The organism is Cupriavidus metallidurans CH34 (genome assembly GCF_000196015.1).
GTDB classification, from domain to species: domain Bacteria; phylum Pseudomonadota; class Gammaproteobacteria; order Burkholderiales; family Burkholderiaceae; genus Cupriavidus; species Cupriavidus metallidurans.
Genome location: NC_007973.1, coordinates 2402319 through 2459989 on the forward strand (window position 1 = coordinate 2402319; position 57671 = coordinate 2459989).

The window sequence follows — 57671 nt, forward strand, 5'->3', positions numbered from 1 at the left end:
GCGCGGCGTGCACGCAGCAGTAGTCGAACTCGATACCCTGACCGATCCGGTTCGGGCCACCGCCCAGCACCATGATCTTCTTGTTGCTGGTCGGGTCGGCCTCGCACTCGCCATGCTCGGCCTCGTAGGTGCCGTACATGTACGCGGTGTTCGTGGCGAACTCGGCCGCGCAGGTGTCCACGCGCTTGTAGACCGGGCGCACATTCTGCGCCACACGCGCCAGACGCACGGCCTTCGCGTCGGTCTTCAGCAGCTTGGCCAGGCGGCGATCCGAGAAGCCCTTCTGCTTCAGGTGACGCAGTTCGGCGGTCGACAGGCTTTCCAGCGTGCGATTACGCACCAGGCCTTCGGTCTTCACGATGTCTTCGATCTGGGCCAGGAACCACGGATCGATATCGGTCTCGCTCTGCACTTCCTCCAGCGACATGCCGAGGCGGAATGCGTCGCCCACGTACCAGATGCGGTCCGGGCCGGCTTCGCCGATTTCCTCGATCACTTCGTCGCGATCGGTCGACTTTTCGTCCAGGCCGTCCACGCCCACTTCCAGACCACGCAGTGCCTTCTGGAACGATTCCTGGAACGTACGGCCCATGGCCATCACCTCGCCCACCGACTTCATCTGGGTGGTCAGGTGGCTGTCGGCGGCCGGGAATTTTTCGAACGCGAAACGCGGCACCTTGGTGACCACGTAGTCGATCGACGGTTCGAACGAGGCCGGGGTCTGGCCGCCGGTGATTTCGTTCTTGAGTTCGTCGAGCGTGTAGCCGACGGCCAGCTTGGCGGCAACCTTCGCAATCGGGAAGCCGGTGGCCTTCGAGGCCAGGGCCGACGAACGCGACACGCGCGGGTTCATCTCGATCACGATCATCCGGCCATCCGTCGGATTGATCGAGAACTGCACGTTCGAACCGCCGGTGTCCACGCCGATCTCGCGCAGCACGGCCAGCGAGGCGTTACGCAGGATCTGGTATTCCTTGTCGGTCAGCGTCTGGGCCGGGGCCACCGTGATCGAGTCACCGGTGTGGATGCCCATCGGGTCCAGGTTTTCGATCGAGCAGATGATGATGCAGTTGTCCGCCTTGTCGCGAACAACTTCCATCTCGTATTCCTTCCAGCCCAGCAGGGATTCTTCGATCAGCAGCTCGCGCGTCGGCGACAGGTCCAGGCCACGCTTGCAGATTTCCTCGAACTCTTCGCGGTTGTAGGCGATACCGCCACCGGTGCCGCCCAGCGTGAATGACGGGCGGATCACGATCGGGTAGCCGGCGGTGCCGGTTTCCTGGGCGATGCGCGATTGCACGGCCACGGCCTCGTCCATCGAGTGGGCGATGCCAGACTTGGCCGAACCGAGACCGATCTTGGTCATCGCGTCCTTGAACTTCTGGCGGTCCTCGGCCTTGTCGATGGCTTCCGGCGACGCGCCGATCAGCTCGACCTTGTACTTGTCCAGCACGCCATGGCGGTGCAGGTCCAGCGCGCAGTTCAGCGCGGTCTGGCCACCCATGGTCGGCAGGATCGCGTCCGGGCGCTCCTTCTCGATGATGCGCTCGACCACTTCCCAGGTGATGGGTTCGATGTAGGTCACGTCGGCCGTGTTCGGGTCCGTCATGATGGTCGCCGGGTTCGAGTTGACCAGGATGACCTTGAAGCCCTCTTCACGCAGCGCCTTGCAGGCCTGCGCGCCGGAGTAGTCGAATTCGCACGCCTGACCGATGATGATCGGGCCCGCGCCGATGATTAGGATGCTCTTGATATCTGTGCGCTTTGGCATTGCACGCTCTCTTTGTTGGCCGGCTCGCGCGGTTGGGCGCGGGCCGGGCCGGTAATCAGGTTGTAGGCCGTCAGCCCAGTGTGGCCGTGGCCAGCTTGGCGCCGAAGCCGATGAACATCGCCCCGACCCCGCTCGACATACCTGCGGACAGGCGTCGGCGGCGGCGGAACGCATCGGCCAGCCTTGCGCCCACGAAGATGATCGTGGTCAGGTAGGCGAAGCTGCAGATCTGGCAGACCAGGCCCAGCGCCACGAACGACAGCGCCGGAACGACGAACTGCGGGTCCACGAACTGGATGAAGAACGAGATGAAGAACAGGATGGCCTTCGGGTTCAGCAGGCTGATGAACAGCGCCTTGCTGAACGGGTTCGACGCGCGATCCAGCGACGCAACCGCGTTCGTGGCGACATCGGCTTGCGCCGACCAGTTACGCACCGCGCCACGCAGCATCTGGAAGCCGATCCAGGCCAGGTATGCCGCACCCACGTACTTGACGACGTGGAACAGCCCCGGGCTGGCCTTCAGCAGCGATGCCACGCCAGCGGCCGACAGCACCATCAGGATCGCATCGCCGAGGAAAACGCCGCATGCCCCCTTGTAGCCGGCGCGCACACCGCGCTGCGCGGCCACCGACAGCACATACATCGAATTCGGCCCCGGCAGCAGTACGATGAAGATCGTACCGAGCACAAAGGTCCAGAAATCAGTGATGCCGAGGTTGGCATGCATGAAGGCGTTCATGGGCGTTTCCCGTTCAGGCTCTCGTTTCTCGATCTCAGGCAGCGGCCTTGGCGCGGGCGTCCTGCATCAGCTTGGTGAAGCGGTCGAACAGGTACGCGATGTCGTGCGGGCCCGGCGACGCTTCCGGGTGACCCTGGAAGCAGAAGGCCGGCTTGTCCGTCAGCGCAAAGCCTTGCAGCGTGCCGTCGAACAGAGACGTGTGCGTGACGCGGGCGTTGGCCGGCAGCGTCGATGCATCGACTGCGAAGCCGTGGTTCTGCGACGTAATCACCACACGACCATCATCATGGTCCTTGACCGGATGGTTGGCGCCATGGTGGCCCGTGCTCATCTTGAGCGTCTTGGCACCGACGGCCAGGGCCATGATCTGGTGGCCCAGGCAGATGCCGAAGGTCGGGATACCGCGAGCAATGAACTCACGCGTGGCGGCGATCGCGTAGTCGCACGGCTCCGGGTCGCCAGGGCCGTTCGACAGGAAGATACCGTCCGGATTCAGCGCCAGGGCGTCGGCCGCACTGGCTTGCGCCGGCAGCACGGTCACCTTGCAGCCGCGTTCGGCCAGCATGCGGAGGATGTTGAACTTGACGCCGAAGTCGAAAGCGACCACGTGGAACTGCGGCTTGTCCTGCTTGCCGTAGCCTTCGCCGAGCTTCCACTCGGTCTGGGTCCACTCATACGGCTCCTTGACGGAGACGACCTTGGCCAGGTCCATGCCTGCCAGGCCCGGGAACGAGCGCGCCAGGTCGATGGCCTTCTGGACATTGTCCTCGCCAGCCAGGATGCAGCCGTTCTGGGCGCCCTTCTCGCGCAGGATACGGGTCAGCTTGCGGGTGTCGATGCCCGCGATCGCCACGACCTTTTCCTGCTTCAGGTAGTGGGCAAGGGTATGTTCCTTGCGGAAGTTCGAGGCCAGAATCGGCAGATCTTTGATGATCAGGCCGGCGGCATGGACTTTCGTGGCTTCTACATCCTCAGGGTTGACGCCGTAATTGCCGATATGCGGATACGTCAGCGTGACGATCTGCCGGGAATAGCTCGGGTCGGTGAGGATTTCCTGATAACCGGTGATAGCGGTGTTGAACACCACTTCGCCGATCGTATGGCCGGAAGCGCCGATGGAATAGCCACGAAAGACCGTGCCGTCTGCAAGCGCGAGGATGGCGGACGGAAAAGACGGTAACACGGGTAGGCTCCTGCTGGATTCACCCCGTGACCGACCTGCTCAACGCCTCGTGCCCCGTGGGCGAGCCCTCAGCCATGTGCATGGCGAGACTCCCGGCGGAGGCTCTTTCGTCACTTCGCACAATGTCTGCGTGGTGCACGAAAAGCCCTCGCGAATATGGGGGCGGCGGAAGGTGGAATACGGTAGGCGCTAGGGTGAAGGGTTCTGAAAGCGAAACTTTCGAATTATATCCCGCCGCACCCAATTTCTCAAGTTTTCAAGGACTTGCGTTTGCCATGGCTACCAGGCGGCCCATCATTCACGACCGCCCGGCACGCCGCTCATGCCGTGGCTGGTACCACGGCGGTGACCTCGATTTCCACCTTCGCGCGCGGCTCGACGAGGTCCGCCACCTCTACCGCGGTCATCGCAGGAAAGTGGCGGCCGATGATGTCGCGATAGTGCTGCCCGATCGCCTTGTAGGCACCCACGTACTCGGCCTTGTCCTTCACATACCAGGTCATGCGCGCGATGTGCTCGGGCCGCGCCCCGCCCTGTTCCAGCACGGCGACAATATTGCGCAATGCCTGCGCCACCTGCAGCCCGAAATCGTCGGTTTCGAACTCGCACTGGCCGTTCCAGCCGATCTGCCCGCCGACAAAGATCAGGCGGCTGCCCACCTGCATCTCGGCGAGCATGCCGTTGGCGTATCCCTTCGGAGGTGCCCAGTCGGGCGGCTGCAATGTCTTTAGCATGATGTCGATTCCAATCCAGAGTTCAGAGTTATCCGTCAGGCCGCCAGGAAGCGTCCCATTGCATGTCGTACGGGGTCAGGCAGGGCCTGCGCGGTCATCGTCCGTGTGTCGACGCAGACGAGCCGCTGAGAGATGTGCATACGCGTGCCGCCGTCCGGCCCGGCCAGGCGGACCTCGACCGAGAAGCTGCTTCGGCCGATATGGGACACGCGCAGTTCTCGTGTGAGCAGTTCGCCAAGCCGGCTTGGCGCCTCGAAGCGGCACTGCAGTTCGGCCGTCGGCACCCCCGCATGACCGGTCAGATGCATCGCATCGAACGGCCAGTCGAGCGCTTCGGCGAACCAGTCCTCGATAAAGTCGTTCAGCATCTCGAAATAGCGCGGGTAGAAAACGATGCCGGCGGTATCGCAATGCTTGAAACGCACACGCACCTGATTGGTGAACACGTCGCTCATGGCTACGCGCCCTCTGCCGCCATCTGCCGCAGGCGGAAGCGCTGCAGCTTGCCCGTCTCGGTACGCGGCAGCGCCGCCACGAACTCGATGCGACGCGGATACTTGTACGGGGCGATCTCGCGCTTGACATAGTCTTGTAGCGCCGCCCGCGTGGCGTCGGAGGGCTCCACGCCGGGACGCAGGACCACGTACGCCGTCACGACCTGGCCACGCTCCGCGTCCGGCGCGCCGACCACCCCGCATTCAGCCACCCACTCATGCCGCATCAGCGATCCCTCGACCTCGGGCCCGGCGATGTTGTACCCGGCCGAGATGATCATGTCGTCCGAGCGCGCCTGATAGAAATAGTAGCCATCGGCGTCGGCCATGAATGTGTCGCCGGGCAGATTCCACCCGTCGCGCACATATGCCTCCTGGCGCGGATCGTCCAGATAGCGGCAGCCCGTGGGCCCGCGCACCGCGAGCTTGCCTACCGTGCCCGGCGGCACCGGCTGCATGTTCTCGTCGACGATACGGGCTTCGTACCCCGGTACCACGCGACCCACTGCGCCCGGGCGCACGTCGGCTCCAGCACTGGAAACGAAGATATGCATCATCTCCGTGCCGCCGAGGCCGTCGGTCATCTCGATGCCAGTGGCTGCCTTCCAGGCCTGCCGCGTGGCATCGGGCAGCGCCTCGCCAGCAGACACGCTCTTCTTCAGGCTCGACAAATCGAAGTTCTTTACCAGCGCCGCCATCTGCCGATAGAACGTCGGCGCGGTGAAAACGATCGTCGCGCGATGGTCCTGGATCAGCTTGAGCAGTAGTTCCGGCGTAAGCCTTTCCGACAGCGCGGTACTGGCGCCAATGCGCAGCGGGAAGCAGAGCATCCCGCCCAGCCCGAATGTGAATGCGATTGGCGGCGTGCCACAGAAGACGTCGTCCGGCGTGGGCTTGAGCACGTGGCGCGAGAACAGGTCGCACATCGCCAGCACATCGCGGTGGAAATGCATCGTGCCCTTGGGTTGCCCCGTGGTACCACTCGTGAACGCGATCAGGCAGATGTCATCAGCGGCCGTGTCGCACGCGGTGAACGTGTCGGGCTTGCCCGCCATCGCGGTTTCGAGCGCATCGGCACCCTCGCCGTGGAAGTAGCGCACGCGTTCGAGCGTCGGACAAAAGTATTCGCCGTCGGCACGCCGGTTCGCGTCCAGCTCGTCGCGCAGACGTGCATCGCAGAGTGCAGCCGTCACCTGCGCCTTGTCGATGATCTGCTTGAGCTCCTTGGCGCGCAGCAGCGGCATCGTCGGCACGGCGATCAGTCCTGCCTTGAGCGTGGCAAGCCAGCTCGCCGCCATCATCAGGTTGTTCGGGCCGCGCAGCAGCACGCGATTGCCCGGCACCAGCCCCATGTCCTCGACCAACACATGCGCGATGCGATCCACAAGCGCCGCCAGCTCGGCATAGGTCACGGTCTCGATACGGCCCGCGCGCTCATGGCGCACCGCCACGCGGCCACCGTTGCCGGCCGCCACGTGTCGGTCCACAAGCTCCACTGCCGCATTGAGGCGATCGGGGTAGCGCGTGTCGTCATTGAACTGGAACACCGGCCACGTCTGCGGCGGCGGCAACCTGTCCCGTGCGAAGGTATCAACATGAGCGGTGGCTGGTTGGGGGGCGGCCATACTTGTCTCCTGTCTCGTGTTCTATCGGGCTGCCAGCGTCTCGCGCGCAATGATCAGCTTCTGCACTTCAGTGGCGCCTTCGTAGATCCGCAGCGAGCGAATCTCGCGGTAGAGGCTTTCCACACGCGTGCCAACCTTGACGCCGAGGCCGCCGAACATCTGCACGGCCCGGTCGATGACCTGCTGCGCGTTCTCGGTGGCGACCATCTTGGCCATCGCCGCCTCGCGCGTCGTGCGCTGCTGCCTCACATCGCGCAGCCAGGCGGCGCGATAAGTCAGCAGCGCGGCGGCATCAATGGCCGTAGCCATGTCACCGATCGCCGCCTGCGTGAGTTGCAGATCCGCCAGCACGCCGCCGAACATCGGGCGCGACGTGGCGCGTGCCAGCGCATCGTCCAGCGCCGCGCGACCGAAGCCAAGCGCGGCGGCGGCCACCGAGGCCCGGAAGATGTCGAGTGTCATCATCGCCACCTTGAAGCCCTGCCCCGGCTCGCCCAGGCGGTTGCCAACGGGTACGCGGCAGTCATCGAAACGCAGTGTTGCCAGAGGATGTGGCGCGATCACGTCGATGCGCTCTGCAATGGACAGGCCCGGAGTATTGGCATCCACCACGAACGCGGTGATGCCGCGCGCGCGGGCTGCCTCCCCAGTGCGCGCGAACACGCAATAGAAGTCGGCGATGCCGCCATTAGATATCCACGTCTTGGCGCCGTTCAGCACGTAGTGCGTGCCGTCATCGGACAGCTTCGCGCTGCATTGCATCGCCGCCACGTCAGAACCCGCCTCGGGCTCGGACAGCGCGAATGCCGCAATGGCCTCGCCATTCGCCACGCGCGGAAGATAGCGCTCGCGCACCGCGTCGCTGCCGGCCAGCGTGATCGCGCCCGAGCCAAGGCCCTGCATCGCGAAAGCAAAGTCAGCCAGACCGTCATGGCGCGCCAGTGTCTCGCGCAGCAGGCAAAGCGCGCGCGAATCGAGCGCGGGTAGCGCGCCGCCGAACGCCGCCGGCACGCAGTAGCGGAGCCATCCCGCCTGCCCAAGCTGGCGCACCAGCGTGCGGCACGCCGCGTCGGCATCGTGGTGATCGACGCCGCAAAGGTTCTCGCCGCACCAGGCATCCAGATCGCGTTCGAGCGAACGGTGCGTATCGTCGAAGAACGGTAGTTCAAGGTAGGTCTTGTCACTCATGCCAGCCCCTCAATCGCCTTCGAACACCGGCTTCTGCTTCGCGACGAACGCGTCATAGGCTCGCCGGAAGTCGCGAGTCTGCATGCAGATGGCCTGTGCCTCCGCTTCGGCCTCGATCGCTTCGTCGAGCCCCATATTCCACTCCTGATGGAGCAGCTTCTTGGTAACGCCATGCGCGAAAGTCGGACCCGCGGCGATCTGCGTGGCCAGCGACTGCGCCTCGGCCAGCAGCGTTTCGGAAGCGTGCAGCGCGTTGAAGAAGCCCCATTGCAGCCCTTCCTCGGCGCTCATCGAGCGGCCGGTGTAAAGCAGCTCGCTCGCTCTCCCCTGCCCAATCACGCGGGGCAGCAGCGAACATGCGCCCATATCGGCGCCGGCCAGACCAACGCGCACGAACAGGAAAGCGGTCTTCGCCAGCGCGGTACCCAGACGCATATCGGAGGCCAGCGCGATCATCGCGCCGGCGCCGGCGCAGATGCCGTCGATCGCGCTGATGATCGGCTGCGGGCAGGCGCGCATGGCCTTGATCAAGTCGCCGGTCATGCGCGTGAAGTCGAGCAGCTCCGGCATGGTCATGCGCGTCAGCGGGCCAATGATCTCGTGTACATCGCCGCCAGAGCAGAAATTCCCGCCCGCGCCGGTCACCACCACGGTCTTGATGTCGGTGGCGTAGCACAGACTACGGAACAGATCACGCAGCTCGGCGTAGGAATCGAACGTCAGCGGATTCTTGCGCTCCGGCCGGTTCAGCGTGATCGTGGCGACCTTGCCGTCCGCCGAGACGGACCACAGGAAATGCTTCGGTTGATAGTCCGCAAAGGCGCGCTTGTGGTGGCGCATGTCCAGTGCAATATCGCTCATGTGTTGTCTCACTCCACTCTGTTTGATCGTTCAGCCCGCCATCACCTCGCCGCCGGCCACCGGCACGGCTTGCCCCGTGATCGCGGACGCCGAGGGCTGGCACAGCCAGGCCACCGCATCAGCCACTTCATCGGGCCGTACCAGACGCCGCTGCGGGTTACGCGCGGCCAGTTCCGCGCGCGCCTGTTCTTCCGAGCGCCCCGTCTTGCCGACGATATTGGCCACCGCGTCGCGCACGATGTCGGTTTCGGTATAGCCCGGGCACACCGCGTTGACCGTCACGCCCTTGGTCGCCAGTTCCAGCGCCAGCGAGCGGGTCAGGCCGATCACGCCGTGCTTCGCCGCGCAATAGGCGCTGACGTAGCCGTACCCGATCAGGCCGGCCGTGCTGGCGACATTCACGATGCGCCCCCAGCCCGCCTCGAGCATCGCCGGCAGCGCCGCCTGCGTGCAGATAAAGGTGCCGGTCAGGTTGACCTCGAGCATCCGCTGCCAGAGCGCGAGATCGGTCTTGCCGAACGGCGCGCTGTACGCCTGACCGGCGTTGTTGACCAGCAGCGTGATCGGCCCGCGTGCTTCAGTGGCACCAGCGAAGGCTCCACTCACCCAATCGGCATCCGTGATGTCCGCGCTGACCGCGCCCAGCGCCGCGCCTTCGATCACACACGATTGCAGCGCATGAACGGTCGCATCAAGCGCTGCCTGCTCGCGACCCAGCAGCGTGACGCTGGCGCCATCGGCCAGCAGCCGGCGCGCGATGGCGGCACCGATGCCACGCCCGCCGCCGGTCACCAGGGCGTGACGCCCTTGCAATGCATTGCCCATGGTCATTTTCCCGGCTGCTGCGCGTACGATGCGGCGCGGGCAAGGTTGGTTTCCAGTTGCCGTTTGCCAGACACGTACTGCTTCGGCCACGTGACATCGCGATAGCCCAGCCTGGCCGCCTCGTGCAGCGTCCACGCCGGATCGGCCAGATGAGGACGCGCAATCGCGCAAAGATCGGCCCGGCCAGCCGCGACGATGCTGTCGACATGATCGGCCTCGAAGATCGCGCCCACGGCGATGGTCGGGATGCCCGCCTCATTGCGGATGCGGTCGGCAAACGGTGTCTGGTACATCCGGCCGTAGACCGGCGTCTGATCCGGGCTGACCTGGCCTGATGAACAGTCAATCATGTCCGCGCCGGCCGCCTTGAAGGCGCGTGCGATCTCGACCGCATCATCGGCCGTGATACCGCCCTCGACCCAATCGTGCGCCGAGATCCGCACCGACATAGGCTTGTCCTGCGGCCACACGGCCCGCACGGCTGCAAACACTTCCAGCGGATAGCGCAGACGGTTGGCGAGCAAGCCGCCGTACGCGTCGGTACGCGTGTTGGTCAACGGCGAGATGAAACTCGAAAGCAGATAGCCGTGGGCGCAGTGCAGCTCAAGCCAGTCGAAGCCGGCTTCCGCCGCGCGCCTCGCGTTGGCCACGAAGTCGTCACGCACCCGATCCATGTCTTCCCGCGTCATTTCGCGTGGCACCTGCGACACATCGGGCATGTACGGCAACGCCGACGCGGAGATCAACGGCCAGTTTCCGTCCGCCAGCGGGTAGTCCATCTTCTCCCAGCCAAGCTGGGTTGAGCCCTTGCGCCCGGCATGGCCAAGCTGCATGGCGATCTTCGTATCGCCGTTGGCGTGCACGAAGTCGACGATGCGCTTCCACGCATCGCGCTGCGCGTCGTTCCACAAACCCGGGCAACCCGGCGTGATGCGCGCGTCTGGCGACACACAGGTCATCTCGGCCACAACCATGCCGGCGCCACCGAGGGCACGGGAACCGAGATGCACCAAGTGGAAGTCGCCCGGCACGCCATCGACCGACGAGTACATCGCCATCGGGCTCACCACCACGCGGTTCTTCAGGGTGACGCCGCGCACCGTGAATGGCGTGAACATCGGCGGCAAGGCAGCATCGCCCGCAGCCGCGCGCAGCTTCAGCGTCTCTTGTGGCACGCCGGCCTGCGCGGCCAGCCATTGCTCGAAGTTGTCGACGTATTGCGCATCGCGCACGCGCAGATTCTCGTGCGAGATCCGCTGCGAGCGCGTCAGCAACGAATAAGCGAACTGCTCGGGCGCCATGCCAGCATAGCGCTCGACGTTCTCGAACCATTCGGTCGAATTGCGCGCCGCGTTCTGGATCTTGAGCACTTCCACGCTGCGCGTGGCCTCGTAGCGGGCCAGCGCTTCCGGCAGGCCGTCGACACCGGCGGCGCGATGCTCGCCGATCGCCTCCGCCAGATCTATCGCATCTTCCAGCGCCAGCTTGGTCCCCGATCCGATCGAGAAGTGCGCGGTATGCGCCGCGTCCCCCATCAACACCACCGGCACGCGGCGGCCATCGTCCAGGGTGTTCCAGTGCACCCAGTGATGGCAGATCACCCGCGGGAAGCGAATCCAGATCGCCGAGCCACGCAGATGCGCGGCGTTGCTGATGAGCTTGTTGCCGTCAAGGTACTTGGCGAACAGCTTCTCGCAGTAGGCCACGCCCTCCTCCTGGCTCATCTGTTCAATGCCGGCGGCCTTCCAGACCGGCTCAGGCGCCTCAACGATGAACGTCGACGTGTTGTCGTCGAAGCGATAGGCGTGCGCCTGGAACCAGCCATGCTCGGTCTTCTCGAATGCGAACGTGAAAGCGTCGAACAGCTTGTGCGTGCCGAGCCAGACAAAGCGGCACTGGCGCGTGTCGATATCTGGTTGGAAGCTCTCGGCATAGCGTGTGCGGATGCGGCTGTTAAGGCCGTCCGAAGCAATCACGAGATCCGCGTTGTACTGCCGCGCCAGCGCCTGGTCGTCGCTGACATCGGTCTCGAACACCAGCTTCACGCCGAGCGCCTCACAGCGTGCCTGCAGGATGTTGAGCAGGCGCTTGCGGCCGATGCCGATGAATCCGTGCCCACCGGATCGGATGGTGCGCCCACCGATGTGAATGTCGATGTCGTCCCAGTGATTGAATGCCGCGTTGATCTCGGCCGCGCTGACCGGATCGGCCTGTTTCAGGTTCTCGAGCGTCGCATCGGAGAACACCACCCCCCAGCCGAAGGTGTCGTATGGCCGGTTGCGTTCGACCACGATCACCTCGTGGGACGGATTCTGCAGCTTCATCAGCAAGCCGAAGTACAAGCCCGCCGGGCCGCCACCAATACATAGCACGCGCATCTGATCGCCTCCTGCAAGCCGTCAGTCGACGGCTCTACATCAGGGTTAAATATTTTATGCTTAAAATATTAGGCGGCATGCCGAGATCTGGCAAGGGGTTTTTCAGGGAGCCCGCAAGTGCCGGGCTCCCTGCCCTTCTATGCCTGCGTCAGGCCAGCGACTCCTTCACCTGCTCCAGCGCCGTCGGGTCCTCGATCGTGGTCAGGTCACCCGGATCACGGCCTTCCGCCACCGCCTGAATGGCGCGGCGCAGCAATTTGCCCGAGCGTGTCTTGGGCAGCGCATTGACGAAGAACACGCGCGCCGGCCGCGCCACCGCGCCGAGCTGCTGCTCCACCGTCTTCATCAACTCCCCCTCGAATGCCATACGGTCCGCTTCAGTTGCCGTGCGCCCGGCGTCACGCGCAATGCAGAAGCCCATGGCGACCTGGCCCTTCAGCGCATCCTGCACGCCGACCACGGCCACCTCGGCCACGCCCGGGTGCGACGACAGGCTTTCCTCGATCTCTCGGGTGCCCAGTCGGTGGCCTGCCACGTTGATCACATCGTCGGTGCGGCCGAGGATGAAGACGTAGCCATCCTCGTCGCGGATACCCCAGTCGAATGTGGAATAGCACTGACGATTCGGCACCGCCGACCAGTACGTGCGAATGAAGCGGTCGTCGTCGCCCCAGACCGTCGACATGCAGCCCGGTGGCAGCGGATAGTCGATCGCCACCACGCCCTTGGTGTTTGGCGGACACTCCTCGCCGGTGACCTCATCGACGATGCGCAGGTCGTAACCGTAGGCCGGCACCCCGGGAGATCCCAGTTTGGGTGGCAGCGCTTCCACGCCGCGCTGGATAGCGATAATCGGCCAGCCCGATTCGGTCTGCCAGTAGTTGTCGACCACGGGCTTGCCGATGCCGCCCTGAATCCAGCGCGCGGTAGGTTCGTCCAGTGGCTCGCCCGCCAGGAACAACAGCCGCAGGCTGGACAGGTCGTGACGCTTGAGCAGCGCCGGGTCCTGCTTCTTGAGTACACGGATCGCCGTAGGCGCGCTGAACATGATGTTGACGCCGTACTGCTCGACGATCTTCCACAGGATCGCGCCATCAGGACGAATCGGCGTGCCCTCGTACATGACCGTGGTCATGCCGGCCAGCAGCGGCCCGTAGACGATGTAGCTATGGCCCACCACCCATCCGATATCGGACGCGGTGAACATCGTGTCGCCCGGCTTGCCACAGAAGATGTTCTCCATCGACGTGGCCAGTGCCACCGCGTAGCCACCGGTGTCTCGCTGCACGCCCTTTGGCTTGCCCGTGGTGCCCGACGTGTAGAGCACGTAGGATGGCTCGCTCGATTCCATCCAGACGCATGGCACCGCTTGTCCGGCCACCTTGTCGCGCCAGGCCGCGTAGTCCTGGTCGCGGCCGCTGACCAGCGGCATCTCTGCCAGCTTGCGGTCCACCAGCAGCACCTTTTCGGGATGATGGCCAGCCAGCCGGATCGCCTCATCAAGCAGCGGCTTGTACGGCACCACCTTGCCCGCGCGCGAACCGGCATCGGCGCTCACGATCACTCGTGGCTTGGCGTCGTCGATACGGGCCGCCAGGCTGACCGAGGCAAACCCACCGAACACCACCGAATGCACGGCGCCGATGCGCGTGCAGGCCAGCATCGCGAACATCGCCTCCGGAATCATCGGCATGTAGATCAGCACCCGGTCGCCGCGCTGCACGCCCAGCCCCTGCAGCGTCGCCGCCATGCGCGTGACTTCGTCATGCAACTCGCGGTAAGTGTAGGTGCGTTCGGTATCGGTCTCGGTCGAGACATAGACCAGCGCCCGCTGGTCGGCACGCGCGGACAAGTGCCGGTCGATGGCGTTATGGCAGATGTTGGTGCGCCCGCCGACGAACCAGCGGGCGAAAGGTGGGCGACTGTCGTCGAGCACGCGTTCGAAGGGGGTCTCCCAATCGATACGTGCGGCTTGTTCGGCCCAGAATCCTGCCGGGTCGGAAAGGGAGCGCGCGTGCAGTGCGCGGCTTGCCGTCATGGTATGTCTCCTCCGCTATATGGATGATCAATGCGGTGTTGGTGGCTGGGACAGTTCGACAGGCGGAAACCTGCCGACTGCCCTACTGGTTGCACGACGCGGGGTTCGTTTCCACTTGCGTTCGGATGCCGGCCATCTTTTCTGGAGAATCTACCATGACAGCATCCAGCCCCAAACGCTTTGCCTCGCAATAGTCAGCCTGATCATTCACGCCGAATGCCACGAGGTTGGCCGAGACTTTCGACCGGTAGCAATGGACAGAGGCTTTGGTCCAGAGCACCGCCTGGACCGGCGAATGCCCCTCTCCGAGCGTGAAGGTCTCAACCACGTCCACGTTGCGTCGCATCTCGAATCCCGCCCACACACCTGAAACGGACGGCGCATCGCAGCGCTGGCCAAGCGTTGCGGATACCAGTCGACGCCGGGTCACATCACGCGCCTCGGCCAGCCGCGCGCGTGGCCAGGCTGCGAACGTATTCTGGTAATCGGCCTCGGTCGAGTAGATCAGCACGCGGCTCCAGGCGCTTTCGGCATCCAGCACGGCAGCCACCGCGGCCGTCTGTGCCGACGCGGGCATCGACTTCATGTCGAGGATGATCGGCACGTTGGCCGGGATGGCACGCAATGCCTGCTGCAGCGTGGGAATGCCGACCGGACTGTCGCGATAGGGGTAGCGCTTCACGCCATCCGATCCCATTTCGGCGAAGGACCATCCGGCATTGAGCGTCGCCAGCGTGGCGGCGCTGAAATCGGCCACCTTGCCCGATCCATTGGTCAGCGAGGACAGGTCGCTAGGACGGTACAGCACCGGCACGCCATCGAGGCTCGTTTGCACCGACAGCCAGATCATGTCGGCACGTTGGCGCAATGCCGACTCGATCGCCACAAGCGTGTTTTCCGGGCGATCCGCCGTGCCACCGCGATGCGCCACGAGCTTGGGCAGAGGGTAATCGGGTTCGTCATCGTCCTGCGCGCGCTCGCATGACGCGCCAAGGCACGCCAAGAGAATCGGCAGGCAACAGACGGTTTTGGGGAAGGACATCGGGCAGTTCCAGTGGTGGATCAGACTGCCCTTTTGCCACCCTTCGCCGACTACGTTCTTGATGCCCATCAATTTGCATGACGGAGGCACGGCGCGTCCCCGGCCCAGCGTCTAGCGTGGAACCGGGTTGCCAGAATTTCGCGGCGTCAGGAGGTGGCCGCGCGCAGATGCTACTGCGCGCGGCTCGACTTGGATTTGGTCGCTGGCGTCGGCGACGACTTGCTTTCGCGCGTGGCGGACTTGCCCGACGACTTGCTCGTGGAACTGTGCGGCGAGGCCTCCACCACCACCCGCTTGCGGGGTTCGGCCTTGGCCGATCGCGACGACTTCTCGACCTTATCGTATTTCTCCGACTTTGCCACGGCCTGTGTCTTGCCACCCGACTTGCCATGTGGCGCGGCCTTGGCTGGCGTGTCGTCTTCGTCCCCGGCGCGCTCCGCCCGCATGGCGGCGGCGGAGTTCGGACGCAGCATCAGCACCAGACTCTGGCCGGCAACAAGCTTGCTGCCGGAGAGCTTGTTCCACGACTGCACCTGCTTGACCGACACGCCATAGCGACGCGCCACCGTGGACACCGTATCCTTGCGCCCCGCCCGCACCACGACGCGCTTGGCGTCAGGCACGTCTGGCTCCACGGCCAGCATGGCCGTATCGACCAGCGATGCGCTGATGTCCTGGTCGTGGCGCTCGGTACGCGGAATCATGACGGTCGAACCGGCTTTCAGGCGCATCCCCTTGGGAATCCGGTTGATCTCGCGCAGCGTGTCCACATCCACGTTGAGCCGCGCGGCCAGCGACTCCACACGTTCACGGCTATCCACGGTCACCGCCGTCCAGCTCGACAACCCGCCACGATAGGTATTGAGGTTGTACTGGAAGCGCTCGGCGTTCTCGAACGGCAGCAGGATCTGCGGATTGGCCGCACCCAGGATCACCGGTCGGTTGAACGACGGATTGAGCGCCTTGAACTCGTCCAGCGGCATGTTGGCCAGCTTGGCAGCCAGCGCCACGTCGATATCCCGCGAGGTCGTGACCGTCACGAAGTACGGATGATCGGGGATCTCAGGCAGCCTGACGCCGTACGCGGCCGGGTTGGCGATGATGTTCTTCACCGCCTGGAGCTTCGGCACGTAATAGCGCGTCTCGGTCGGCATGGTCAGGCTGGCGTAGTCCGTGGGCAGCCCCCGGGCCTGATTACGCGCGATGGCTCGCGACACGGCGCCTTCGCCCCAGTTGTAGGCGGCCAGCGCCAATTGCCAGTCGCCGAACATGTCGTAGAGCCGCTGCAGATAGTCGAGGGCCGCGTCGGTCGATGCCAGCACGTCGCGCCGCTCGTCGCGGAACATGTTCTGCTTGAGGTTGTACGTCTTGCCCGTGCTCGGGATGAACTGCCACATGCCGGCCGCCTTGGCCGTGGATTCCGCCTGGGGATTGAATGCGCTCTCCACGAACGGCAGCAGGGCCAGCTCGGTCGGCATCTTGCGCCGTTCGAGCTCCTCGACGATGTGGTAGAGGTAGCGGCTCGACCGCCCCACCATCCGCTCCATATAGTCAGGGCGGGCCGCGTACCACTGCGTGCGATCATCGACCAGCGTGCCTTCCAGGTCGGGCATCGCGAAACCCTTGCGGATGCGGTCCCAGATATCGCTGGACGGCCCGCGCAGCCAGTCCACGCTGGACTGGTCGACATTCACGACGGTGGAACGGGATAACGTGCCGGCGCGGCCGGTGCTGTTGAGGGTATTGAGCGGGTCCTTCTTCGGACCGGATTCCAGGGCGGTCGGCGTGCCGGACAATTCGCCGGCGGGCGGTGTGGGTGTGCTGGCGCAGGCTGCAAGCAGCGTGGCACACGCAACTACCGCCAGAAATCGACCAAATCGCATTAAGTTCTCTGAAAGTGACGCCAAAAAGTTGGCCTGATGCTATGGAAAAGCCCCCCTCGCGTCAATGAGATTTTCCCCATGATGCAATTTGAATCAATTGCCCCGCCCAGCCCGCAACCGGATTGTCCCATCCGCATTAACGAAAGCCGTCCTTCCAGCCTCGCAGCGCACCAAAAGCCGCGGCGTCACCGCTCACGTCACCGCCCTGCGCCCGCACAGCCTGGCGGACCGTGGACTCGCGGGACCGCAAGAACGGATTGACCGCGCGCTCGTGCGCCACGGTCGTTGGCACGGTAGGCGTGCCGGCCTCGCGCAGGATATCCACCCGCGCCGCCCACGCCGCCAGATCCGGGTTGGCCGGCTCGACGGCCTGGGCAAAGCGGACGTTGCTGCGCGTGTACTCGTGGGCGCAGTAGACGCGCGTGTCGCCGGGCAGTGCCGCGAGCTTGTCCAGGGATGCCAGCATCTGGGCCGGCGTGCCTTCGAACAGGCGCCCGCAGCCGCTGGCGAACAGCGTGTCGCCACAGAACACCACGGGGCCGGCGCCAGGCAGGTCGCCGACATAGGCCACATGGCCTGCGGTGTGACCCGGAACATCCAGTACCCGGAACGTCACTGCCGGATGACGCAGCGTGACCGTGTCGCCTTCGCGCACGGCCTGCGTGCGGTGGCCAATTCGCTCGCCTTGCGGACCGATCACCGGCAGCGGCTCGCCGTTCGGCCCACTCGGATGACGCGCGAGGAGGTCTGATACACCACCTTGGTGATCCCCATGGTGATGGGTGATTACAATAGCGCCCAGTGCCAGCCCGCGTTGCGCCAGAAACTGCTCGACCGGTGCGGCCTCGCCTGGGTCCACCACGGCCGCGCTATGCCCGTCGTGGATTGCCCAGATATAGTTGTCCTGAAAGGCGGGGATCGGCTCCACTTTCAACATGCGTGCTCCTCTATGTCCAACCGACCGATTATAGATTGGGAAGAATGGCTAGCCTCGCCACCCGGGCAGTATGTGCTCGAGTGGGAAGGCCAGCAGTACGACCGGACGGTAGCGGACATTTTTGGCTATCACGCGGTGCAGTTCGGCCTGCCCGCCATCGACACGTTGCGCGAGAACCGGATGCCGTTCTCGGCGCTGGCGCTGGACGGCCGCGCGGGCCCGCACGGGCCAAGGGAGACCCATCCCGATGCGCGGCAACTGCTGTGCCGGTTCGACGAACTGCCCTTCGATACGCAGAGCATCGACCTCGTCACGCTACCGCACGTCCTCGAATTCTCGGAAGACCCGCACGAAGTGCTGCGCGAAGTCTCGCGCGTTCTGATGCCCGAAGGGCGCGTGGTGGTGACATGCTTCAACCCGATGAGCCTGTGGGGGGCGCGGCAGGGCCTGAACCGCCTTGGCGCCATGCCCTTCCTGCCAAGTGACGCCCAGACCATCGGGTTCGTGCGGATCAAGGACTGGCTCAAGCTGCTCGGGTTCGAGATCATCCGGGGCCGCTTCGGCTGCTACTGCCCGCCCTATCGCACGGAGCGCTGGCTGCAGCGCGCGGCATTCATGGAGAAGGCAGGCGACCGCTGGTGGCCGATCTTCGGCGCGGTCTATATGATCTCGGCGGTCAAGCGCGTCAAGAATATCCGCCTGGTCGGCCCCGCCTGGAAAACACCCAAGTCGGCGCTGAAGCCAGTAGCGGCCCCAGTTGCCACGCCCACGGGCACGCACGGCAAGACCCCTGGCCAGGACAGCTAGGACCATCACCTTATATACATGCAAGAAGTCACGATTTACTCCGACGGAGCCTGCAAGGGCAACCCCGGCCCCGGCGGCTGGGGCGCCGTGCTCGTCGCCGGCGGCCACGAGAAAGAACTGTTCGGCGGCGAAAGCCCCACCACCAACAACCGCATGGAGCTGATGGCGGTCATCGAGGCGCTGCGCGCGCTCAAGCGCCCATGCATCGTCAATATCTATACGGACTCGCAATACGTGCAGAAAGGCATCAGCGAGTGGATTCACGGCTGGAAGGCACGCGGCTGGAAGACGGCGGACAAGAAGCCGGTCAAGAACGCCGACCTCTGGCAGGCACTGGACGAAGCCCAGAAACCTCACCAGATCACGTGGCACTGGGTGCGCGGTCACAACGGGCACCCCGGCAACGAACGCGCGGATGCGCTGGCCAATCGCGGGGTGGCGTCGATCAATACCTGACCCGTCGTTTACAATCCCGCCCATGCGACAAATCGTTCTCGATACCGAAACCACCGGCCTTAATCACGCGACAGGCGACCGACTGATCGAAATCGGCTGCGTGGAACTGGTGAATCGCCGCCTGACAGGCCGCCACCTCCACTTCTACGTCAATCCAGAGCGCGACATCCATGAGGATGCCATCGCAGTGCACGGGATCACGCTCGATTTCCTGGCCGACAAGCCCAAGTTCGCCGAGATCGTCAACGACGTCCGCGACTTCGTGCAGGACGCCGAACTGATCATCCACAACGCGCCCTTCGACCTTGGCTTCCTGGACATGGAGTTCCAGCGCCTGGACCTGCCGCCGTTCCGCCAGCACGCCAGCAACGTGATCGACACGCTGCGTGAAGCCCGCCAGATGTTCCCGGGCAAGCGCAACTCGCTGGATGCGCTGTGCGACCGACTTGGCGTCAGCAACTCCCATCGCACGCTGCACGGCGCACTGCTCGATGCCGAACTGCTCGCCGAGGTCTACCTGGCGATGACGCGCGGCCAGAACTCACTGGTCATCGACATGCTCGACGGCGCCGCCACGGACGGCGAGACGCGTAGCACCGCCGACCTGTCCGCCATGACGCTGCCCGTGCTATTGGCCTCCGAGGCAGAAATCTCGGCGCACATGGGCGTGCTCAAGGAACTCGACAAGGCAAGTGGCGGCAAGACGGTCTGGCAGGAAGCCTCCCCTGCCGAAGCCGCCACTCAGTAGGGCCTGGCGCCTCCCGAGGGATTTCGAAGAAAATTCGAAAAAGGGCTTTACAAGATACCGGCCCATCGGCATAATCTCGTTTCTCCACTGCGCGACATCAGCAGCAACGATGACGAAGCAGCATGGGTGGTTAGCTCAGCGGTAGAGCACTGCCTTCACACGGCAGGGGTCACAGGTTCAATCCCTGTACCACCCACCAAAATTTGTGGCTTGCAACGCCTAACGTTGCCGTGAACCCGGATCGCTGACGAGCTTTCCGGGTTTTTTGTTGTCTGTCGATGGCCGAAGGTATTCGTCATCCTTCACCGATCACGATACTGGGCGCGCCCATCGAACGCTCATCGATAACGTCGACTCCCTATCCACCCTCTCGACCTGCCGATCATGGCTGGTGATTCTTGCCGCTTCGGCAAGCCCATACCTTGCGACGCTGCGGCTTGCTCATCCCGGATGAGGCTCGCGGGCGGGCGCCGAGCCTGCAGATATCGCACCTCCCTGGCGGATTGACGGCTCCGAATGCGCCGTTGACGGTGACTCTGCCCTGACCCAATTCGCGAAGAAGAGCTTTGACCACTTTGACGCAGATCATCTCCCTCAAGCGCCAAGCGATGTTGAAATAGAGATGTGCAGCGCATTCCAAGGTGTTGTCATCGGGGCGTGATCGAAGCAAGCTAGTATCTGATACGCCCTTTCTCCGTCAGGCCATCGCCGTGTCGCAGGCTCCCCAGAAGATGCCTGCGGCTTGACCAGGCAATGCGCGCCTCCGATCGAAACGCGAGACCGGCCCGCCCGGTTGCAGAAAAAGGCCCCGACTCCACATGACTGGTCCTCCTGCCAGCCACCACACCGAAAACCAATCGCCCCCCATCTGGCACACGCTCACCGACACACAGGTCGGGCAGACCTTGCAGACCAGCGCAGCCGGTCTGCGCACAGCCGAAGCCTCCCGTCGACTGGACGAGTACGGTCCCAACCGTCTCGCACCACCCAAGCGCCGCGGCCCGCTGATGCGGCTGCTGCTGCAGTTCCACAACATCCTCCTCTACATCATTCTCGGCTCGTCGATCGTCTCGGCGATTCTCGGTCACTGGGTCGATGCGGCCGTGCTGCTCGTGGCGGTCGTGATCAATGCCGTCATCGGGTTCATCCAGGAAGGCAAGGCCGAAGCCGCCATTGATGCCATCCGCGCCATGCTCGCCCCGCTTGCGTTCGTGATTCGCGATGGCCAGCGGCACGAAATCGCCGCTGCGGATCTGGTGCCGGGCGATGTGGTCGCGCTGGCTTCGGGGGACCGGGTGCCCGCCGATCTGCGCCTGACCTCGGTCAAGGAGTTACGGGTCGAGGAGGCCGCGCTCACCGGCGAATCGTTGCCCGTGGAAAAGAATGTCGCGCCCGTGGCGGAAGACGCGCCGCTGGGCGATCGCTTCGACATGGCGTACTCCGGCACGCTGGTGGTCTACGGACAGGCAACCGGCATCGTGGTCGCGACGGGTAGCGCCACGGAACTGGGCAGGATCAACGAGATGCTCAGCAGCATCGAAGGCCTGTCGACGCCGCTGGTACGGCAGATCGATCGTTTTGGACGCGGGCTGGCGGTAGCCATCCTGCTGCTCTCCGCCGTGGTGTTCGTGGCCGGCATTCTCTGGCGTGGCCACTCCGCAGCCGACATGTTCATGATGGCCGTAGCGCTGGCGGCCTCCGCCATCCCCGAAGGGCTGCCGGCGATCATGACCGTCACGCTTGCGCTCGGCGTGCAGCGCATGGCCCGGCGCCATGCCATCGTGCGGCGCCTGCCGGCGGTGGAGACGCTGGGATCGGTGACGGTAATCTGCTCCGACAAGACCGGCACGCTGACGCGCAACGAGATGACCGTGCAGCGCATGGTCTGCGCGGGCCATGTATTCGATGTCGGGGGCGTCGGTTATGCGCCGGTGGGAGACTTCAGCATCGACGGACACGTCGTCGATCCCATGCATTGCGCGCCGTTGGCCATGGCCCTGCGCACCGGCGTACTCTGCAACGACGCCAACATGCGCAATGACGACGGCATGTGGCACGTCGAGGGCGACCCCACCGAAGGTGCATTGCTGGTGGCTGGCGCCAAGGCGGGCTTGGAACACCAGAATCCTGAATCCAGCTGGCATCGGCTCGATTCCATCCCCTTCGAATCCGAGCACCGCTTCATGGCCACCTACCACCACGATGCCGATCATGCGCCGTGGATCCTGGTAAAGGGTGCGCCTGAGCGCATCCTCGACATGTGCGCGCGGCAATGGAATCTCGATGGGGAGCGCCCGCTGGACGTGGACTACTGGCGCCGCATGGCGACCGACACCGCGGCGCAGGGCCTACGCCTGCTCGCCCTGGCCTGCAAGCGCGCAGCGCCCGCGGGCGACAAGCTCGCGTTCTCCGATGTGGAAACCGGCTACACGATGCTGGCGCTGGTCGGCATCATCGATCCTCCGCGCGAGGAAGCCATCCGTGCCGTCAACGAGTGCCACCACGCCGGCATCCGGGTCAAGATGATTACCGGCGACCACGTCGAAACGGCACGCGCGATCGGCGCGCAACTGGCGATCGGCGTGGGCAAGCCCGCCTTGACCGGCAGCGAGGTGGCACTGATGGACGATGCCGCACTGCGCCGGGTGGCGATGGAAGTGGACGTATTCGCGCGCGCCAGTCCGGAGCACAAGCTGCGCCTGGTCCGCGCGCTTCAGGACGGTGGCCAGGTCGTGTCGATGACCGGAGACGGCGTCAACGACGCGCCTGCGCTCAAGCGGGCCGACGTTGGCGTCGCGATGGGGCTCAAGGGCACCGAGGCAGCCAAGGAGGCTTCCGACGTGGTGCTCGCCGACGACAACTTCGCGTCGATCGCCCACGCGGTGCGCGAGGGCCGCGCGGTCTACGACAACCTGAAGAAGTTCATCCTCTTCATGTTGCCGACGAACGGCGGCGAGGCGCTGATCGTGATTGCCGCGATCCTGTTCGACCTGCCATTGCCCGTCACCCCTGCCCAGGTACTCTGGATCAATATGGTCACGTCCAGCACGCTGGGACTGGCGCTGGCCTTCGAGCCCGCCGAGGACGGCATCATGGCGAAGCCTCCGCGCCCGGTTGGAGAAACGCTGCTGTCGGGCTTCTTTGTCTGGCGCGTAACGATGGTATCCATCCTGATGATGGCGGGGGCGCTCAGTCTGTTCCTGTGGGAACTATCCGACGGCACCAGCCTGGAAACCGCGCGCACGATGGCCGTCAACGCCGTGGTGGCCGCCGAGATGTTCTACTTGCTCAACAGTCGGCATACCCTGAAGACCGTGCTCAACCGCGAGGGGCTGTTCGGCAACCCGTATGTGCTGCTGGCCATTGCCGCCTGCGTGCCGCTGCAGCTAGCCTACACACACCTGCCGCTGATGCAGGCAGTGTTTGATTCCACCGACCTGTCCGCGCTGGAATGGTGCAAGGTGATCGGCGCCGGCCTGCTGGTGTTCTGCGTCGCCGAACTCGAAAAGATCCTGATCCGACGCAAACCGGCTGGTAAGCGTCTGGCTGCCGATTGAATCTGCCGTTGAACGATTAGCGAGATGCCCATGACGACTCTCCCCGCCACCTCCCCGCCTGCCAGCCTGATGCTGGCCACCGACCTGAGCCCACGCTGCGATCGCGCCCTGGACCGTGCAGCGGGACTGGCCCAAGAATGGAAGGCCGAACTGATCGTGGCCCATGTGCTCGACCCCGCCGCGCACCCGGACCAGGCACTGGCCTGGGCTGCCGATACCGGCGGTGACGGCGATGCCCTGCACATCGCCCGCCGACAGATCGATCGTGACCTGGCCGGACTACCCGTACGTGCCGAGGTGCGAATCATGAAGTCCCGGGATATCTCGGAGACGATCCGCAACATGGCAACCGTTTCCGGCGTCGGTCTGGTGGTCGCCGGCGTTGCGCGGTATGAGTTGCTTGGCCGGTTCCTGCTCGGCTCTAGTGTCGAGCGCCTGGCGCGCACGCTCGCGCAGCCGTTGCTGATAGTGCGTAATCGCCCGCACGCGCCCTACCGCCGGATCGTTGTGGCCACCGACTTCTCCGAAGCCTCGCGTAATGCGCTGCTGACGGCGGCGCAGCTTTTCCCGGGATGCGAACTAACGGCTTTTCATGCCTACCTGCCGCCTTTCGCGGGGCTGACCGACACGCAACCGCAGCCTGCCTCCGCGCAAGCGCAGGAGCGAGCGCAGTACGACGCATTCATCGCTGCCACCGCCTTGCCCGCTGGAACGCGCGTCACACCGCTGATTGTGCGTGGTGGGTTGGAATTGCACCTGACCCAGCACGTCCGCCAGCACGATGTCGACCTGGTGGTGATGGGCGCGCAGGGTCGCGATGCCCTGACTGGCGCGTTGCTGGGCAGCACTGCCGCAAAACTGCTCGACTGCCTGCCCTGCGACTCAATGGTCGTGCCCCGGCCGCGCTCGGCGGGTTGAAGGTATCGGGGAAAAAGGCAACCCGGCCAGACGGAGCGTCAACAATACCGATGTCCGCGACGTTCTCACGGTCGGGAGCCTTTGCGGTAGCCACGCCATGCCGCAAGCGGTCGCTTCCCGCTGTCAGTCGCCTCCGGCCTGTTCCCCGCCACCAGAGGCAGGCGGCAGGTCCGGGGACGCCCACAACATCTCCTGCAGCGGGCGGCGCTGCCGCCAGCCAATCTGCTCGAGCATCGGCTTTTCATAGAATGCCGGCACGGGCCCCAGGCACAGCAGCCCAAACGGCGTGGCGCCTTCGGGAAGCTGAAGTTCGCGTGCCAGCGCTTCGGGGTCGAACATCGAGACCCAGCCTAGCCCCAGGTTTTCGGCGCGAGCCGCCAGCCAGAGATTCTGCACGGCGCACGCGGCGGACGCCCACGCCATCTCACGCGGCATGCTGCGCCGTCCGAAGACGGTACCGTCATCCGGCGCCAGCACCACGGCCAGCAGTTCAGCGCAATCGCGAATACCCTCCACCTTGATCCGCAGGAATTCCGCGGCCCGTTCCCCCAGGGCCTGTGCCGTGGCCTGTCGCTCGGCTTCCACGAATGGAATCAGGTGTTCGCGCCAGGCTGGCGTGCTCAGGCGCATGAAGCGCCACGGCTGCATCAGGCCCACCGAGGGCGCCTGGTGCGCCGCATCCAGCAGCCGTTCCAACTGGTCATCGGCAAGCAACGGCCCGGGCGTGAAATGACGGCAATCGCGCCGCAACGCCATGATGCGGTAGAGCGCTTCGCGCTCGGAAGCTTCAACGTGCGGGCCTGACATGCTTTTTCTTCCTTGTTGTCGATGTCCGCGTCATCCCGAAACGGAATGCAACGCCTGGACGCCCGACAAATACCAAACAGCAGCGACAAGCGCAAGTCGCAGGCTACTTCGCCTGGAACCCCGGCAGGCCCGACGCCCATTTGCTGGCGGCCAGCACCTTCGCGCATTTGACGGCGGCCTGGAAGTCGGCCTTCAGGTCCTCAACGGCGATGTGGCGACGAAAGAAATCGGCCCAGACGAACTCGGCGAAGGCTGTAGGCGTCTTCTGATACCCACCGGCATCGCGCACGTAGCCGGCCAGCGACCGGTACGGATCGTCGATCAGTTTTTCCAGATGGGACGGGATCAGGGTGTAGCAGTGGCGCACCCCGTTCTCGTCCAGCGGATGCACCCACTGGTTCTTGTCCATCTCCCCCCAGAAATCGCCTGGCGCGCTGGTGGAGAGATCGGCCTCTACCATAAAGAAGCCGGACGTGAGGCCTGCCTCCAGCGCCGCCCGGCCAAGGTGATGGTGATCGGTGATGTAGAGCTTGCCTCCGGGGCCTTCGACGGCCGGAATCGGATGCGCCTCCATGAACGCCTGCTGATCCTTGGGCTTCAACGAGGCCAGGTGCGTCTTCTTATCCTGCACTTCGATCATGCCCACTGTCAGCTGGGTGGGATGCAGATCGTGGATCAGTGATTCTCGGATCTTCGGCACGGCGGTCACCCTCCTGGCACATGGTTCTATCCAGGGCCGCAATCCGAAGCGTGAAGGCCGCGTCTCGCAACGTACGTCTCATAAAGAAAGCGGCCCTGGTTCCCGCAAGTATAGGAAACCAGGGCCGCCCCTCCGCTCGGCACGTGCGTTCGGCGTTACCCGTGTCAGACCACCTCGAAGAAGTGCGTGCGATCCCGGTCGAGTTGGGCGATCAGGCCAAACTCCCAGTCGAGATACGCCTGCATGGCCGCCGCCGCGTTGTCGGTGCCTTCATAGGGCCGGCGATACCGGTCCGTGCGCGGTACGGCGAGACGAGTTTCCCCCTGCTCTACCGGCAATCCGGCCTCCACCCAGGCCGCCGTGCCGCCTTCGAGCACGAAAACCTCGGCCGACGTCAGCGCCCGCAGATCAACCGCGGCAAACCTCGCCAGCAGGCTCGATCCACAGGTGAGTACATAGCGCTTCGCTGGCCGAATCGCCTTGATCGCCTGTGCCAACTGGGCACGGATGGCAAACCATGCGCCGGGAATATGGCGCTTGACGTAGTTGGCGCTGGCGGTCACGTCGATCACGGCGACGTCGCCCTCCTTCAACCATGCAGCCAGCGCGACCGGCGAAACGGTCACTACCTCGGGCGATGGCGGAACGTTCGCGGCCGCCAATCCACGTTCGCTACGCTTATCTTCGCCAACGGGATCGACGACATAGACCTCCCACCCCATCTGCGCCAGCCACGACGCGCTCATGTTCGCGCGTACGCCATCGTCATCGGCCAGCACGATGCGCGCGCCACGTACCGGCGCCTGATGGTCGGTCTCCTGCACCAGTTGTCCACCGGGCGCGCTGCGGAATCCCGGCAGATGGCTGGCCGCGTATTCCTCGGGCGTGCGGACGTCGAACTGGTAGACCGTGCGGTCCGGCACATGCAGGGACGCCAATTCACCAAGTCCGATACGGCGGACCCCAGCCCGCGCCGCAATGGCACCGGCGCCCTCGCGCGCCTTGCCGTGGTTGGCGGCATCAACCTGCACCGGCGCCACACGGCTCGCGCCATGGTCCAGTTCCTGGCCGGCCAGCTTCCAGCCGATCGTGCCATTGCGCAGCGCCGCCACCGGGTTCGGAATCCCGGCGTTGACCAGCGATTGCGTGCCAATGATGCTGCGCGTGCGGCCCGCGCAATTGACGATCACTTGCGTCGCCGGGTTCGGGGCCAGCTCGCGAATCCGCAGCACCAGTTCGGCACCGGGCAGGCTCGTGGCCGTGGGGATACTCATGGTCTGATATTCGTCGAAGCGACGCGCGTCGACGATCACCACATCGGCCTTGCCGTCGATCAGCGCCTGCACCTCGGGCGCACCCAGCGACGGTGTGTGCCGCTTCGCCTCCACCAGTTCACCGAACGACTTGCTCGGCACGTTCACGTCGCGAAAGACCTCGCCGCCTGCAGCGATCCATGCGGTCAGACCACCATCCAGCAACGAGACGTCGGTGTAGCCAAGTTCCCGAAGTCTGGCCGCCGCGCCTGGGGCCAGATCCTCGCCATCGTGCTCGCCGTACACGACGATGCGCGTGTCGCGGCGCGGGATGCGCGCCCAGGCTTCGAGCTCGAGCTTCGACAGCGGAAAGTTGGCCGCCCACAACGGATGCTGCTGCGCATAGGGGTCTTCCTCGCGCACGTCGATCAAGGCGATCTCGGTGCGGTCCAGCAATGCCTGGCGCACGGCCAGGCTGGTTGTTGTCGGAAACGATTGAACTTCAGTCATGACGCGATGGGGTCCTTCGAACGATCCCATGGATTGGGCAAGGTGGAATTGGAATAGCCGGAGATGAATGCCTTGCTGCCGCCGGTCTCCGGAAAGACATGCCGGCGTACCGCGCCGATATTGGCCCCGTACACATGGATGCTGATCGATACGCGGTCGTCGTAGGCATTGTGCACGCGATGGATGTCGCCGACCGTCGGCGACACCGCCTCCACGTCACCGGGCTCCAGCCGCGTTGCCTCGCCTTGTGGCTGCGGCGTGCTCTCTGCATCGATCTCGAACGGCTGCGCGTATTCGGACCCGCGCAACATGCCGATCAGCCCCCATACGGTGTGATCGTGGATGGGCGTGCGCTGGCCCGGCCCCCACACAAAGCTGACAATCGAAAAGCGTTCGGCGGAGTCGCAGTGCAGCAGCATCTGCTGGTAGTACTCGGGATGCGGCTGCGCGTAGGCATCGGGCAACCAATCGTCTCTAGCCACGAGTTTGGCCAGCAGACTGCCGCCCTCGTCGAGAATGCGGGCTTCGTCGGGATGCTGGTCGAGCAGCGCCGTAAAGGCGGTAATGAAATCGCGCAGGGGCTTGAGCGCCTGCGCAGGGGTTGGCGATGTGGACATGCCATGTCTCCTGGATCATTCGGCCGTCGTGCCTGGGCAAGGCGTCGCGGCCGCTAACGTTTGCCGCAAACATAGCACGACGGCGACGTTCCGTTGCGGGGATCAGTCGGCCAGCGCCGCGCGGCCGGCGGCAGTCAGGATCGAATCGTTCTGGGGGGTGTGGATGCGGCTGCAGAGCACATCGCGATAATGCCGCTCCAGCGGGTTGTTGCGGCTCAAGCCGTGATTACCCGAGAGTTGCAGCGCCAGCTCCACTGCGCGGATGGCATTCCCGGTCACCGTGAACTTGAGCAGCCCGCTATCTTCGGCCGACGGCGGCGTGCCGGCGTCGGTACGCCCCGCCGCATCGTCCAGCAGCACTTCGTTGGCGCGCAGCAGCGCGGCAATCTCGCCGATGGTCTCCTGCACACGCGGCAGGGTTGCCAGCGGCTTGCCAAGACTGCCAGGTGCGCGTTCGCGCACGAAATCCCGAATCCAGTCGTACGCGGCACGCGCCACGGCGTCATAGAGGCTGCCGAGCAGCACCACCATCCACGCCTGCTGGTCGATATTGCCGTCGATATCGGCCTGGCTCGCGCCCGCCGGGGCCCAGGCCGATGGCGGACGGATATCCACCGCATGCTCGATCGGGATCCACACGTCCTCCAGCAAGGTCTCATGGCTGCCCGATGCCCGCAGTCCCATGTGGTTCCAGCTTTCGATCACACGGATGCCCGGCGTGTCGGCTTCGGGCTTCGGCACAAGGAACACCCCGATCCGCGGCTCCGGTTCGTGCGTGCGCGCCCAGACCGCCAGCCAGCGCAGCGCGGGGATGCCCGTGCTGTAGAGCTTGTGCCCCCGCAGCCGCCAGCGATCGCCCACGCGCGTGGCCACGGTGCCGGGCAGACCACCCCGTGCCGGCGAGCCCAGTTCCGGCTCTACGCGCAATGAGTTGATCAGCGCCCCCTCTTCCACGGCCGAGCGGAACACCTGCGCGCGCACCGCCTCCGGCCAGCGTGCCTCGTCCCGGCCGATCGCGCGGTGCTGCAGGTAGGTCATCGTCAACACCAGCGCCGTCGCGGCGTCTCCACCGGCCACGGCGGCGATGATGCGGCGCGCCTCCGCCAGCCCGGCGCCACCGCCTCCCGAAGCGACGGGTACCGCCTGTGAGATCAGGCCGTACTGGTGCAGCAGCGCGAAGTTGTCATGGGGAAATGTACCGCGCGAGTCGTGATCGGCAGCAGTGGCGGCAAGGCGCGGCGTGAGTTCGGCAAGGACTTTGGCCAGCCGCGCTTCACTGGTTGGCAGCCGGCGCAAGGGGGACGAAGACATCGGGAATCCTTCGGAAGACGTGAACGAATCGCTGCATAGCGTACCGCCCGAAGCGGGCTGGCGATAACGACGCAATTCGCATATCGAGCATCGGTTCCCAACGCATATGGAGTCGCGTTTTTATTCGTTCTCGCGCGGCGCGCGCTGGCTTACGGTGGCGGCTCGAACCGTTTCACGAACCAGGAGCGTCACCCATGAGCGTCGACATCATCGGCATGATCCAGAGCCAGAAGCAGTCCGAGATTCACCCTCCTGACGGGCCCGTGATCGATCGCGACTACGTGCGTGCATTCGCGCAGGCCCATGAGCAGGCCGGGTTCGACCGCATCCTGGTACCTCACCACTCGACCGGGCCATCGGCCACGCTGACGATCTCCTACGCGGCCACCGTGACCGAGCGCATCCATTTCATGCTGGCGCATCGCCCCGGCTTCACCGCGCCGACGCTGGCCGCCCGGCAGATCGCCACGCTCGACCAGTTCAGCGGCGGCCGGCTTGGGGTGCATTTCATCTCGGGCGGGTCAGACGACGAACAGCGGCGCGACGGCGACTATCTCGATCACGACCAGCGCTATGCCCGTACCGACGAGTACCTTGGCATCCTGCGCCGCATCTGGACAGAGCACCAGCCCTTCGATCACGAGGGCACGTTCTACCGCTTCCAGCGCGGCTTCTCCGAAGTCAAACCCGCCCAGCAGCCGCATGTGCCGATCTACTTCGGCGGTGCTTCCGAAGCAGCGCTCGCCGTGGCCGGCAAACATGCCGACGTCTACGCGCTGTGGGGCGAATCCCTCGACCAGGTACGCGAGCTGACCACGCGCGTGCGTGCCGAGGCCGCCAGGCATGCCCGCGAGGTGCGTTTCTCGGTGTCGTTCCGGCCCGTGCTGGCGGACACCGAGGAAAAGGCGTGGGCGCGCGCCGACAGCATCCTGGAACGCACCCGCGCGTTGCGCGTGCAGGCCGGCTACAGCCGTGGCGGCCCACAACAGAGCGAGGGCGCGCGTCGCCTGCTCGCCGCCGCCGACAAGGGCGACCGCGTTGATCAACGTCTATGGACCGCCATCGCGCGCGAAACCGGCGGCCGTTCGAATTCGACCGGTCTGGTTGGCACGCCGGAACAGGTGGCCGAGGCGTTGCTGGCCTACTACGACCTCGGCGTCAGCACGTTCCTGCTCCGCGGCTTCGATCCGCTTGACGATGCCGTCGACTACGGTCGCGAACTGATTCCGCGCGTGCGCGCGCTCGTTGCGCAACGCGATGCCGAGCGCCAGCGCAAGGCAGCCTGAACCGGCCTGAACAACTGAAAACGGGGAGAAAAAACCATGAGCCAGCAGCCGTCCCAAAAGTCGTCCCGCCCTGACAATCGTCGCCGCAGCCTGCTACGCCTGGCCGGCACCACGGCTATCGCCGCGCCCGCGCTGATCCTGGGCCGACAGGCTTGGTCGGCCCCGCGCAAGCTCACCTTCGCGTGGAACCAGAATTCCTTCTGCCTGACGCCTATCGTCGTGGCGCAGGAGAAAGGCTTCTTCGAAAAGAACGGCTTGCAGGTGGATCTGATCAACTACAGCGGGTCCACGGACCAGTTGCTCGAGTCGATCGCCACCGGCAAGGCCGATGCCGCCGTGGGCATGATTCATCGCTGGCTCAAGCCGCTCGAAGCCGGCTTCGACGTGAAGATCATCGGCAGCTCGCACGGCGGCTGCGTGCGGCTGGTTGGCGCGAAGGCGGCCGGCGTCACGAACCTTCAGGCACTCAAGGGCAAGACCGTCGGCGTCAGCGACCTGGCCGCACCGGGCAAGCATTTCTTCACGATCCTGCTGGCCAAGAACGGCATCGACCCCGACCGCGACATCACCTGGCGGCAGTACCCGGCCGACCTGCTCGGTGTGGCCGTCGACAAGGGCGAGATCCAGGCAATCGCCGATGGCGACCCGAACCTCTACCTGCTGGAGAAGCGCACCAACGGCGCGTACGTGGAACTGGCCACCAACCTGACGGGCGAATACGCACGGAAGGTCTGCTGCGTGGTGGGGGCGCGGGGCGAGCTGGTTCGCAACGATCGCCCGACAGCGGCCGCGCTGGCGCGTTCGATCGTGCAGGCGACGGACTACGTCAACGAGAACCCCAACGAGGCGGCAAAGGTGTTCGCCAAGTACTCGCCCAAGATCAGCCCGGACGATCTGCGCAAGCTCTACGCCACGCTCACCTACACGCACCACCCGACCGGTGTGGATCTGCAGGAGGAGATCGCGTTCTACGCCGACGACTTCCGCCGCATTGGTGTGCTCAAGAAGTCCACCGATGCCAAACGCCTGGCGCAGCATGTCTACGCCAACGTGCTGGGGTAAGACCATGACGACCAACCAAAGCACCCTTAACGCGCGGCTCGCGCAACCCGCCCCCAGGACCGTCGCCCCACGCGTGACGGTCTGGCCCACGGGCATCGTGGCGGCACTGGCCTGGGGCGTGTTCGGCGCCGTGACCTGGCGCTGGCCCAACAAGATGGCCGGGTTCAACGACTGGGCCTATACGGAGGAACTCGGCATCGTCGTGCTCGGCGTGTCCGCCGCGCTGCTATTGCTGGCCCTGGCGGGCGGGTACGCAAGCCGGAGCGGACCGCTTCAGCACGCGGTCGCCACGCTGCGGGCAGCCGGTCCCTGGCTCGTCGCCCTGCCATTGGTCTTCACCGCGTGGGAGATCCTGACCGCGAAGATGGCAATCCTGCCGACGCCATTCTTCGCGCCGCCCCAGGCGCTGATCGAGGTCTACCTCGACGACTGGCAACGTCTGGGCGACAGCGCATTCAACACGTTGAAGCTGCTCGGCCTTGGCGTGGGATACGGCGCGCTGGCCGGCTTCCTGATCGGTGTCTCGATCGGATGGTCGCGCCGCATCGGCTACTGGATTCACCCCGTGCTGCGTGTGCTTGGCCCCCTGCCCTCCACGGCGCTGCTGCCGCTCACGTTCTACTTCTTTCCGTCGAGCTATTCCGCAGCGGTGTTCCTGATCGCGCTGGCCACCGCGTTTCCGGTGGCGGTGCTGACGTGGTCGGGCGTGGCCGGCGTCAACAAGAGCTACTACGACGTGGCGCGCACGATGGGTGCATCGGGCTGGTTCCTGGTGCTGCGGGTGGCGATCCCCGCCGCGCTGCCGCAGGTATTCGTCGGCCTGTTCATGGGGCTTGGCGCATCGTTCTCCGTGCTCGTCACGGCCGAGATGATGGGCGTGAAATCCGGTCTGGGCTGGTACCTGACCTGGGCTCAGGGCTGGGCATCGTACGTGAACATGTATGCAGCGCTGATCGTCATGGCACTGCTGTTCTCGGGGGTCATCACATTGCTGTTCGCCGTGCGCGACCGCGCGCTCTCCTGGCAGAAAGGAACCGTCAAATGGTAGCCGTACTGGAACACGCCCCCGAGGCCGCTGGCGCCCGGATCGACATTCGCGGTGTCAGCCACGCCTTCGGCGACGGCGCGCGGCGGCTGCCGGTGCTGGACGACGTCAGCCTCGACGTCGCGCCCGGCGAGTTCGTCGCGCTGCTCGGCCCGAGTGGCTGCGGCAAGTCCACGCTGCTGCGCCTGGTGGCCGGGCTCGAAACGCCGAACGCCGGGGAGATCCGGCAGGATGGCACGCCCATCGACCACCCCGATCCCTCCCGCATCGTGGTGTTCCAGGACCCCACGCTGTACCCGTGGCGGCGCGTGCGTGACAACGTCGCGCTCGGCCTGCAGGCTCGCGGCCTGTTGCGACGTGAAGGCCATCGCGTCGACGCCGCGCTCCGACGCGTGGGCCTCGAAGCGTTCGCGGATGCCTTCCCGCATCAACTCTCCGGCGGCATGGCGCAACGCGTGGCGCTGGCCCGCGCGCTTGTCAACGATCCACGGCTGCTCGTGCTCGACGAACCGCTCGGCAAACTGGACTCGCTCACGCGCCTGGCCATGCAGAGCGATCTGGTCGAACTGTGGCAACGCGCTGGATTCTCCGCCCTGCTGGTCACGCATGATGTCGAGGAGGCGCTGTTCCTGGCGCAACGCGTCATCGTGTTCAGCCAGCGCCCGGCCAAGATCACCGCACAGATCGAGGTGGACCTGCCCTACCCACGCCATCGCGGCGACCCTCGGCTGACCGAACTGCGGCACGAAGCGTTGCGGCATCTGGGTCTGGATGCCAGCTGGTAACAGGCAGCGCAACGCATGAATGGACCACCGGCACAGGCGTGGCTCAACACGCTGCTCACGCTGTTGCAGGACGGGCAGCTTGCGCTATTGCGGCTCTGGCATGTGCTGCACCTCTCCGGTGACGCACACGGCCAGCCCGCCTGGCCGTGGGCCCGAAGAATCGCAGGGGAAACGCTGCTGATCGATCTCGGTCTGGCACGTCAGGTCGCGTGGAGCCTTGCGGCAATCTCCGTGGCGCTGGCCTGCCTCGCCGTCGCCAGCATCTGGCGGGGCAAGCGGCTGACCTGGCTCGCTGCCGCGGCGCTGACGCTTATCCTCGCACCCTGGCCATCGCCGGCATTGTTGTTCACCCCTGCCGCTCCCACCAGTTTTCACCGCAGCCCCACCCGCTTCTCAACCGACAGCATCGCGCATGGCGCACGCCTCTACGCGCAACATTGCACCGCTTGCCACGGCGAGGATGGCCGGGGTGAAGGACCGCTCGCGGCCGGGCTATTGCGATGGCCACCAACGTTCGTCGGCCCGTTACTGGGGCGTCGCGCCGACGGCGATCTGTTCTGGCATATCGCCAATGGGATGCGCGATAGCGACGGCCGGCAGACGATGCCCGCTTTCTCGCGAAAGCTCGACGATGCCGACACCTGGGCTGTCATCGAATACACCAAGGCGCTGGCAGCCGGCACTGCCGCCAGCACGTTCGGCACCTGGCCGATCCCAATGCGTCTGTTCGATGTCACGGTACGCTGCGGACAGGATGGGGGCCGCGCGATGGCCGACTGGCGCGGACATCAGCGCGTCCGAGTGGTGGCGTTCGAGGGTGATGCCGGCGGATTGCCACTGGAAGACCCACGCTTCCTGACATTGCTGCTGACGCGCGATGGGAAACCGCTCGTCAACGTCCCACAGTTTCGCGCAGGGTGCGTCGCCGCATCACCGCTGGCCTGGGACGCATACGCCCGCATCGCCGGCATTGCCCCCAACAGGCTGGCTGGCACCGAGTTCCTGGCCGACCGCGGTGGCTGGCTGCGCGCGCGATCCCTGCCGGGCCGAGATGCGTGGGGTACCGCAGATCTGCTCTGTTCGACCGGTCAGGTCAACAAGGACCGTGGCCCGACATCGCCCGGCACGGATGGCCTCACGTCACTGCTGTTGCGCATGGATGCCGAACCCGTCCGATTCGTCCAGGGAGGCTTTATTCACTAGTCCACTCAGGCATCTGGTTGCGTCGGATCAAGTCACGGAGCAGCTTCAGAAAGGGCCGCCATCGCGCATCGAAAAATCCTCATGCCGCGCCCGTTCGCCCCCCGTAGCGTATGCAATCCTCAATCGCTACGGACTGCTTCTGATGTCATTGGATTTTCTGCCCGCGGATGCCGGCCCCGGCTTTGCCGTGGGGGCTGCCAAACCCTGGACGGGCCGCTATCCCGTCTCGTCCGGGCTGTTCGAAGTCCGCCCGGCGCGAATGCCGCGCGACGTGTTGCCGGTGTTTGACGACGACCTCGACTGTATCGTCGGCTACCAGCGCGCATTCGCCGATCGCTGCCATCTCTTCGATCTGAATGGCGACATGCTTGGTGTATGGGAAGCCATGACGGCACTGCCGCCGCCGGCGGAACGTGGCTCGTTGATGGTAGTGGGCGGCTTGTGGAAGGCCAACGTGCGTGGCATGACCGCACTGGGATTGAACGGCTCAGGCATGGCGCTGGCACCCGCGATGCTCGCGCAGTTGCGTTCGCGTTTCGCCGCGCTGGCGGACACGCCGCTGCTCTATGCGGAGGCCGCGCACGCACGCATGAGCGATCCGCAGCGATTCGTCCCTGTGCATATCTTGCGGCTGGCAATGCGCCACGGGGAGCGCATTGCGCCGCCTGAAGGACTGAAGGGCGTGGCCCGTTACATGATCGGACTACGGATTCGCCAACTGCCGTTCATGCTGGATCTGGTCACGGCGCATGCCGGCGCCACGATCGTCGCATTCAACTACTGGCGTTACGCCGACACGTCGCCCGTAGCACGATCGCGGGGCAATCCCTGACTTGCGCCGGCACCGTGCCCAGTGACCTGGGCAACCGCCGCCAGCACCTCGTCGACCGGAGGGCGCACGCCGTTGTCGCCGACCGAGATCGACTGGCCAGGCCGATTCACGCCGAAATGCGGCCGGGACGTGGCGGTGAAGAGCATGACCGTGGGCTTGCCGAGCGCATCTGCCAGGTGCACGAACCCCGTGTCCATGCCGACGACCAGCGCCGCCGCATCGACGCGCTGCGCGCACTCCGTGATCGACATGCGCGGCAGCACTTCCGCGCCAGGAATGGCGGCCGCAAGTGCCTTCGCCTCTTCGTGCTCCTGCTGCGATCCCCACGGCAACTGCACGCGGTAGCCCCGGAGCGAGAGCGCGTGGCCCACCTCGATCCAGTTTGCCTGCGGCCACTTCTTGATTTCGGCGGACGTAGCGTGAAACAGCATCGCACGCGGCACGCCGTCTGCGGCGAGCGGCGCGGCCGGCTTCGGAATGCTCAACTCGCAGGTTTCCTGCGGCTCGATCTCGTAGCCGAGCGCATTGGCCACCACGAGGCGCATCTTGTGCCGGCAGTCCGCATCGCCGTGCGGCCCGAACAGTTCGGTATAGGCAAATTCGGCGCGGGACTCACCTAGAAATTCGGCGGCATACCCGAGGCGGCGGCGGGTCCGGGACAGGCGCGCAACGATGGCGCTCTTGTAGACGCCATGCACGTCGATGGCCACGTCATAGGGCTCGCGGCGCAAATCGCGCACCGCGCCGAGAATTCCACGCAGGTCTCGCCACTTCTTGCCGTTTTTCTTGAACTGGCGCAGCGGCGGCGCAATCACGCGATCAATGCCGACCGTCCAACGCGGGATGTCCGCGCAGGAGGCATCGGCTACCCAGTCGATTTTCGCGCCGGGATAGGCGCGTCGCAGATCGTGGACCAGCGGTAACGTATGCACCATGTCACCGAGCGACGTGATCTTGATCAGTAGGATGCGCTTCATGAGGTGTGGGTCGGCCACAATGGCCGGCAAAATGGGGCGCCGCCGGACAGGCCGCGTTTTGGAAGGCGCTAGTATGCCTCAGCCAGTCGCGCACAGCATCCTGACAAGCGCGCTTGTTCACCCCCTCAAACCCAACGCCGGCACTTGACCGGCGCGCATTCCTCCCGATTCCTCCCGATTCCTCCCGATTTCCGATTCCTGCCGATTCCTGCCGCTAGTGCCAAACCGATGCATCGGCCACAACGGTGGCGAACCGGTCATTCAAGGCTGCCAGGGTAACGCGATGAAGTACCGCTGCGGACAACGGCGCACCTCCCAGTGGATCGGGCAAATCACGCGTGGCGCAGGCAGCGGCCACCAGCGTCACGCGGTAGCCGTGGTCGAGCGCGGACCGGACGGTCGCGCTGATGCACATATGGGTCTGGAAGCCCGCCACGATCAGCTCCTTCTTGCCCGTGGCTACCAGGAGATCGGCCAGGTCGGTGCCGGCGAAGCTGTTCGGCAGATGCTTGACCACGGACTGCTCGCCATCGACGGGGGTCAGACCTTCGATGATCGCCGCATGAGGTCCAGCCGGATCGAACGCCCCGCCCGCCTTCCCGTGGTGCACGACGTGAATCACCGGCGAGCCGTACCGGCGCGCCAGCGCCAGAAGCTCTCCGCAGCTTGCCACCGCCTCGGGCATACCGGTCAGCGGCAGCTTGCCGTCGACATACTCGCGCTGGTGATCCACCAGCACCAGAACGGCATCCGACCAGGCGGATGGCTGGCGGCTCGCGCCTGCAGCGTCGAGAAGCGTTGTTGGAACGGGGGCGACTGACATCTCACATCTCCATGGCCAGGTGACTATGCAGGCATCGTAGGACAGGCTAAGCTGTGCGCCAATTCGCCACTCATTCACAATCACTGTGCAAAAAAGCACAATCTCATGGGATGATCTGCTAACGCTGTCAACGCTGATGCGGGCCGGCAGCTATTCCGCCTGCGCGCGCGAACTCGATATCACCCATGCCACGGCCATCCGACGGATCCGGCGCCTGGAAACAGCGCTGGGCAAGCCCGTTGCCACCCGGGCAGACGGCACCTTCGTGCTGACCGCGGCAGGGCGCAACGCACTGATTGCGGCGCGCCAGATGGAGCAGTCCGCCGACCGCCTGCTGCGGGAAATCGAAGGCGTGGCATCGGGGGTCTCGGGGGTGGTGCGGGTGGCAGCCACCGCAGCGATGGGCACGTGCCTGCTGACGCCGCGCCTGCCGGCGCTCTACGCGGCCAATCCAGAGGCGGAAGTCAGGCTCGAACTGGACAACCGGGTAGCCAGCCTGGCCAGGCGCCGCGCGCATATCGCGGTGCGTCTGGCACGGCCGCAGGAAGACACAGTGGTCGCCCAACGCGCGGGGACCGTGCATTTCGGACTCTATGCGCCGGCCGGTATGACAGTGGCCACCGCGCTCGCCAGCGATACGCCACTCTGTGGCCTGCTCGACGAGGGTTTCACGCTGCCGGAAGTGGAGTGGCCGAAATCGCTGAATCGGCGTTTCGCTTTCCAGTCCAATAGCCTGCTGGCGGTCAGCCAGGCAGTGCGCACCGGCCTGGGGGTCGCCCTGCTCCCCCACTACCTCGCCGCTGGAGACCCGGGCCTGACCCTGGCGCAGGACGTACCCGAGGTCACCCGTGAAATCTGGCTGGCTTACCCGGCCGAGTTTCGTGGGGCGTCACGCTTCCGTCCGGTCATCGACTGGCTGGTCGAAGCGCTGGCCGAGTGCCGCTGACAATCCTCTCATCCGCCGCACAGGAAGCTCCCGAATGTCGCATCACCGCCACGGTGTGCGCCATATTCCACCTCGCGTGCGATCACACACGCGTTTGCGCCGGTACTCCCAAGGCAACCGATAACAGTTCTGCTACGCTTTGAACCGGTTGCCGATGATAGATAGGTGGGGCCATTCAATGAAAGCATCCAGGCAGCCAAATACGGGTCAGTGCGCGAATAGACAAGAATCATGCGGCACTCATTGAAGTACCGGATGGCGATCGCTGCCGCAATTGTGGTCACGCTGGTATTTGTGGCACGCGCGGGGATTTCCCAGTGGTACGCCTATGGGCGCCTGAACGACCTCGTTCAGAGCCAGCAGGACACACTGGTGAGGCTCGTCGCCAACCAATTGGACGAGAAGCTCGAATCACGCGCAGTCGTGCTGCGACGGCTCGCCCGCAACCTGTCGCCCGTGCTCGACGCGCCCTCCGCCCGACTGCGCCAGCTTGCCACCGACACCATCGACATACCGGAGCAATTCAACGCGGTCTTCATGGCATGGCCCGACGGCACACTCGCGTTCAGCACGGCGGTTCCGGATGGCGTCAAGATGATGATCAGCGACCGCGACTACTTCAAGGAAATCCTGCGCGGCTCCCCGTTTGTCGTTTCGGACCTGCTGCAGGGCAAACACAGCGCCGCCCCCGGCGTCATCCTCGCCGTGCCCCTGCGGGGAGCGAAGGGTGAACTGCGCGCAGTCGTCGGCGGCATCCTGAACCTGTCCGCGGACAACTTCCTGCGCGAACTGGCCGGCAGCCGCATCGGCCTGACCGGGTTCTATTGCCTGGTCTCGGCCGGTCCGAATCCACGCTATGCCATGCATCCCGACAGCGCGAAGGTGCTCGCGCCTGCGCGCGCCTCGGGAGACTCCTGCGGCGCCGAACGGCCAGCTTCGCGCTGGGAAGCGCTGGAGCCGCAGCAACCGGTCGTCGCGCGCCACCTGCTGGCATCAAACGGGTGGGAGGTGATATCGGTCCTGCCCGCCAAGGAAGCCTACGGGCCGCTGCTCGAAGCCCGCCAACATGCCATCGTCATCGGCGTCGTTTCTCTGATCTTTGCGGCCGCGTTGATGTGGATGACGATCCGTTTCCTGCTGGCCCCACTCGAACACCTGCATCGCGCCGTCAGGCAACTGGCCACGCGCCCATCCGCTGTGGCGGACCTGCTCGTCAACCGCGAGGACGAAATCGGCGAGCTTGCCGGCGCCTTCTGCGAGGTCATGCAGCAACTCTCCGAGCGCGAGGCAGCGCTCAAGGCCGCCAACGACAGCGCCGCGGCGAGCGAGAAACGCTTCGTGGCCATCGCCAATCATGTTCCCGAGTTCGTCGCTTTCATCGATGCCAGCGAGCGGTTCGCGTTCGTCAATCAGGCCTATGCGCGACACTATGGCCTGCCGGCCGACCAGATCACGGGCCTTTCTGTGCGAGAACTCTGGGGCACGCCAGACTACGTCGCCAACAAGCCCTACCTCGAGCGCGCGCGCACTGGCGAAGTCGTGACCTTCACGCGAGAAACCTCCGACGGCACCGCCCGGGAGATCACCTACCAACCAGCGTGGAACGATACGCAGGACGTTCTCACCGGCCTGCACATGTTCGCCCGCGATGTGACCGGCGAACGCCTGAAGCTGCGCACACTCGAAGCCCAGACGCTGTCCGATCACCTGACCGGCCTGCTGAATCGCAAGGGCTTCGACCGGCGACTGCAGGAAGCCATGGCGCGAGCGGACTCGGCAGATCACGGTGCTGCGCTGCTGCTGGTGGATCTCGACGATTTCAAGGCGGTCAACGACAGCTACGGCCACCCGGTCGGCGACCGCCTGCTGGTCGCTTTCGCCGAACGGCTGCGCACCTGTGTACGCAGCGGCGATGCTGTGGCCCGAATTGGCGGCGACGAGTTCGCCATCATCCTCGAACACATCACCACGCCGAGTATCGTCGAACGCATCGGACATGCTGTCGTTCATGCGGCGCTACGCCCGTTCACGATCGATGGCCAGACACTCGTCTCGACGTGCAGCGTCGGCAGCGCGATCCACCAATCCGGCCAGAGCGCATCCGTCAGCGAACTGTTCATACGGGCGGATATGGCCCTGTACGACGCCAAGCGACATGGCAAAGCCTGCTATTCGGCGACCGGCCCCAACAAGGCCACGGATATCGCTCCGCACGCGTAGCTGACGTGGCCCATTCGCAGCCCCGCCTCAGGCAACCGATAAGTCGTGCTCCGCCCCGGAAACGAGGGTCAGCTTTCTGCCCGAGACGCGCCTGACCACGTCAAGCAGCCCTGCACGGCGCATCGCCTCGGCGAGCGTTGGGTCTTCGAGAACATGCAGGCCCAATGCGGAGCGCCAGACAAGTCGCAGGACCACCAGTCTTTCCAGCGCCCGCTCGACCTCGGCGTAGTCGAGACGCGACGATGGCTCGCCTGACAGGGCGTTCATGACTCGCCGATAGGTTTGCATCGTTGACGCGCTGAATCCGGCGAACATCTGTTTGCTCGTCGCCATGACGCGGATGATCGCGTCATCGAGCGGCGGCAGTTCTTCCAGCGTTCGCATAGCGGGTGCATGAACGGCGCGCATCTGTTCGTCGATCCGCCGCTCGAGCACCGCTGCCGCATCGTCCCCGACAAGACCGTCCCTGCCCACCGCAACCGCCGCGGACTCGAATAGCTCGGGACGATACGCCGCACGCGCGAACAGATGCGTCATGACATCGGCGTTTAGCACGTCGGAAAAGCCGTGCCGCGACCGAAACCAATCGATGTAGTCACGCCCCAGCACCGGGAAGATCCGTTCCGTCGCGCAGAAGAATGCCTCGCGAGAGCCAAGCAGCATGCGCAGCTTGAGGTGATCGGAGCCCGTGGCGATGATGCGCAGGCCGTGATGGGCGAAGTTCAGTTCATCACGTGCCGCCTTGAGCGCGAACATCGCGTTGTTGCCGCGCCGGGTGGCCATGCATTGCTGAGCTTCGTCGATGATCAGCGCGATGGGCCGCTGGACCTTGTCCGACAGTTCGGCCAGCGCATCGGATAGGGCAACACCCTTGCCGAGCCCCACCCGGTCTATCGAGAAAGAAAAGCCTCCGAATCCGAACCGGTCCAGCCCCACGGCGCGCGCCGCTCTGGCAACGACTCCCTCATGCGCGGCCAGTGCCTGGCGTACGACGTCGACGATCACGTCGCCAGGATCGACATCGTTGTTTTTCCATAGATCCGCAACCAGAACCAGTGCGCCACGACGCTCGAGTGCCGGCTGGAGGTCTTCCCGCAGAAACGTCGACTTGCCCGTGCGGCGTGGCGCGGACAGGAACAACCCCGACCACGCCATGCCTGTCCGTGAATCGCCCATCAGCTCGTCGGCGAGTTCGGCCGCGAGCTGCCGCCGTCTGAAAATGCTTTCGGATTCGTTCATCTTTGCCTCTGTCCATGAGATCCAACTGCGAGCGATTCTAGATAGCCATGGGAGGCTTTAGGGTGTCGAATACGGAGTGCAACGCGGAAGTTCCAAACTGGCACAGATCCGGCACAAAACGAAACGGCGGCGCAACAGCGCCGCCGCTCCTCCCTACAAGCCGAACACCCCGTTCAGCAACAATCAGCGCACGCGCCCTTCCTTCCACGCCTGCAGCAGCTTGTCATAGGCGATGGTTTCGCCCTTTGGTTTTTCATTGTCCAGCTTCTTCCACGGCGCATGTTCCGACGACAGCCACTTCGACGGATCGCTCTTCGGATTGAGCTTCGGCGCGCAATTCGCCATGCCAGCACGCTGCAGGCGGCCCATCACGTTGTCCATCTCCTCGGCCAGGGTATCCATCGCCACCTGAGGCGTCTTTTCGCCCGTCACCGCAGTGGCCACGTTCTTCCACCACAGTTGCGCCAGCTTCGGATAGTCAGGCACGTTGTTGCCGGTCGGCGTCCAGGCCACGCGGGCCGGGCTGCGGTAGAACTCGATCAGGCCACCATACTTGTCCGCGTTCTTGGTCAGGTACTCGTGGTGAATATCGCTGTCGCGGATAAAGGTCAGGCCGGTCAGCGATTTCTTCAGCGACACCGTCTTGGACGTCACGAACTGCGCGTAGAGCCAGGCGGCAGCCAGACGGTTCGGATCGGTGTTCTTGAAGAAAGTCCACGAGCCGACGTCCTGGTAGCCGTTCTGCATCCCCTGCTTCCAGTACGGGCCGTACGGCGACGGCGCCATGCGCCACTTCGGCGAGCCATCGGCATTGACCACCGGCAGGCCCTTCTTGGTCATATCGGCCGTGAACGCCGTGTACCAGAAGATCTGCTGCGCCACCTGGCCCTGGGCAGGCACCGGGCCCGCCTCGGAGAAGGTCATGCCCATGGCCTGCGGCGGCGCGTACTTCTTCATCCAGTCGATGTACTTGGTCAGCGCGTAGACCGCGGCCGGGCTGTTCGTGGCGCCGCCACGCGAGACCGACGCGCCAACCGGCGTGCACTTGTCCTCGGCCACGCGAATGCCCCACTCGTCCACCGGCATGCCATTGGGCAGCCCCTTGTCGGCCGATCCGGCCATCGACAGCCACGCATCGGTGAAGCGCCAGCCGAGCGACGGGTCCTTCTTGCCATAGTCCATGTGGCCAAACACCTTCTTGCCGTCAAGTTCCTTCACGTCGTTGGTGAAGAAGTTGGCAATGTCCTCGTAGGCGGACCAGTTGGTTGGCACGCCCAGGTCATAGCCGTACTTGGCCTTGAACTTCTCCTGCAGATCCTTGCGCGCGAACCAGTCGGCGCGGAACCAGTACAGGTTGGCGAACTGCTGATCCGGCAGCTGGTAGAGCTTGCCGTCCGGCGCCGTGGTGAACTTCGTCCCGATGAAGTCCTTGATGTCGATGCCGGGGTTCGTGTACTCCTTGCCCACGCCGGTCATGTAGTCGGACAGCGGCAGGATCGCGCCATAGCGGTAGTGCGTGCCAATCAGATCCGAGTCGGAGATCCAGCCATCGTAGATCGACTTGCCGGACTGCATCGACGTCTGCAGCTTTTCCACGACATCGCCTTCCTGGATGATGTCGTGATTGACCTTGATGCCGGTGATTTCCTCGAAGGCCTTGGCCAGCGTCTTGGATTCGTACTCGTGCGTGGTAATGGTTTCGGACACCACGTTGATCTGGGTGACGCCCTTCGCCTTGAGCTTGGCGGCGGCGTCCATGAACCACTTCATTTCCGCCATCTGCTTGTCCTTGGACAGCGACGACGGCTGGAACTCGTTGTCTACCCACTTCTTCGCGGAGGCCTCGTCGGCCCAGGCCGCATGACCGCAAGCCAGCGCGGCCGCAAAGGCCAGGGCCGACATCCCCAACTTCACGCGCTCTTTCATCTGTGTCTCCTCATGAACCCCTTCCCCGGCTCTCTGTAATTGGGTTGCGGCCCTGGGGAAGGGACAAGATCTCGCAGCCCACATCAGCAAAATCCGCGTTGCGCCGGAGCACTAGCCCCGGCGCATGATCAGCAGCAGCACCAGAGCAGAGGCGCCCGCACTGATCCATATCGATGGTTCTTCGGCCAGTTGCAGCCAGCTCTGGATCTTTTCACCCAGTCCTACCCATGCGAGGTTGATCCACGCCGCGCACATCAGCCCGATGAACAGGCGGTCGCCACGTGTGGTGGCGATGGGCAGGAAGCCCTTGCGCATCAACGTCGGCGTACGGGTTTCCCAGATCGTCATGCCGATCAGCATCACCACCACCGCGGCAAAGAACACCGCCACGGGCGTGGTCCACACCATCCAGCTCAGCATCGGTGCCTCCCTCAAACGCGGCCCATCGCGAAGCCTTTCGCGATGTAGTGCCGCACGAACCAGATCACGATGGCGCCCGGCACGATGGTCAGCACGCCGGCCGCTGCCAGCACGCCCCAATCCATGCCCGACGCCGACACCGTGCGCGTCATCGTCGCCACGATCGGCTTGGCGTTGACGGACGTCAGCGTCCGCGCCAGTAGCAGCTCCACCCAACTGAACATGAAGCAGAAGAACGCCGCCACGCCCACGCCGGCCTTGATCAGCGGCAGGAAGATCGTCAGGAAGAACCGCGGGAACGAGTAGCCGTCAACGTAGGCGGTTTCGTCGATCTCGCGTGGCACGCCCGACATGAAACCCTCCAGGATCCAAACCGCAAGCGGCACGTTGAACACCAGATGCGCCAGCGCCACGCCAAGGTGTGTATCCATCAGGCCGATCGTCGTGTAGAGCTGGAAGAACGGCAGCAGGAACACCGCGGGCGGCGTCATGCGGTTGGTCAGCAGCCAGAAAAACACGTGCTTGTCGCCGATGAACTGGTAGCGCGAGAACGCGTAGGCGGCCGGGAGCGCCACGCCGATCGATATCACCGTATTCAGGACCACGTAGATCATCGAGTTGATGTAGCCCGAGTACCACGACGCGTCGGTGAAGATCGTCACGTAGTGCTCGAGCGTGAACGATGCCGGCCAGAGCGAGAGTGTCGAGACGATCTCCTCATTGGTCTTGAACGACATGTTCACCATCCAGTAGATCGGCACGATCGCGAACAACAGGTAGGTGGTCAGGAATACAGGCCGCCACCAGCTGGCGCGCTGGCCCGGAAGCACATGCTCAGCCATTCGGAATCTCCTCGGCGCCCGCCGTGCCGGCGCGTTGCATCCAGTTGTAGAGGATGAAGCAGGTCAGCAGGATGATCAGGAAGTAGACGATCGAGAACGCCGCGGCCGGCCCCAGGTCGAACTGGCCTACCGCCTTCTGCGTCAGGTATTGCGACAGGAACGTGGTGGCATTCCCAGGCCCGCCGCCGGTCAGCACGAACGGCTCCGTGTAGATCATGAAGCTGTCCATGAAGCGCAGCAGCACCGCGATCATCAGCACACCGCGCAGCTTCGGCAACTGGATGAAGCGGAACACCGCGAAGCGCGATGCGCCGTCGATCTGCGCCGCCTGGTAGTAGGCATCCGGGATGGCCCGCAGCCCCGCGTAGCAGAGCAATGCCACCAGGGGTGTCCAGTGCCACACGTCCATGACGAGCACGGTAACCCAGGCGTCGAACGCGCTACCGGTGTAGTTGTAGGCGAAGCCTAGCCCGTCGAGCGCGGCCCCGAGCAGGCCGATATCGGTACGGCCAAAGATCTGCCAGATCGTGCCGACCACGTTCCAGGGAATCAGCAGCGACAGCGCGATGATGACCAGCGTCGCCGATGCCTTCCAGCCCTTGGCCGGCATCGACAGCGCCAGCAGGATGCCGAGCGGAATCTCCACGCACAGCACGGCCAGCGAGAAACCGAGCTGGCGGAACAGCGCGCCATGCAGTTCCTCGTCCCGGAGAACGGTGCGGAACCATTCGGTGCCGACGAACACCCGCCGATCAGGCGAGATGATGTCCTGCACCGAGTAATTGACGATCGTCATCAATGGCAGGATGGCCGAGAACGCCACGCACAGCACCACTGGCAGCACCAGCAGCCAGGCCTTCTGGTTGACGGGCTTCATTGGACCAGTTCCTCGTTGACGTAGAAGCAGGTATGCCGGTTGAACACCGACAACCACGCGGTATCGCCAGCGCGCAGATGCGCGGCCTCGGTTCCCAGCCGCGCGCGCAGGGTCGCGGCTTCGCCGTGGTCTACCGTTGAGGACACCAGCCAGTACGTGCCGATATCCTGCGCGCGCTCCACGCGCACGGGCAGCGCCTGCGGATCGTTGCCGGCTGCCAGCTTCAGGTACTCCGGACGCACGCCGACCTTGAAGCTGCCGGCAGCCTGCAGCCTCGCTGCCACATCTGGCGACAGGTCGGGCGCGTAGCGCCGCCCCGCCATTTCGATGCCACCATCGCGCCATTGGCCCGGCAGGAAATTCATGCCGGGCGAGCCGATGAAGTGCCCCACGAAGGTGTGCGCGGGCCGCTCGAACAATGCATCGGCCGAGCCCACCTGCACGGCCTTGCCACGCGACATGACCACAACCTGATCGGCAAAGGTCAGTGCCTCGGTCTGGTCATGGGTCACGTAGATCAGCGTCAGGCGAAACTCGTGGTGGATCTCCTTGAGCTTGCGACGGAGTTGCCATTTCAAGTGTGGGTCAATCACGGTCAGCGGCTCGTCGAACAGGATCGCCGATACGTCCTGCCGCACCAGACCACGACCCAGCGAAATCTTCTGCTTGGCGTCGGCAGCCAGCCCGCTGGCGCGGCGGTCCAGCGACGCCGAGAGGTCGAGCATTTCGGCCACGCGCCCAACCCGCTCCTTGACCTGCGCGGCCGGTACACCGCGGTTGCGCAGTGGGAACGCGAGGTTCTCGCCGACCGTCATCGTGTCGTAGATCACCGGGAACTGGAATACCTGGGCGATGTTGCGTGCCTGCGGCGAATCGCCAGTCACATCCTTGCCATCGAAGCTGATCGTGCCTTGCGAGGGACGCAGCAGACCCGAGATGCAGTTCAGCAACGTAGTCTTGCCGCAGCCTGACGGGCCCAGCAGCGCGTAGGCACCGCCATCCTCGAACGTGAAATGTAGTGGCAGCAGCGCGTAGTCCTCATCCTTCTGAGGATTGGCGACATAGGCGTGCGCGAGGTCGAGATCGATGCGTGCCATATCAGGCTCCCGACTCGGTAATCGCGGCGACCGGGCCTGCCGATGCCGGCGACATGCCTGGACGGCGCGGCGCGTGTATGCGATCGCCGTCCGCGTTGAACAGGTAGATCTGCGCTGGCTCGATATGGAGCGACAACTGCGCGCCCAGTTCGAGATCGCGCACACCGGTAAGCTGGGCCACCAGATTGCCGGCGGGTGTATCGACATGCACGAACGTATCCGAACCCGACAGTTCAGCCAGCGCCACCCTGCCCGGCACGGCCACAGCCTGTGGCACGGCGTCGAGCCGCAGCGCGCCAGCACGCACGCCCACCGTTACCGGCCCATCGGCATGGGCCACGTCCGGCATCGGGATGGAAATGTTGCCGGCCAGCACGACGCGGCCATGCCCCAGCACACCTTCGAGAAGATTCATCGGCGGATCGCTGAAGGCGCGCGCCACGCGCAGTGACGCCGGATAGTGGAACACCTCCGGCGTCGGGCCATACTGAAGCAGTTCGCCAGCGTCGAGCACGGCGGTATGGCCACCGAGCAGCAGCGCTTCGGCCGGCTCGGTAGTGGCGTAAATCACGGTGGCATCGCCCTGCGCGAAGAGTTGCGTCAGTTCCTCGCGCAGTTCCTCGCGCAGCTTGTAGTCGAGGTTGACCAGGGGCTCATCGAGCAGCATCAGCGGCGCATTCTTGGCCAGCGCGCGGGCCAGGGCCACACGCTGCTGCTGGCCACCAGATAGCTCCGAGGGATACCGGTCGAGCAGATGTTCGATGTGCAGGCGCCCCGCCAGCGAGCGAACACGCGCGTCGACGTCAGCCTGGCGATCCCGCCGCAGCCGCAACGGCGATGCAATGTTGTCGAAGACGCGCAGCGACGGGTAGTTGATGAACTGCTGATAGACCATCGACACGTTGCGTTCCCGCACCGGCACGCCGGTCACGTCGGCGCCGTCTACCAGCACGCGGCCCGCGGTGGGCTTGTCCAGCCCTGCCATGACCCGCATCAGCGATGTCTTGCCCGCCTGGGTCGTTCCCAGCAGGATCGTGACGGCGCCAGGCACGGGGGCCAGCGACATCGAGTAAAGATAGGCTTGCGATCCCACGTGCTGCGCAATGCCTTCCAGGCTGAGCTGCATCCAGTCTCCAATATTCTTCTTGTGACAGCTCAGCCACTTCGAAAACCTGCGGCTGAGGCGCACTTTTCATAGCAACCCGCTCGTTTTAGCTCAAAAACGAACACAAAACAATACTGCGCCGCATCATTTGTTTTCGTTTCTGTTTGAACTAGAATGCCGGACATGACGCTCAATCCACGCCAGACCGCACTCCTCGAGGAAGTCCGCACGCAGGGCTTTGCCTCTATCGACGAACTCGCGCGCAAGTTCGGCGTGACCCTGCAAACGGTGCGCCGGGACGTCAACCTGCTGGCCGAGAACGGCATGCTGGCCCGATTTCATGGCGGGGTACGGGTAGAGGGATCGACCACCGAGAACATTGCCTACCGGCAACGCCAGGTGCTGAACGCGGAGGGTAAGGCGCGCATCGCGCGCGCGGTGGCGGCTGCCGTGCCGGAAGGCTGCTCGCTGATCCTGAACATCGGCACCACGGTGGAGGAAGTGGCGCGCGCGCTGATCCATCACCGGGGCTTGCGGGTAATCACGAACAACCTGAACGTGGCCAATATCCTGGCCGACAACCCCGACTGCGAGGTCATCGTCGCCGGTGGCGTGCTGCGTTCACGCGACCGCGGCATCGTTGGCGAGGCTACGGTGGAATTTATCCGGCAGTTCAAGGTGGATATCGGCCTGATCGGCATCTCGGGCATCGAGGCCGACGGCACGCTGCGCGACTATGATTTTCGCGAGGTCAAGGTGTCTCGCACGATCATGGAACACTCGCGCGAAATCTGGCTGGCGGCCGACGCCAGCAAGTTCAACCGGCGAGCCATGGTGGAACTGGCGCCGCTCGCGAGCATCGACCGGCTATTCACGGACGAGCCGTTACCCGCGCCTTTCGACACGATGCTGCAGGAAAGCGGGGTGGAATGTGTGGTCGCGGATCAGGAGTGAGGTGGGCTCACGTCTCGCGCTCCCTTCTCACGCTTGTGGGAAAGGGGTTCTGGGAGAAGGCATTGGGGTAGCAGCAATCAGCACAGGTCGCAATTTGAGCCGCCTGCCCTTCTCCCCGTCCCTCTCTCCGCCCCTCTCCCCCGTTCGGGAGAGGGGAGAAAACCATTGCGGTTTCCGGTCCTTACTTGAACACCACCGTCTTGTGGCCGTTCAGCAGAATCCGATGTTCCGCATGCCACTTGACGGCGCGGGCCAGCGCCACGCATTCGACGTCGCGACCCACGGCGGTCAGTTGCTCCGGATCCATGCTGTGGTCCACGCGCTCGATCTCCTGTTCGATGATCGGGCCTTCGTCGAGGTCGGCAGTCACGTAGTGGGCCGTCGCGCCAATCAGCTTCACGCCGCGGTCATGCGCCTGGTAGTAAGGCTTGGCGCCCTTGAAGCTCGGCAGGAACGAATGGTGGATGTTGATCGCGCGGCCCTGGAGCTTGCGGCACAGGTCATCGGACAGCACCTGCATGTAGCGGGCCAGCACGACCAGGTCGATATTCTGCTCGCGCACGACTTCAAACACGCGCGCTTCCTGCGCGGCCTTCTGCTCCGCCGATGCGTTCATCAGCGGCAGATGGAAGAACGGCACGTCGTACGACGCGGCGAGCTGATAGAAGTCACGATGGTTCGAGACGATCGCCGCGATCTCCACCGGCAGACCGCCAACCTTGGCGCGGAACAGCAGGTCGTTCAGGCAGTGGCCAATCTTCGACACCATGATCATCACGCGCGGCTTCACGGTCGCGTCGTGCACCTCCCACTGCATGCCGAACTGGTCGCCCACGGGGGCAAACGCGGCACGAAGCTCGGCCAGATCCGGGCCGCCCGGCGCGGCGCTGAAATGCACGCGCATAAAGAAGCGGCCGGCGAAGGCATCACCGTACTGGTCGGAGTCAACGATATTGCAGCCGTGCTGGAACAGCAGGCCGGATACGGCGTGAACGATGCCCGGCTGGTCCGGGCAGGAAAGCGTGAGGATAAATCCGGTGGAACTCATCGTAAGCGATTCGGGATTGAGCGGGCCGGGACCGTGAAGGCCTCGATTCAGGGCTGGATACCGGCCCAGCCGCGTCGGCGGAGGGCATCCAGCGTCACCAGCGTGGCATCGACGGTCATGGCGCAATCCGCCATGATAGCAAGCAATGCCTCCGGATCGATATGCCGGTGCTCGGCCACTTCACCGTCCCGGTTATGGGGAACGAAGTCGGCCGGCAGCATGAGGTCATATACATACACACGCTCCCACTGCACGCCTTCGGGGATTTCACGTAGCACATCGATCACCCCGTGGGCCTCGGCCTGGCTGGCCAGCGCGGGCGGAATCCCCGATTCCTCGTCGCATTCGCGCACCAGCGTTTCCAGCGGATCGCTGCCTGCCGGCATGCCACCGGCTACGAGGTTGTCCCACATACCCGGGTCCACCGCCTTGCGCGGGCTGCGGCGCGATATCCACAGCGCCCGCTGGCCGGCCACGATCCCGTTCATGTGCGACGCGAACGTCAGCAGCCCCAGGAAGCGGGCTGCCGCGCGCTCGATCACGGCCAGCGGCTCGGCTTCCAGCGTCGGCGTCACCGCGAACAGTTCGTTGCGCCAGCCGCGCACATGGCCGGCATCGGCCAGTTGGGTGGCCAGCGTCGCCAGTGCTGCATTGCGCGCGGGCACCGTGGTACGGCCGGGCAGCAGCGTGATGGCGCCCTGCCCGTCGGGCTGGCCCAGCACGCCATCAAACCCCGCGAGGATGTCAGCGTGCTTGCGCGGCAGCCAGCCCACGTGCCGCCCATCGACCATCAGGCGAAGGTGGGAGACGGGATCAAACGGACTGCGCGCGGCAACGCCAGCAGTGACTACGCTAACGATATCGGCGGGATCGGCGGGGCGGGAAACTGTTTCGGCCATGGCTATTCAATTCAACACATCCGGATGGAACGCATGACATCCACGACATCTCATCAGCCGCAGTACGTGCTGGCCCTGGATCAGGGCACCAGCAGTTCGCGCGCCATCCTGTTCGATCACCTGGGCAATGTCGTACGCATCGCCCAGCGTGAGTTTCGGCAATATTATCCGCATCCCGGCCACGTCGAGCACGACCCCTATGAGATCTGGCAGTCGCAACTGGCCGTGGCGCACGAGGTACTGGGCGACGCGGGCGTCAGCGGCACGCAGATTTCTGCCATCGGCATCACGAACCAGCGCGAAACCACGGTGCTGTGGGATCGCAAGACCGGTGAACCGGTGGGCCGCGCGCTGGTCTGGCAAGACCGCCGCACCGCACCGATGTGCGAGGACCTGCAGGCAGCGGGCCACGCGGAGACATTTCAGCGCAAGACCGGACTGATCGTCGACGCCTATTTCTCCGGCACCAAACTGCGCTGGATGCTCGACAACTACGAGGGCGCCCGCGCACGCGCCGAGCGCGGCGAGTTGGCCTTTGGCACCGTCGATAGCTGGCTGATCTGGCAGTTGACCGATGGTGCGCGGCACGTCACCGACGTTTCCAATGCTTCGCGCACGATGCTGTTCAACATCCACGATTTCCGCTGGGACGATGAACTCCTGGGCCTGCTGGATATTCCGCGCAACCTGCTGCCGGAAGTGGTGCCGTCGAGCGGCGAGGTCGCGCGCGCATCGGCACGGCTGTTCGGCGTGGAGATTCCGATTGCCGGCATCGCCGGCGACCAGCAGGCCGCCACGTTTGGCCAAGCTTGCCTGCGGCCGGGCATGGCCAAGAACACCTATGGCACCGGCTGCTTCATCCTGATGAACACCGGCGACAAACCCGTAACATCGCACAACCGGCTGATCACGACCATCGGCTGGCAGATCGGCGGCAATACCCAGTACTGTCTGGAAGGCGGCGTATTCATGGGCGGCGCGACGATCCAGTGGCTGCGCGACGGCCTCAAGCTGATCCACAGCGCCCCCGAGGTAGAGCCTCTGGCCCGCCAGTGCACCGACACCGGCGGCGTGGTGCTGGTGCCGGCATTCGCCGGCCTCGGCGCGCCGCACTGGGATCCGTTCGCACGCGGCACGTTGGTCGGCATCACGCGCGGTACCGGCGGGCCGCACATCGCCCGGGCCGCGCTCGAATCCATCGCGCTGCAGAGCGTGGATGTGCTCGACGCCATGCAGAAGGACGCCGGCATCTCGCTGGCCGAACTCCGGGTCGATGGCGGTGCCTCGCGCAGCGACCTGCTGATGCAGATGCAGGCCGACCTGCTCGGCACCGTCGTGGTCCGGCCGCGCGTGACCGAAACCACCGCGCTAGGCGCGGCATATCTCGCCGGGCTGGCAACTGGTTACTGGACCGACCCCGAAGAAATCACGCGGCAGTGGCAGGTGGAGCAGCGCTTCGAGCCGAAGCTGTCCGCCGACGAACGCGAACGCCGCATTGCGCGTTGGCACCGCGCCGTCGACCGCGCCCGCGACTGGGCGCGCGAGTCCGATGACGCCGCACGCTGAACCCAGATTCGAATTTCCCATGCAAACTTCCGTCACTCCGATCGCCCCTCCCTCCCGCGACACCCTGCTTCAGACGCTCGCGCGCGAGCCACGCTGGGATGTGATCGTCATCGGCGGCGGCGCCACCGGGCTGGGCACCGCGCTCGACGCTGCTTCGCGTGGCTACCGCACGCTGCTGCTCGAAGCCGCCGACTTCGCCAAGGGCACGTCGAGCAAGGCCACCAAGCTCGTGCACGGCGGCGTTCGCTACCTGGCGCAAGGCAACATCAGCCTGGTGCGCGAGGCCCTGCACGAACGCGGCCTGCTCGCGCGCAACGCACCGCACGTGGTGTGGCCGCTTGGCTTCGTCGTGCCGGCCTACCAGATGTTCGACCAGCCGTTCTACGGGATCGGCCTGAAGCTCTATGACATGCTGGCAGGCGGCCTGAACCTTTCCGGCAGCCGCTGGCTCAGCCATCACGAAACGCTCGAGGCCGCGCCAACCCTGGCCGAGCACGTGGGCGGGCGTCCGCTGCGCGGTGGCAATCTGTATTTCGACGGCCAGTTCGATGACGCGCGGCTGGCGATGGCGTTGATGCGCACGCTGTTCGATGTGGGCGGCACCGCGGTCAACTACATGCGCGTGAGCGGACTCTCGCAGTCCAACGGCGTCATCACCGGCGTCACGGCACAAGATGTGATCGGTGGGGAGACGTTCCACCTGCGCGCGGATTGCGTGATCAACGCCACCGGCGTGTGGGTCGATGCCGTGCGCCAGATGGAAGACGGCCAGGCCCGGCGGATGGTGGCGCCGAGCCAGGGCGTTCACTTGACGATTCCGCGCAGCTTCCTGCCCGGCGATCGCGCAGTCCTGATTCCGAAAACCGACGATGGCCGCGTGCTGTTCCTGGTGCCCTGGAACGGACACACGATCGTCGGCACCACCGACACCCCGCGCCAGGATCTACCGCTGGAGCCCCGGGCAGCGAGCGACGACGTCGACTTCATCCTGGAAACGGCCGCGCGTTACCTGGCCCGCGACCCGACCCGCGATGACGTGACCAGCGTCTGGGCGGGGCTGCGTCCGCTGGTGAAGGCCACCGGAGAAGCCTCCACCGCGTCGTTGTCGCGCGAGCATACGATCCTGGTATCCAAAGCCGGACTGATCACGGTCACGGGCGGCAAATGGACCACGTATCGCAAGATGGCCGAGGACGTGATGGAAACCGCGATCCAGCGGCAGTTGCTGCGCGCCGCGCCCTGCCGCACGGCCGACCTGCCGCTGCACGGCGCGACCAACATGCCCAATGACCTGCCGCCCTCGGGCACCGGATCGCCCGACCGCTACTACGGCGCCGACCTCCCCCTGGTTCAGGCGATGCCTGGCGCGGACAACGTGCTCGTGCCCGCCTCCGGCCTGACCGAGGCCCACGTCCGCTTTGCGGCGCGCTACGAGCTGGCCCGCCGCGTTGAGGACGTGCTGGCGCGGCGCAATCGGGCGCTGTTCCTGGACGCCCGCGCTGCGCTGGACGGCGCCCCCCGGGTGGCGGCGATCCTGGCGGAGGAACTCGCGCACGACTCGGCCTGGCAGGCACGCGAACTCGAGGACTTCGGCAAGCTCGCCAGGGGCTATATGCTCGGATGATCGACGATACCTGCGTTCATGGTGCTGGACTTGGGCGATAATGCCGGTTAACGCATCAGGGAGAACACCATGGACGATATGGACGAGATTGACGATCTGTCCGATCTGCCGATGCCCCGGTTCATCTGGGGCTTCGCCGTCATCGCCAACAAGGGCGGCGACGTCATGCACGACGAATTCGAGTATCTGACCCACACCCGCAGCCCGCGCTTCACGTGCCGGGTGGTCGAACTCGAGGACATGCCCGCCGACAGTGAGGATTCGGGCATTGACGGACGCATCGTCCACCACGACGAGCCGGACCGCATGTTCTACATCACCGATATCGGCATGGCGCTGGTGAACTTTCAGCTGTTCGACAAGCTGCCAGACAAGGGCAAGCTCAAGAAGGTCTGCGACGAAGCGATCGCCAACTGGATGCTGCGTCGCGAATTCCTTGACGACGAGGAAGACGAGGCGTAAGCAGGCCACGCCACAAAGCAAAACAGGCACCCCGAGGGGTGCCTGTTTTGCTTTTGTCCTATCGCTATGGTCGCCACACCAGCCGTCACACCGGCCACTACGCTCGCCACTACGCCGGCTCGACCTCGATCAGCCCCGACGCCACGCGCTCGATCTCGCAGTAGATCGGCATCGCCTCCATCGGACCGGTGCAGCCCACGCCCGAAGCCTGGCTGGCGCTGGCGCCCGGCGGCAGGAAAACGAACGCCATGCCGGGCTGGAAACCTGGATGGCGGCGCAGACTGTCATTGAGAATATCGAGATACTGCGCGCGCGTGAAAACCTGCTTGGACATGTCGGCATCTCCGGGTAATTTTCTGGCCCGGGCATCCTAGCATGGCATCACGCGCCGCTGTCACCGCATCGCGAGGCGCGACGAATCGAGATCAATCCTCAGCACTCGCCCTTCTTGGCGTGTCCGGGCGGGCAGTGATAGCCGCCACGGCCGCGGTCATGGTCGTGACCGTGGCCCTGATCATCGTCATCGCCTCGGCCCGGCCCGCGGTTCCAGCGCTCGGGCTGTAGCACCCAGCCGTTGCTGGCGCGAACCCAGCGCGGCTGCTCATAAACATAGCCGGGACGTTCGCCGACCCAGTGCCCCTTCTTCCAAGCATGCTTGTGACCGTGGTCGTCCCAGTCCCAGTAGCCGGGCGCCCAGACGTAGCCAGCACGCGGAGGCGGCACGACTTCATAGACCGGGGCCGGTGGCGGAACGCCAATGCCGATATTGATGCTGACCTGCGCCATGGCGGCCGGCGCCAGCGCCGCTGCCGAACCAAGCAGAACCGCGCCAGCAAAGGCGCGCACGATAAGCTGTCGTTTCATAGGGACCCTCTCTTTGTAATTGGCACCGATAGAAAGAAGTCTATCGGTGCCATCTGGAATGTGATGTAAGAAAGGGTATCTGAAAATTACCACGCGACCTAGGCTGCACTAGCCGGCTGAAACGCTTAGTGGTCCGCCGCCATCGCCTTGAGTTCGGCATCACCGGCTACGCGGGCGGCGTCGGATGTCGTGAAGGTGTCATCGGACACGATGGTGCGCCGGATCTGTTGCCCGCCGAAATCCACCAGCGAGATTACCCACACATAGCGCCCGGCCTGTGGCGCGGTCTGCACGAAAGCCTTGAGTTGCGGTCTGGATTCGGTCGTCATGAGACTCCTCCGGTCGAAACAAGCGAGACAAACGCGTCCGGGAACTCTAGCACACGGGATGGGTGGCTGCCGCCTCCGTCACCCCTCATCCTCTTATATCTAAGACATCTGGCCCGGTGCGGACATAAGCCAGAGTGGCTACAGTTTTCTGTAACGGTGCCGACACTTGACCAGATGTCCACCGGACCCCTCTGCCAGCCGCCCCAATTGCCGTACTTGACGCCCAATTTCGCTCACCGACCGCGCTCCGCGCTGACGCTGCCACTGGTTCTGCTGCTGGCCACGCCCGGCACGTGGCCGGCAGCCATGGCCGCTTCCACGGTTACCGCAGCAGCGCCTGCATCAGCCCCGGTATCGGCCCCCGTCGCACCGGCTTCACGCCCCGAAGCCGTGGCCCGCATGGTGATGAGCCTGCTGAGCTATGCGCGCTGGCCCGCCGAGCGCGAAACGCTGAGGCTGTGCGTGGATACGGACGCGCGTTACGGCGGCAAGCTGATGGAAGGCGGCTCGCTATCCACGGGCCGGCTGGTCCAGGCACGCTCCGTCGATCCGCTTGCCGACACTCTCGCGCCCGAGTGCGACGCACTCTATATGGGGGCCATGACCGATGCTCGCCGCAAGAAGCTGACGGCGGATCTGGTGGGAAAGCCCGTGCTGGTGATCGTCGAGGAAGATTTCGAATGTGAAGTTGGCAGCATGTTTTGCCTGACATTCCGCGAGAATCAAGTTTCGTTCCGGATCAATCTCGATGCCATCGCGCGCAGCGGGATTCATATCCACCCCGGTGTGCTCCAGCTCGGCCGCCGCAGGACGCCCGCATCATGAACTGGCCCGGCCGCCCCCCCGCCCGCGACGACGCCGTGCCACAGCGCCCGACGCTGTACCGCGCGCTGCGGCGCATCCACCTTGGCGTGGCGCTGATCGCCGTGTTCACGGTCGGCATCTCGCTGACCGCGCTCGGGCTGACCGCGCTGCGCGTCTATGCGGATCACAACCTCCGGCTGGTCGCGCGCTCGATCGCCTATACGGTGGAAGCGCCGGTCGTGTTCGGCGACGCCGCCGCCGCGGCCGATGCGCTTTCCGTGATCGCCGCATCCGAGGACGTGACGCGGGTCATCGTGTACGACCGCGACCACCAGCCGATGACCGTGTGGCAGCGCCCCGGTCACGAGCAATTCCCCGCGCTGCGCCGGGTGGCCGGCGACCTGCTGATATCGGGCGCCGTCGAGCAGCCAATCCTTCACGAAGCCCAGCAGGTAGGCAGCGTGCGTGTGGCAGGCGATCCGGTGGCGCTCCTGCACTTCCTGCTGCAAGGCACGCTGGGCCTGGGAGCCTGTCTGCTGTTGACGGCGCTGGTGGCGCACTACATGTCCCGCCGAATGCTCAGGGATGTCGTCAATCCCCTGCGCAACCTGATGCGCGTGGCCCACGCGGTGCGTTCCGAACGCGCGTTTGGACAGCGAATGCCACCGGCGCGGATCGAGGAACTGAATGCGCTGTCCGAAGACTTCAACGTCCTGCTGGACGAACTCGAGGCCTGGCAAAACCAGCTTCAGCACGAGAACCGTTCGCTGGCGCACCGCGCCAGCCATGACAGCCTGACAGGCTTGCTCAACCGCGCCGCCTTCACTGAAGCGCTCGATCTCGCCGTGCGTACTGCGGCGGCGCGCAATCAATATGCCGCCGTGCTCTATCTCGACAGCGACGACTTCAAGGGTATCAACGACCGCTATGGCCACGCGGCGGGCGACGCCGTGCTCGTCGCCGTCGGTCAACGCCTGCGCGGCTGCCTGCGCGAAGGCGACAGCGTGGCGCGACTGGGCGGCGACGAGTTCGCCGTGCTGGTCAACGCCCT

General features: G+C 64.9%; 52 protein-coding genes and 1 tRNA gene (2 of these 53 cut by a window edge). 20 read left to right on the forward strand and 33 right to left on the reverse strand.

Features of this window, described 5'->3' with window-relative positions:
• From carB to gloB, 14 genes are all read right to left on the reverse strand, one after another.
• Nucleotides 1–1771, reverse strand: the 5' portion of a protein-coding gene (gene carB, locus RMET_RS11010; RefSeq protein WP_011516900.1) for a carbamoyl-phosphate synthase large subunit. 1478 nt of this gene lie to the left of the window's left edge; the window shows 1771 of its 3249 coding nt (coding positions 1–1771); the start codon lies at nt 1769–1771; the stop codon falls past the left edge of the window.
• Between the two features lie 70 nt (nt 1772–1841).
• Nucleotides 1842–2513: a leucine efflux protein LeuE gene (gene leuE / locus RMET_RS11015; protein WP_011516901.1), complete on the reverse strand. Its 672-nt coding sequence runs from the start codon at nt 2511–2513 to the stop codon at nt 1842–1844.
• A 34-nt stretch (nt 2514–2547) separates the two neighbouring features.
• Nucleotides 2548–3696 (reverse strand): glutamine-hydrolyzing carbamoyl-phosphate synthase small subunit, encoded by a 1149-nt coding sequence (carA, locus tag RMET_RS11020; RefSeq protein ID WP_011516902.1) that lies wholly within the window; start codon nt 3694–3696, stop codon nt 2548–2550.
• 320 nt (nt 3697–4016) lie between these two features.
• Complete coding sequence (locus tag RMET_RS11025; RefSeq protein WP_011516903.1) at nt 4017–4430, reverse strand: RidA family protein; 414 nt, start codon at nt 4428–4430, stop codon at nt 4017–4019.
• Nucleotides 4431–4465: 35 nt separating this feature from the next.
• Nucleotides 4466–4885 (reverse strand): acyl-CoA thioesterase, encoded by a 420-nt coding sequence (locus RMET_RS11030; protein ID WP_011516904.1) that lies wholly within the window; start codon nt 4883–4885, stop codon nt 4466–4468.
• 2 nt (nt 4886–4887) lie between these two features.
• Entirely contained in the window at nt 4888–6549 is a 1662-nt protein-coding gene (locus RMET_RS11035) for an AMP-binding protein (RefSeq protein ID WP_011516905.1), read from the reverse strand.
• Between the two features lie 21 nt (nt 6550–6570).
• Nucleotides 6571–7737: an acyl-CoA dehydrogenase family protein gene (locus RMET_RS11040; RefSeq protein ID WP_011516906.1), complete on the reverse strand. Its 1167-nt coding sequence runs from the start codon at nt 7735–7737 to the stop codon at nt 6571–6573.
• Nucleotides 7738–7746: 9 nt separating this feature from the next.
• The gene (locus RMET_RS11045; protein WP_011516907.1) at nt 7747–8598 is read right to left on the reverse strand and encodes an enoyl-CoA hydratase family protein; all 852 of its coding nucleotides are present in this window, start codon (nt 8596–8598) and stop codon (nt 7747–7749) included.
• A 30-nt stretch (nt 8599–8628) separates the two neighbouring features.
• Nucleotides 8629–9423, reverse strand: a complete 795-nt coding sequence (locus RMET_RS11050; protein WP_011516908.1) for an SDR family NAD(P)-dependent oxidoreductase — start codon at nt 9421–9423, stop codon at nt 8629–8631.
• 2 nt (nt 9424–9425) lie between these two features.
• A complete protein-coding gene (locus tag RMET_RS11055; protein ID WP_011516909.1) occupies nt 9426–11801 on the reverse strand; it encodes a bifunctional salicylyl-CoA 5-hydroxylase/oxidoreductase in 2376 nt (791 codons plus the stop codon).
• A gap of 148 nt (nt 11802–11949) precedes the next feature.
• Nucleotides 11950–13839: a propionate--CoA ligase gene (locus RMET_RS11060; RefSeq protein ID WP_011516910.1), complete on the reverse strand. Its 1890-nt coding sequence runs from the start codon at nt 13837–13839 to the stop codon at nt 11950–11952.
• 82 nt (nt 13840–13921) lie between these two features.
• Nucleotides 13922–14881 (reverse strand): glycerophosphodiester phosphodiesterase family protein, encoded by a 960-nt coding sequence (locus tag RMET_RS11065; protein WP_196776402.1) that lies wholly within the window; start codon nt 14879–14881, stop codon nt 13922–13924.
• A gap of 170 nt (nt 14882–15051) precedes the next feature.
• Nucleotides 15052–16764, reverse strand: coding sequence for a transglycosylase SLT domain-containing protein (locus tag RMET_RS11070; protein ID WP_011516912.1), 1713 nt, complete (start codon nt 16762–16764; stop codon nt 15052–15054).
• 136 nt (nt 16765–16900) lie between these two features.
• Nucleotides 16901–17701: a hydroxyacylglutathione hydrolase gene (gene gloB / locus RMET_RS11075; protein ID WP_011516913.1), complete on the reverse strand. Its 801-nt coding sequence runs from the start codon at nt 17699–17701 to the stop codon at nt 16901–16903.
• A gap of 12 nt (nt 17702–17713) precedes the next feature.
• Here gloB and RMET_RS11080 point away from each other — a divergent pair, with 12 nt between their 5' ends.
• From RMET_RS11080 to RMET_RS11105, 6 genes are all read left to right on the forward strand, one after another.
• Nucleotides 17714–18508, forward strand: coding sequence for a class I SAM-dependent methyltransferase (locus RMET_RS11080; RefSeq protein ID WP_011516914.1), 795 nt, complete (start codon nt 17714–17716; stop codon nt 18506–18508).
• An 18-nt stretch (nt 18509–18526) separates the two neighbouring features.
• Entirely contained in the window at nt 18527–18964 is a 438-nt protein-coding gene (gene rnhA, locus RMET_RS11085; protein ID WP_011516915.1) for a ribonuclease HI, read from the forward strand.
• 22 nt (nt 18965–18986) lie between these two features.
• Nucleotides 18987–19712: a DNA polymerase III subunit epsilon gene (dnaQ, locus tag RMET_RS11090; protein WP_011516916.1), complete on the forward strand. Its 726-nt coding sequence runs from the start codon at nt 18987–18989 to the stop codon at nt 19710–19712.
• Nucleotides 19713–19836: 124 nt separating this feature from the next.
• A tRNA-Val gene (locus RMET_RS11095) sits at nt 19837–19911 on the forward strand.
• Between the two features lie 619 nt (nt 19912–20530).
• Complete coding sequence (locus tag RMET_RS11100) at nt 20531–23269, forward strand: cation-transporting P-type ATPase (RefSeq protein ID WP_011516918.1); 2739 nt, start codon at nt 20531–20533, stop codon at nt 23267–23269.
• A 30-nt stretch (nt 23270–23299) separates the two neighbouring features.
• Entirely contained in the window at nt 23300–24187 is an 888-nt protein-coding gene (locus tag RMET_RS11105) for a universal stress protein (protein ID WP_029307459.1), read from the forward strand.
• A 123-nt stretch (nt 24188–24310) separates the two neighbouring features.
• Here RMET_RS11105 and bluB read toward each other — a convergent pair whose 3' ends face one another.
• From bluB to RMET_RS11130, 5 genes are all read right to left on the reverse strand, one after another.
• Nucleotides 24311–24994 (reverse strand): 5,6-dimethylbenzimidazole synthase, encoded by a 684-nt coding sequence (bluB, locus tag RMET_RS11110; RefSeq protein WP_011516920.1) that lies wholly within the window; start codon nt 24992–24994, stop codon nt 24311–24313.
• Between the two features lie 103 nt (nt 24995–25097).
• The gene (locus RMET_RS11115; protein WP_011516921.1) at nt 25098–25694 is read right to left on the reverse strand and encodes a ParB-like protein; all 597 of its coding nucleotides are present in this window, start codon (nt 25692–25694) and stop codon (nt 25098–25100) included.
• A 164-nt stretch (nt 25695–25858) separates the two neighbouring features.
• Entirely contained in the window at nt 25859–27457 is a 1599-nt protein-coding gene (locus RMET_RS11120) for a rhodanese-related sulfurtransferase (protein ID WP_011516922.1), read from the reverse strand.
• The gene (locus tag RMET_RS11125) at nt 27454–28074 is read right to left on the reverse strand and encodes a cysteine dioxygenase family protein (RefSeq protein ID WP_011516923.1); all 621 of its coding nucleotides are present in this window, start codon (nt 28072–28074) and stop codon (nt 27454–27456) included. Before RMET_RS11125 ends, RMET_RS11120 begins: the two co-directional genes overlap by 4 nt.
• A 102-nt stretch (nt 28075–28176) precedes the next feature.
• Nucleotides 28177–29385, reverse strand: a complete 1209-nt coding sequence (locus RMET_RS11130; protein WP_011516924.1) for an acyl-CoA dehydrogenase family protein — start codon at nt 29383–29385, stop codon at nt 28177–28179.
• 194 nt (nt 29386–29579) lie between these two features.
• Between RMET_RS11130 and RMET_RS11135 the strand changes: the two genes are divergently transcribed.
• The 6 genes from RMET_RS11135 (at nt 29580) to RMET_RS11160 (ending at nt 35598) form a co-directional block, all read left to right on the forward strand.
• Nucleotides 29580–30671: an LLM class flavin-dependent oxidoreductase gene (locus tag RMET_RS11135; RefSeq protein ID WP_011516925.1), complete on the forward strand. Its 1092-nt coding sequence runs from the start codon at nt 29580–29582 to the stop codon at nt 30669–30671.
• A gap of 36 nt (nt 30672–30707) precedes the next feature.
• Nucleotides 30708–31733 carry an ABC transporter substrate-binding protein gene (locus RMET_RS11140; protein WP_011516926.1) on the forward strand — a complete coding sequence of 342 codons (1026 nt, stop codon included), beginning with the start codon at nt 30708–30710 and terminating at the stop codon, nt 31731–31733.
• Between the two features lie 4 nt (nt 31734–31737).
• Nucleotides 31738–32781: an ABC transporter permease gene (locus RMET_RS11145; protein WP_011516927.1), complete on the forward strand. Its 1044-nt coding sequence runs from the start codon at nt 31738–31740 to the stop codon at nt 32779–32781.
• Nucleotides 32775–33563 (forward strand): ABC transporter ATP-binding protein, encoded by a 789-nt coding sequence (locus RMET_RS11150; protein ID WP_011516928.1) that lies wholly within the window; start codon nt 32775–32777, stop codon nt 33561–33563. Before RMET_RS11145 ends, RMET_RS11150 begins: the two co-directional genes overlap by 7 nt.
• 15 nt (nt 33564–33578) lie before the next feature.
• Nucleotides 33579–34766, forward strand: a complete 1188-nt coding sequence (locus RMET_RS11155) for a c-type cytochrome (RefSeq protein WP_011516929.1) — start codon at nt 33579–33581, stop codon at nt 34764–34766.
• 142 nt (nt 34767–34908) lie between these two features.
• Nucleotides 34909–35598: a hypothetical protein gene (locus RMET_RS11160; protein WP_011516930.1), complete on the forward strand. Its 690-nt coding sequence runs from the start codon at nt 34909–34911 to the stop codon at nt 35596–35598.
• Here the strand turns inward: RMET_RS11160 and waaC are convergent.
• A complete protein-coding gene (waaC, locus tag RMET_RS11165; RefSeq protein ID WP_011516931.1) occupies nt 35553–36575 on the reverse strand; it encodes a lipopolysaccharide heptosyltransferase I in 1023 nt (340 codons plus the stop codon). The two genes, RMET_RS11160 and waaC, sit on opposite strands and share 46 nt — an antisense overlap.
• Nucleotides 36576–36789: 214 nt before the next feature.
• On the reverse strand, nt 36790–37398 hold the full coding sequence (locus tag RMET_RS11170) for a cysteine hydrolase family protein (RefSeq protein WP_011516932.1): 609 nt from the start codon (nt 37396–37398) through the stop codon (nt 36790–36792).
• Between the two features lie 85 nt (nt 37399–37483).
• Here RMET_RS11170 and RMET_RS11175 point away from each other — a divergent pair, with 85 nt between their 5' ends.
• Nucleotides 37484–38344, forward strand: a complete 861-nt coding sequence (locus RMET_RS11175; protein ID WP_008641566.1) for a LysR family transcriptional regulator — start codon at nt 37484–37486, stop codon at nt 38342–38344.
• A gap of 255 nt (nt 38345–38599) precedes the next feature.
• Nucleotides 38600–40564: a sensor domain-containing diguanylate cyclase gene (locus tag RMET_RS11180; RefSeq protein ID WP_035821978.1), complete on the forward strand. Its 1965-nt coding sequence runs from the start codon at nt 38600–38602 to the stop codon at nt 40562–40564.
• Between the two features lie 27 nt (nt 40565–40591).
• Here the strand turns inward: RMET_RS11180 and RMET_RS11185 are convergent, their stop codons facing one another.
• The 7 genes from RMET_RS11185 to RMET_RS11215 all read right to left on the reverse strand — a co-directional run bounded on the left by RMET_RS11185 (nt 40592) and on the right by RMET_RS11215 (nt 48091).
• A complete protein-coding gene (locus RMET_RS11185; RefSeq protein ID WP_011516934.1) occupies nt 40592–41803 on the reverse strand; it encodes an ATP-binding protein in 1212 nt (403 codons plus the stop codon).
• Nucleotides 41804–41986: 183 nt separating this feature from the next.
• A complete protein-coding gene (locus tag RMET_RS11190) occupies nt 41987–43717 on the reverse strand; it encodes an ABC transporter substrate-binding protein (protein WP_008641556.1) in 1731 nt (576 codons plus the stop codon).
• Nucleotides 43718–43840: 123 nt separating this feature from the next.
• Nucleotides 43841–44149: a DUF2160 domain-containing protein gene (locus RMET_RS11195; RefSeq protein ID WP_011516937.1), complete on the reverse strand. Its 309-nt coding sequence runs from the start codon at nt 44147–44149 to the stop codon at nt 43841–43843.
• Nucleotides 44150–44160: 11 nt separating this feature from the next.
• Nucleotides 44161–44991, reverse strand: coding sequence for a carbohydrate ABC transporter permease (locus RMET_RS11200; RefSeq protein ID WP_008641554.1), 831 nt, complete (start codon nt 44989–44991; stop codon nt 44161–44163).
• Entirely contained in the window at nt 44984–45868 is an 885-nt protein-coding gene (locus RMET_RS11205; protein WP_011516938.1) for a carbohydrate ABC transporter permease, read from the reverse strand. Before RMET_RS11205 ends, RMET_RS11200 begins: the two co-directional genes overlap by 8 nt.
• Nucleotides 45865–46965, reverse strand: coding sequence for an ABC transporter ATP-binding protein (locus RMET_RS11210; RefSeq protein WP_011516939.1), 1101 nt, complete (start codon nt 46963–46965; stop codon nt 45865–45867). The genes RMET_RS11205 and RMET_RS11210 overlap by 4 nt, the downstream gene beginning before the upstream one ends.
• A 1-nt stretch (nt 46966) precedes the next feature.
• A complete protein-coding gene (locus tag RMET_RS11215; protein WP_011516940.1) occupies nt 46967–48091 on the reverse strand; it encodes an ABC transporter ATP-binding protein in 1125 nt (374 codons plus the stop codon).
• A 162-nt stretch (nt 48092–48253) separates the two neighbouring features.
• On the opposite strand from RMET_RS11215, the gene RMET_RS11220 reads away from it, so the two are divergent.
• Nucleotides 48254–49024 (forward strand): DeoR/GlpR family DNA-binding transcription regulator, encoded by a 771-nt coding sequence (locus tag RMET_RS11220; protein ID WP_024570378.1) that lies wholly within the window; start codon nt 48254–48256, stop codon nt 49022–49024.
• Between the two features lie 181 nt (nt 49025–49205).
• Here the strand turns inward: RMET_RS11220 and purU are convergent, their stop codons facing one another.
• Both purU and RMET_RS11230 read right to left on the reverse strand, forming a co-directional pair.
• Nucleotides 49206–50072, reverse strand: a complete 867-nt coding sequence (purU, locus tag RMET_RS11225) for a formyltetrahydrofolate deformylase (protein WP_008641549.1) — start codon at nt 50070–50072, stop codon at nt 49206–49208.
• Nucleotides 50073–50119: 47 nt separating this feature from the next.
• Nucleotides 50120–50971 (reverse strand): NUDIX hydrolase, encoded by an 852-nt coding sequence (locus RMET_RS11230; protein WP_011516942.1) that lies wholly within the window; start codon nt 50969–50971, stop codon nt 50120–50122.
• A 33-nt stretch (nt 50972–51004) separates the two neighbouring features.
• Between RMET_RS11230 and glpK the strand changes: the two genes are divergently transcribed.
• The 3 genes from glpK (at nt 51005) to RMET_RS11245 (ending at nt 54623) form a co-directional block, all read left to right on the forward strand.
• Nucleotides 51005–52537 (forward strand): glycerol kinase GlpK, encoded by a 1533-nt coding sequence (gene glpK / locus RMET_RS11235; protein WP_011516943.1) that lies wholly within the window; start codon nt 51005–51007, stop codon nt 52535–52537.
• A gap of 19 nt (nt 52538–52556) precedes the next feature.
• Nucleotides 52557–54161, forward strand: a complete 1605-nt coding sequence (locus RMET_RS11240) for a glycerol-3-phosphate dehydrogenase/oxidase (protein WP_041240229.1) — start codon at nt 52557–52559, stop codon at nt 54159–54161.
• 78 nt (nt 54162–54239) lie between these two features.
• Nucleotides 54240–54623, forward strand: a complete 384-nt coding sequence (locus RMET_RS11245) for a hypothetical protein (protein ID WP_029307442.1) — start codon at nt 54240–54242, stop codon at nt 54621–54623.
• 109 nt (nt 54624–54732) lie between these two features.
• Here the strand turns inward: RMET_RS11245 and RMET_RS11250 are convergent, their stop codons facing one another.
• From RMET_RS11250 to RMET_RS11260, 3 genes are all read right to left on the reverse strand, one after another.
• The gene (locus tag RMET_RS11250; protein ID WP_008651933.1) at nt 54733–54957 is read right to left on the reverse strand and encodes a hypothetical protein; all 225 of its coding nucleotides are present in this window, start codon (nt 54955–54957) and stop codon (nt 54733–54735) included.
• A gap of 98 nt (nt 54958–55055) precedes the next feature.
• Entirely contained in the window at nt 55056–55487 is a 432-nt protein-coding gene (locus RMET_RS11255; RefSeq protein ID WP_011516946.1) for a YXWGXW repeat-containing protein, read from the reverse strand.
• A gap of 125 nt (nt 55488–55612) precedes the next feature.
• Nucleotides 55613–55816, reverse strand: a complete 204-nt coding sequence (locus tag RMET_RS11260; RefSeq protein WP_008651931.1) for a hypothetical protein — start codon at nt 55814–55816, stop codon at nt 55613–55615.
• A gap of 174 nt (nt 55817–55990) precedes the next feature.
• Here RMET_RS11260 and RMET_RS11265 point away from each other — a divergent pair, with 174 nt between their 5' ends.
• Both RMET_RS11265 and RMET_RS11270 read left to right on the forward strand, forming a co-directional pair.
• On the forward strand, nt 55991–56641 hold the full coding sequence (locus RMET_RS11265) for a YfiR family protein (protein WP_011516947.1): 651 nt from the start codon (nt 55991–55993) through the stop codon (nt 56639–56641).
• Nucleotides 56638–57671: the 5' portion of a diguanylate cyclase domain-containing protein gene (locus RMET_RS11270; protein WP_011516948.1), read on the forward strand. Its footprint extends 247 nt past the window's final position; 1034 of the gene's 1281 nt are visible here — the first part of the coding sequence; it begins with the start codon at nt 56638–56640; its stop codon lies beyond the right edge, outside the window. The genes RMET_RS11265 and RMET_RS11270 overlap by 4 nt, the downstream gene beginning before the upstream one ends.

Bases quoted from the DNA above. Each gene is read 5' to 3' on its own strand.
- leuE (WP_011516901.1), bottom strand. From the start codon at position 2,513: ATGAACGCCTTCATGCATGCCAACCTCGGCATCACTGATTTCTGGACC.
- RMET_RS11025 (WP_011516903.1), bottom strand. From the start codon at position 4,430: ATGCTAAAGACATTGCAGCCGCCCGACTGGGCACCTCCGAAGGGATAC.
- RMET_RS11030 (WP_011516904.1), bottom strand. From the start codon at position 4,885: ATGAGCGACGTGTTCACCAATCAGGTGCGTGTGCGTTTCAAGCATTGC.
- RMET_RS11035 (WP_011516905.1), bottom strand. From the start codon at position 6,549: ATGGCCGCCCCCCAACCAGCCACCGCTCATGTTGATACCTTCGCACGG.
- RMET_RS11040 (WP_011516906.1), bottom strand. From the start codon at position 7,737: ATGAGTGACAAGACCTACCTTGAACTACCGTTCTTCGACGATACGCAC.
- RMET_RS11045 (WP_011516907.1), bottom strand. From the start codon at position 8,598: ATGAGCGATATTGCACTGGACATGCGCCACCACAAGCGCGCCTTTGCG.
- RMET_RS11050 (WP_011516908.1), bottom strand. From the start codon at position 9,423: ATGGGCAATGCATTGCAAGGGCGTCACGCCCTGGTGACCGGCGGCGGG.
- RMET_RS11055 (WP_011516909.1), bottom strand. From the start codon at position 11,801: ATGCGCGTGCTATGTATTGGTGGCGGCCCGGCGGGCTTGTACTTCGGC.
- RMET_RS11060 (WP_011516910.1), bottom strand. From the start codon at position 13,839: ATGACGGCAAGCCGCGCACTGCACGCGCGCTCCCTTTCCGACCCGGCA.
- RMET_RS11065 (WP_196776402.1), bottom strand. From the start codon at position 14,881: ATGTCCTTCCCCAAAACCGTCTGTTGCCTGCCGATTCTCTTGGCGTGC.
- RMET_RS11070 (WP_011516912.1), bottom strand. From the start codon at position 16,764: ATGCGATTTGGTCGATTTCTGGCGGTAGTTGCGTGTGCCACGCTGCTT.
- gloB (WP_011516913.1), bottom strand. From the start codon at position 17,701: ATGTTGAAAGTGGAGCCGATCCCCGCCTTTCAGGACAACTATATCTGG.
- RMET_RS11080 (WP_011516914.1), top strand. From the start codon at position 17,714: ATGTCCAACCGACCGATTATAGATTGGGAAGAATGGCTAGCCTCGCCA.
- rnhA (WP_011516915.1), top strand. From the start codon at position 18,527: ATGCAAGAAGTCACGATTTACTCCGACGGAGCCTGCAAGGGCAACCCC.
- dnaQ (WP_011516916.1), top strand. From the start codon at position 18,987: ATGCGACAAATCGTTCTCGATACCGAAACCACCGGCCTTAATCACGCG.
- RMET_RS11100 (WP_011516918.1), top strand. From the start codon at position 20,531: ATGACTGGTCCTCCTGCCAGCCACCACACCGAAAACCAATCGCCCCCC.
- RMET_RS11105 (WP_029307459.1), top strand. From the start codon at position 23,300: ATGACGACTCTCCCCGCCACCTCCCCGCCTGCCAGCCTGATGCTGGCC.
- bluB (WP_011516920.1), bottom strand. From the start codon at position 24,994: ATGTCAGGCCCGCACGTTGAAGCTTCCGAGCGCGAAGCGCTCTACCGC.
- RMET_RS11120 (WP_011516922.1), bottom strand. From the start codon at position 27,457: ATGACTGAAGTTCAATCGTTTCCGACAACAACCAGCCTGGCCGTGCGC.
- RMET_RS11125 (WP_011516923.1), bottom strand. From the start codon at position 28,074: ATGTCCACATCGCCAACCCCTGCGCAGGCGCTCAAGCCCCTGCGCGAT.
- RMET_RS11130 (WP_011516924.1), bottom strand. From the start codon at position 29,385: ATGTCTTCGTCCCCCTTGCGCCGGCTGCCAACCAGTGAAGCGCGGCTG.
- RMET_RS11135 (WP_011516925.1), top strand. From the start codon at position 29,580: ATGAGCGTCGACATCATCGGCATGATCCAGAGCCAGAAGCAGTCCGAG.
- RMET_RS11140 (WP_011516926.1), top strand. From the start codon at position 30,708: ATGAGCCAGCAGCCGTCCCAAAAGTCGTCCCGCCCTGACAATCGTCGC.
- RMET_RS11145 (WP_011516927.1), top strand. From the start codon at position 31,738: ATGACGACCAACCAAAGCACCCTTAACGCGCGGCTCGCGCAACCCGCC.
- RMET_RS11150 (WP_011516928.1), top strand. From the start codon at position 32,775: ATGGTAGCCGTACTGGAACACGCCCCCGAGGCCGCTGGCGCCCGGATC.
- RMET_RS11155 (WP_011516929.1), top strand. From the start codon at position 33,579: ATGAATGGACCACCGGCACAGGCGTGGCTCAACACGCTGCTCACGCTG.
- RMET_RS11160 (WP_011516930.1), top strand. From the start codon at position 34,909: ATGTCATTGGATTTTCTGCCCGCGGATGCCGGCCCCGGCTTTGCCGTG.
- waaC (WP_011516931.1), bottom strand. From the start codon at position 36,575: ATGAAGCGCATCCTACTGATCAAGATCACGTCGCTCGGTGACATGGTG.
- RMET_RS11170 (WP_011516932.1), bottom strand. From the start codon at position 37,398: ATGTCAGTCGCCCCCGTTCCAACAACGCTTCTCGACGCTGCAGGCGCG.
- RMET_RS11180 (WP_035821978.1), top strand. From the start codon at position 38,600: ATGGCGATCGCTGCCGCAATTGTGGTCACGCTGGTATTTGTGGCACGC.
- RMET_RS11185 (WP_011516934.1), bottom strand. From the start codon at position 41,803: ATGAACGAATCCGAAAGCATTTTCAGACGGCGGCAGCTCGCGGCCGAA.
- RMET_RS11195 (WP_011516937.1), bottom strand. From the start codon at position 44,149: ATGCTGAGCTGGATGGTGTGGACCACGCCCGTGGCGGTGTTCTTTGCC.
- RMET_RS11200 (WP_008641554.1), bottom strand. From the start codon at position 44,991: ATGGCTGAGCATGTGCTTCCGGGCCAGCGCGCCAGCTGGTGGCGGCCT.
- RMET_RS11205 (WP_011516938.1), bottom strand. From the start codon at position 45,868: ATGAAGCCCGTCAACCAGAAGGCCTGGCTGCTGGTGCTGCCAGTGGTG.
- RMET_RS11210 (WP_011516939.1), bottom strand. From the start codon at position 46,965: ATGGCACGCATCGATCTCGACCTCGCGCACGCCTATGTCGCCAATCCT.
- RMET_RS11215 (WP_011516940.1), bottom strand. From the start codon at position 48,091: ATGCAGCTCAGCCTGGAAGGCATTGCGCAGCACGTGGGATCGCAAGCC.
- RMET_RS11220 (WP_024570378.1), top strand. From the start codon at position 48,254: ATGACGCTCAATCCACGCCAGACCGCACTCCTCGAGGAAGTCCGCACG.
- purU (WP_008641549.1), bottom strand. From the start codon at position 50,072: ATGAGTTCCACCGGATTTATCCTCACGCTTTCCTGCCCGGACCAGCCG.
- RMET_RS11230 (WP_011516942.1), bottom strand. From the start codon at position 50,971: ATGGCCGAAACAGTTTCCCGCCCCGCCGATCCCGCCGATATCGTTAGC.
- glpK (WP_011516943.1), top strand. From the start codon at position 51,005: ATGACATCCACGACATCTCATCAGCCGCAGTACGTGCTGGCCCTGGAT.
- RMET_RS11240 (WP_041240229.1), top strand. From the start codon at position 52,557: ATGCAAACTTCCGTCACTCCGATCGCCCCTCCCTCCCGCGACACCCTG.
- RMET_RS11245 (WP_029307442.1), top strand. From the start codon at position 54,240: ATGGACGAGATTGACGATCTGTCCGATCTGCCGATGCCCCGGTTCATC.
- RMET_RS11250 (WP_008651933.1), bottom strand. From the start codon at position 54,957: ATGTCCAAGCAGGTTTTCACGCGCGCGCAGTATCTCGATATTCTCAAT.
- RMET_RS11255 (WP_011516946.1), bottom strand. From the start codon at position 55,487: ATGAAACGACAGCTTATCGTGCGCGCCTTTGCTGGCGCGGTTCTGCTT.
- RMET_RS11260 (WP_008651931.1), bottom strand. From the start codon at position 55,816: ATGACGACCGAATCCAGACCGCAACTCAAGGCTTTCGTGCAGACCGCG.
- RMET_RS11265 (WP_011516947.1), top strand. From the start codon at position 55,991: ATGTCCACCGGACCCCTCTGCCAGCCGCCCCAATTGCCGTACTTGACG.